A 57,671-nucleotide genomic window follows, 5' to 3' on the forward strand; every position below is an offset into this window, starting at 1 on the left:
ACGACTGAGTGACCAACGTCGGTGCGGCTGCCGCTGCGTTAGCACTACGCTTTCGCGCAAAAGACATCTGTTGGCCCAAAGCCTCCGGCGGATGTCACGGAAATCGGAAAGGAGTTCTTAGGGGATGTTAGCCTAAAACCACCGCATCCATGCGATAACGGCTAACTGACTTGCATCGGTAAAAACGCCACGTCCTGTGGCATTACCGAAATGACCGACATCGTGTCGGCCCTCGTGCAGGCCTATGCACAAAGCCGATTCCGGACGCAATTATGCCGAGGCATAATTGATTAATCAGGCTTTTACCGAATAAATCCTTATCGCTTCCATTATACGCCTTCTAACGAGTTTTGGTTGTTTATTTATCCGAAACTTCAATGTCAATAATATGACACTGTGGTCTCGCACCAAGTCGGAAAGGTAATAATGTAGTACCATAGCCGTTGCTTACTAACGTCATCACACCTTCACGCTCCCGATATGAGCCTTTAGGATGCACCCCATATGGGCCAATTCTAATTTGACCACCGTGTAAATGCCCACCCATCATTAAATCTGCTCTAAATTTTGCACGGACCTCTGCAAAAACACCAGGGTTATGTGAGATGAAAACAACTAAGTCTTTCTCTTCTACCTTTGCAAATGCTTCATCAAATCTACTTTTCATTATAGATGTGTCTTCAATCGCATTAAGCCAAAAGCGGTTTTTTTTAGGTAGTAATACAGCATCATTGGCGATAATCTGAACATCATGGTCCTGTAAAATACTTCGAAATCGCTCTTCCCCTATTTCTCTGTCATTATTACCCCATACAAAATAAGTTGGTCCTAGAGGCGTTAATAATTTAAGGTTGTCATGAATGCGTTGAATAGGTGTACGTCCATCTGCAAAATCTCCGCCAATAATAATTGCATCAAATGGACCATCTAACTGCTCAATCATCTGGCGGTTAATTTTGCGTAAATGGGTATCCGAAATAAAAAATAGTCGGATTTTTTCCTGTTCACCCTTTAATAGCAATTGATGATGTAAAACATTATTTTCATGTGCCACCTTCAACATATAAAGCATGGACGCGATGATTACTAAAATAAATAGTCCAAAATAAATCATTCGTTCACTTCTCCTTACGAAAGCAAAAAGACGATTCATTTAAAAGAAGAATCGCCTTTTCACTAAATCAGACGTACGCCTCAACCCTATTTGGTGTTAACGTTTGTCCATTATTTTATACTAGAAAAACATCATTGCCAAAGAATGACACCTGTTTTCTTATGGTAACTTAATAACTTGCCCCACGGATAGAGTATTTGAAGACATACCGTTTGCAGCACGGATTTTCGCTAGTGTTGCTTCACTGCCATCACCGTAGTGATTCAATGCAATACGATATAGATTTTCACTTGCTTTTACAGTATGGGTACTTGATTTTGCAGATTGTTTTGCTTCTTCTGCTTTTCGTGCTTCCTCAGCATTTCGTGCTTGTTCAGCTTTTCTAGCCGCATCTGCTTGTCTAGCCGCATCTGCTTGTCTAGCCGCTTCTGCTTGTGCTCTTCTAGCTTCCTCTGCCTTCTTATCTGCTTCGGCTTGTCTAGCTTCCTCTGCCTGCTTGGCTGCTTCGGCTTTTTTCGCTTCCTCTGCTGCCTTCTGTTCAGCTGCTAATTTCTCAGCGTCTTTCTTAGACGCTTCTTTTGCTTTGTCGGCTTTACCTGCTTTATCGCCTTCTTTGTTTTTGTCTGTTGACACAGGTACAGCTTTATCCCCTGACTTGTCAATTTCTAAAATTTGCTCCGTAGAATTTTTTTCAGCCTCTTCAATTGTTGATCCGGGTTCATAGAATTTTAAGAAATAGATTAATATTGATAATGGAATTAAGATAAAAATTACAAAAAGAATCGTCATTAATGGCGTTTTTCGTTTTGTATTTTTTGGCTTTTTATTATTACTTCCATTTTTATTCATTCTTGCAACTCTAGATAAAGCTTGCTGTTCTTTTTGTTCATCTTCAAAAGATTGACGATGTTCTTCGATTTTATCGCGATAATCTTCTTTACTCATTCGCCTTTCCTCCAACCTCACTACGCATTCTATCATTCTATTATGACTAATTTTGCGAAAAAAGTAAATGACCGTCAGTTATAGTCTAAAAAGGGCATATCACCATAACGTGGAGTTGATTTCCGTTCCGACTGGGCACTTTCCCTGATGAGTACAGTCTTCACTGCAATCAACTTATATATGGCATACGTTTTAACAAATGTCAGCCACAACTTTTGGTGATGAGCCTCTAAACACCCATTAAGAGTTGCTTTAAGCGACTTTTCCATGGGATCATTTCTATTTTCTTCTCTACCGTCAAGCGTATCTTATTGATTTCATCATAATGGATTCCACAATTTTCACAACAGTTTTCTGGTTTTTTCAGCAATTTTTGCCCAAAATACCCGACTAGCTGTGTACGAATACAGTCTTTTGTCTGGGTAATTATATGCATTTTATCGACAGCACGATATTTTTCCAGTGCTAAATGATTTAAACGCACTTTAACTTGTTCCATCGGTTCTTGTTGCAGCCAGTAATCAAGCACACGAAAAGCGGTCTCACTCAGTTCTCCATTTTTCAACATTTGTGAAGGGTGTTCTTGTTGATTTAGTAGTTCTTGATAACGATCCACATGACCAGCTGTTGGCAAATCGCCTGTTACAACAAATTTCGCAAGTTCCTCGTCACCATCACTATATAGTAAAATGGCGAGCGCTGATTGACCATCACGCCCTGCACGGCCAATTTCCTGCATGTAATTTTCTACATTAGCAGGCATCGTTTCGTGGATGACCTGACGAATATCTGACTTATTAATACCCATTCCAAAAGCATTCGTTGCCACAATCCAGTCGAGTTCCCCGTCAATAAACTGTTGCTGAATAAACTGACGGTCCTCAGCACCATAGCCTGCATGATAAGCTGCCGCTCGGATACCTGCCTGTATAAGCGCCTCACTATATTGTTCAGCACGCTTCCGCGAGGACATATATAATATACCCGGTCCTGCCGTTTCTTTAACATGCTGCATAATCCAATGTGCTTTATCTGCCCTATCCTCAAATACAACACGTCCAAGATGAATATTAGGCCGATCCACATTGTACAAAAACTCAAATGGTGTATCTAGCGACAATGTATCTCGTATATCATTGACTACTTTATTCGTCGCAGTCGCTGATAAAGCTAAAACCGGCGGACGATTTACTTGTGAAAACCATTGTCCAATTCGTAAATAATCTGGTCTAAAATCAAAGCCCCACTGCGAAATACAATGTGCCTCGTCCACAACGATAAGACCTAGCTGCATTTGTGAAAGCTTGTCTTGAACCTGTTGCTGTAAAAGCATCTCTGGCGACGTAAAGATAAAGCGAAACTGCTCTAAAGAATGTAACGCATATCGTTTTTCACTTACTGTTAAAAAAGAATTTAAGGCAACTACCCTCTTTTCACCAAAGCGTTTTAGCTCCTCTACCTGATCCTGCATGAGAGAAAGCAAAGGAGAAACAATTAAAACCGGCTTCTGTAAGATATATCCTGGTAGCTGGTAACAAAGTGATTTCCCCATTCCTGTTGGTAATAAAGCAATAACATCTTTTTCCTCCATAATTGCTTCGATGACCTCTTTTTGACCTGGACGAAATGTTGTATAGCCAAAATACTTTGCTAACGTTTGTTCAAGTTCCATTTATACTTCTCCTTTCGCGAGGACAAGCCTTAACTGGAAATAACTCAACCCTTCAACTACTTCATGCAATGTTTTCAATTTTTTAGTTTGATAGTGTTTCGATGCCTGCCAAACCTTTTCCGCTTCTTCATAAGAGACGAATGGACCAATCGAAAAGTTCGGTTCATTCATGGCTAATTCTACCAAATGGTCCTCAATTGTACTTTGTTTTAATTTCCTTATTCGCACAATTTGTTCAATTGAATAGCCCTGCTCATATAAATGTGCTGTTTGCTGCGCTGAATCGGTTAATAATGCTTTTACTCTTAACCCCTCTGCCATTTTACCAAGCAGCGGATAATCATTTGTCTGATGAACTTCATTTAATAACGTATGTAGCAATTCTATAAACGCTAATTGACGATCTAAAACTGTTTCCTGACGTTGACTAGCAAGCTGCTGCCACGTCCATCCTGGTAAACTATGACCGCTCAACCGATAGAGGACGAGCTGCTTGTTGGCATCTGACACTGGTAACACAGAAAGCACCTGTTCACATTCCTCCAATAATTGTTGCTGTAAATGCCCATCTTGATAGTGATGCTCGAATAAAAATGATCGAACCCAGGACTGAATATTCGTATCTCTACTAATAGGAGAAAATGAACGAACCCCAGCATTTTGATAAGATAAACTTTGAACAATTAACGAGAACCTTGCAAAAAATACATGCTCATTTCCCCTATAGTGCCATCCGTCAAATAAAAAGTCAGGCGACTGCTCTGCTCGCTGTAAACCTAGCTCTTTCATGGAATAGTGACCAGATTCTTGCATTATTAACCAACTATACTGCAAAAATGAAGTTACGGCTTCATCAAATGTCTTCCGAGGTAACTTAGGTAATAGCCCGAAATAATTATGTAACTGAAATAGGCCAATGTCTTGAATAGTCTGACCTGAGCGCTTTCCTCTTAATACATGATAAGCAGCTGAAATAGTTCGTTCGTTATTTAGTTTTTGAAAGATTTGCAATAAAATTTGATTAAACATAGACGCAAATTCCTCCAATTTAATAGTATTTATGTTGAAAAGTAAGATAAACATCTTTAAAATGAGTATGAAGCTTTGTAGGAACATGTAAAAGGAGAGAAAAAAAAAATGGCTAAATACACAATTGTTGATAAAGATACATGCATCGCTTGTGGCGCTTGCGGAGCCGCTGCACCAGATATTTATGATTATGATGATGAAGGTATTGCCTTCGTTATTTTAGATGATAACATGGGAACAGCTGAAGTTCCAGAAGATCTACTAGAAGACATGCAAGATGCTTTCGAAGGATGCCCAACTGACTCAATCAAAGTAGCAGACGAAACTTTCGATGGCGATTCTTTAAAATTCGAATAATTTTAAGTATCTTTAAAGGCATCCTTAACTGGGTGCCTTTATTTTTTTCCCTCATGTATTAGTTGATTGGAGCGAAGAACGGGCGACTCCTTGGGAATCAGCAATAGAGGAACGAAGGCTAAAATCATCACATCCTGTGATAACGCCTTCGTGACCAACATCGTGACGCTGCCGCCATAATGCCACTACGCTTTCTCGCAAAAAACATCTGTTGGCTCGAGACCCTGTAGCATAGCGAAGCGTCAGCAACAAAGCGCCCAACCGGAACGGAAATCAACTCACGTTATAGTGATAAGCCATACAAATGATTTCTAATAAATTTTTGTCTATCATGGGAAATTAGAGTGGACATTTTGTCAAAACGTATTCCGTGCATATTAGTTGATTGGAGTGGAGGCTGGGCGACTCCTCGGGGATCAGCGATAGGGGAACGAAGGCTAAAACCATCACATCCTGTGATAACGCCTTCGTGACCAACATCGTGTTGGCCCGAGACCCTGGAGCGAGCAGCGAAGCGAAGCGGCTCATCGGACGCCCCCAGGAAAGCGCCCAACCGGAACGGAAATCAACCACACGTTATGATGATGAGCCATTTTCTACAAACGAACCACTTAGTAACAGATTCTTATACCATGACTCATCTCTAACATAATGAAGATGAATTTTTTTGTACTTTTCAACGTAAAGTTGGTCACTCTTTTCATCTTGTTATTGCAACCATTTTTTATGTATGATAAGATTTTAGTAGTTGGTACTAATAACAGATATTATTTCATAAAGGGGTTCTTATTAGATGATGGATAATTTATTACAATTAAAAGATAAGAATATTGTCGTAATGGGCGTGGCAAACGATCGAAGTATTGCTTGGGGTATCGCAAAACGTTTATTTGACGTAGGTGCAAATGTTATTTTCACATATCGCCAAGAACGTTCATTAAAAAAATTACAAATGCAATTAGAGAAAATCGGACAATCCGATTCACTAATCGTACAATGTGATGTTAACAGCGATGAAAGCACAAAAGCTGCTTTCGATGAAATCGGTACAAAAGTAGGCGTTATCCATGGTATCGTGCACTCCGTAGCCTTTGCTAATGCAGAAGATTTACACAATCGCTTCTTAAATACAACTCGTGATGGCTATGCATTTGCGCAAGATACTAGCGCCTATTCACTTATTTCAGCAGCAAAAGCCGCACATCCTTATATGACTGAAGGCGGCTCTATCGTAACAATGAGTTACCTTGGAGCAGAGCGTGTCCTTGATGGCTACAATGTTATGGGTGTAGCAAAAGCTGCATTAGAGGCATCTATGCGCTATCTTGCTGCAGATATTGGCAAAGATAATATTCGCGTTAATGCGATCTCAGCTGGAGCGATTCGCACACTTGCTGCAAAAGGTGTTCCTTCTTTCAATACAATTTTACACAAAATCGAAGAAACAGCTCCATTAAAACGTAATGTTCAACAAGATGAAGTGGCAGACATGACAATCGTTATGCTTTCTCACTTATCTCGCGGTGTAACAGGCGAAACGATTTACATCGACGCAGGCTACAATATTATGGGTTAAATGTAAAGAAGCATGGAAGATCAAAATTGATCTCTCATGCTTTTTTGTTTCGAATTTACAAATCTGTTATTTTAGTACCTTTGGAGCCGGATAATCAAAGCCCTTTGTATCTACTTCTACCTTTTTCATTTGCTGATCTTTTAATGGTTTATCTGCACCATCTCGTTCAGCAGCAGCGATAGCATCTACTGTTTCCATCCCCTCGATTACTTTCCCAAAGGCAGCATATTCTCCATCAAGCTGAGATGTATCCTTTACCATAATGAAAAATTGAGATCCCGCAGAATTCGGATCATTTGAACGAGCCATTGAAATAACACCGCGTTCATGTTTCAAATCATTTTTAAAATCATTTGATGAAAACTCACCTGCTATCGAGTAGTCTGGTCCACCCGTACCATTACCCGATGGATCTCCACCTTGAACCATAAAATCAGGAATAACTCGATGAAAAATAAGACCATCATAAAAACCTTTTTTAGCTAAGGAAATAAAATTAGCTACCGTATTCGGCGCTATAGAAGGCTCTAATTCGATGACGATTTTTTTATCATCGTTCATCGTAATCGTCACAATTGGATTTTCCTTCACTTTTGATGAATAATCCGCATTTTCTTCCGATTTCTTTGTAGTATTTCCCTCCGATTGCCCACTTTCTTTAGCGGCTCCACAAGCTGTCAAAACTAAAACTACCGCCAGCAAAGCAAAGACAAATGAAAATCCTTTATTACGTGCAAACATATTCTTCAACTCCTCTTTATAACCAGTCTACTCATTATACTATCAGATAGTTTACGACAAATCACTTTTATAATAGATGATGAAGTTGTTATAGTTACATAAAATATAAAACTACCAAAATTGATAAATTTCTAGTGTCCTGTTACAATGCGTTGTTTAGCAATAACTCCCTTTAATAAAAAAGATAGCAAGCATGCTACGACTAAAAATACAGTAATCATACCAATAACGCCTCCCCAGCCGTAATGCATCCAGAATACCCCACCTACCGTTCCTCCAACACTTGAACCAAAATAATAGAAAAATAAATAGAGAGAAGAAGCCTGCGCTTTATCATGAGTGGCTCGTTTACTTACCCAGCCACTGGCAATCGAGTGTGCTGCAAAAAAGCCAAATGTAAAGATTGTAATACCTAAAATTTTTAAACTAAGTAGCTCAATTAATGTGAAAATTGCCCCTGTAAACATGATAGCAATGGACATTAACAGCATCTTTTGACGACCATATCGATCAGCTAGACTACCGAACCAAGCAGAGCTAAAAGTACCTACTAAGTAAATCACAAAAATCCAACCAACAATCGTAGCACTTAAATTATAAGGTGGCGCCATCAATTTAAAGCCAATGTAGTTATAAAGAGTTACAAAGCTCCCCATTAATACAAAGCCAATACCAAAAAGACAAAGCATGGATGGGTCCTTTAAATGTTGTAAAAGAGATGTCGCCAATGATTTCACCTGTAATGGACGAGCTGTAAAATGCTTGGAGTTAGGAAGCATCCAAATAAATAACACACTAATCATAATACTGATGACACCCAGTACAATCATCCCCACCTGCCAATTGTAAAGATCCGTTAATGTGCCTATAATAACTCGACCACTTAGCCCACCTACCGAATTTCCACTTATATATAAGCCCATTGCAATACCTAAACTAGATGGATCCACTTCCTCCCCTAAATAAGCCATCGCAATTGCTGGCAATCCTGCAAAAACAACGCCCTGTATAATACGTAACACTAAGATTGTTTCAAAATTAGGAGAAAAAGCAAGAGCAAGCGTAATAATAGATGCCGCAAAAATAGAAATGGTCATCAAAGATTTCCTGCCCCATGCCTCTGATAATGAGCCAACAATAATCATACTGATCGATAACGCAAAGGTTGTCACAGAAAGCGTTAAACTCGCAACTGCTGGTGACACATGAAATTCCTTCGCAAATGTTGGTAATAATGGCTGTGTTACATATAAGTTGGCGAAGGTAATAAAGCCCGCTAAAAATAAAGCCCAGTTTGCCTTATGAAATGCCTTAGTACCCTTTTGGATGTAATCCATTTCTCTCTCTCCTTCACGTACTTCCGATGCTACTATTATTCTAATACAATAATCTTCAAAACTCACGATTGTTTGTCAAAAAATAGACAAATTTATCTCTATTTTTATTCTTGTGTGCACGATTTCATTTGACACTCTACCCGCGACAAAAATCAATTTTTTTTCATTTTAATTTATTTTTTATCTATTTTGAATTGGCAAATATTGTGTTACAGTGAAAGTAATCATCTAGCAATCTTTGCAATATGAGCTCCGATGACTAAACCTATTTCCGTTGCATAGACTTGGAGGAATTTTTATGAAGATTATTGAAGCTTTGGCTCTTTCAGCACCCTATATCCACCTTGCATTAAAGGAAGAAGCAATCGTGGCTGTCATTGAGAAGGAAAGTGAAACAGTTGTAAATTATTTAGCTGGCAAACGTGTAGATTCAGGCTATCTAAGTGGACAAAAGGTAAATGCTAATGACCAAAATGTTTTCATTGCCTTCAATGGAAAAAATGCTGATGTCGTTATACCAGAGGATGTATACGGAGTGGCCATCAATGCTTTTTCATTTCCAATCCGTGAAAATGGCAAAGTCGTAGGAGCCCTAGCATTTGGACTGCCAATCGACAATGAACTTAAACTCGAGGATTATATGAGTACAATGGATAGCATTGTGAACAGCCTACAGGATAAAGTACATACGATTGCCTCTCATTCACAGGAATTAGCAGCAACAAGTGAGGAAATTAACAAACAAGCACAGCACGCACTTGAAGATTCTGAGAAGACAAATGAAGTAACAGAATTAATAAAAAGCATTTCTCGCCAAACAAATTTACTCGGCTTAAATGCATCTATTGAGGCAGCTCGTGCGGGGCATCATGGCGCTGGCTTTAACATCGTAGCGCAGGAAGTTAGAAAGCTCTCTTTCGAAACAACTAGCGCCACTGAAAACATTGAATCATCCCTTCGAAATATAAATAGAAACCTTGACATCCTGAAGCAAAATATGGGGCAAATCAATGACGCTACAAATGAACAGGCTCAGCTCGTTCAAGATTTCAGTGAAATTATTGAGGAGTTAACAGTTCTTAATCATGAAATGAAGGGCTTTATGCACGATGCCTTAAAATAATAAAGAGGTGAAAAACAATGCAAATTACAATTAATCCTGAACTATCCTTACGTACTATCGAATTAGAAGATGCAAATGCTGTTTTTGCCTTAACTGATGTATCACGAGCATCTTTACGTGAATGGTTGCCGTGGCTGGATTTTACAAAGGAAGTAGCCGATACAACGGCATATATAGAAGGCTGTATAAAAGGACAAGAAGCTAAAAGTAGCCTCTCTCTTGTCATCATTTTTCGAAATGAAATAGTAGGCATTGCTGGATTTAATACGATTAATCATAGCAATAAAATTGCAGCGATTGGCTATTGGCTCAGTGAAGGAGCTCAAGGACATGGTATTATGACAAAGACCGTACAGGCATTATTACAATATGCTATTCAGGATTTACAGCTCAATAAGGTCGAAATTCGTGCTGCTGTGGGCAACACAAAAAGTCGTGCCATCCCTGAGCGACTAGGCTTTACAAAAGAGGGAACGATCCGTGCAGCAGAATGGCTTTATGATCATTATGTCGATCATGTTGCTTACGGTATGCTCGCTAGTGAGTGGAAAGAAATTAAAGAAAAATAAAAGCTTCTCAAAAATAGCCGCCCGATATTACAAATATCAGGCGGCTAAAATTTTATTTTTGTTCAACTGTTTCTTTTATCTCGTCTTGCGTTGTAACAGGTGCTTGCTCTCCTAAGCCTACTGCAATTCGCTCTAACTCAGGACGCAATGTATGCTTCCCAGCATAGCTTTCAATTAGTTCTTTAACGTCAATCCCTGATGTTTCCTTCAACGATTCCTGTAATGTTGACATTAAATTAGTTGCGTAGGCAGTTACCTTATTGGCACCGCCGCTTCCTTCCCCACCACCTGTGTCAACAACAGTAATCTTATCAATATTGCCAAGTGGACTTGCAAGTTCTTTCGCATATTCTGGCATCATACGTACAATCATATCAAGAACAGCTGCTTGACCATAGTATTCGAAGGCTTCCGCAATTTTACGTTTTGCCTCGGCTTCTGCAAGACCTCGAAGTCGAATAATATCTGCTTCTGTCTCCCCTTGTGCCCGCTCAGCATCCGCTTTCGCAAGACCATCCAATCGAATTTTCTCCGCTTCTGCTTTGGCTAAAGATTCAATACGGTATTTCTCGGCATCTGCCTGTGCTAGTTCACGCATTTTAGCCGCAACTGCATTTTGTTCGATAGCGTAACGATCAGCATCAGCCTTTTTCTTAACTTCTGAATCATATTGCTTCTCACGACGTAAAATCTCTTTTTCTTCTAATTCAATTTGTTTTTGACGTTCAATAATACGAATTTGCATTTCCTGTTCTGTTACTTCTTGTTTTGCACGAGCCGTTTCAAGTTCATATGCTTGGTCAGCACGTGCCTTAGCGATATCTTGCTCACGACGGAATTCTGCTACCTTTAATTGATTTTCTTTTTCAGCTTCTGCAATTTCTGTCGCACGTTCAAGTTCTGCCTTTTGTGCTTCTTTCGATGCTTCGGCTCGCTTAATACGTGTTTCTTTATCAGCATCTGCAGTAGCAATATCCGCATCACGTTTAACCTGTGCAATACGTGGCTTACCAAGCGATTCTAAGTAGCCATTTTTATCGCGTACATCTTTAATCGTAAAGGATACGATTGTCAGACCCATCTTCGCCAAGTCCTGAGATGCAACACGTTGTACTTCCTGAGAGAATTTATCACGGTTTTTATAAATTTCCTCAACCGTCATTGAACCTAAGATCGAACGTAAATGACCTTCTAATACTTCACGCGCCTCATTTTCACGCTCTTCCTTTTGCTTTCCTAAAAATTGCTCCGCTGCCGTTGCAATTTCAGAAATGGAACCACCAATTTTAATGATAGCTGTTCCATCGGCCATAACAGGTACACCTTGTTCCGTGTACACTTCAGGTGTAGTCACATCAAGCTTACTTGACAATAAGCTTAATGGATGTGCCTGCTGGAAAATCGGAAATACAAATGTACCGCCACCACGTATAATTTTTATACGATTTCCTGACTCATCTTTATGTACATTTTTTGAGCCAAGATAGCTACCTGTCACAATCAGTGCTTCATCAGGACCCGCTGTACGATACTTAGTCACATACAGTCCAACTAGTGCAATTAAAACAAATGCTACAATCCCTATAACAATTAAAATTTCCGTTGACATATAAATATCGCTCCTTTATAAAAATTTCTTATCATAAGATCTCACAAACAGTGTTCCTTCCTTCACTTCTACAACAAGTACCGTCGTATCGTAATCGATAGCCTCATTGTCAAATCCCGTTGCTCGCTTCGATATCATACCGCTAGTCGTTTCGATTACTACCTCTCCAAAACCGTCTGTTGGGATTGGAACAATAACCTTTCCTAGCTGGCCACCAAGTGATTCTTCCGTATAAGCTAACGAAACATCGGCCGATCGTAGCGGAACAAGAACGAATAAATAAAATAGTGCACTTAAAATAGCTCCGATGATACAAGCAGCAACAATGTTCCAAACGCTAGGGAAGAAGGCTAATTTTTCCAAAATAAACCCTGTTGCTGACATTAACGTAATGAAAGATAGAATGACACTCGGATTAAAAATCGGTAGTCCCTCTCCAATGCCCTCGACAGCATCACCAAAAAACATAATTAAAAGAGTTGCAAGACCACCGAAAATTAATACCACTAAAAAGATCTGTTCGAGTGAATAGCCAAATAGCGTCAAGTTGTTCACCCCTTTTCATTGTATTACCTACTATACGGATACAGCCCACAAAAAGTTTCGTAATTTTTTATATTTTCTTAATTTTGAATGATAGGTTTATCAAATATACCTCGACCCGAATCAGTTTTGTGCTTAGGCTTGTATGAAGGCCGACACGATGTCGATCATTTAGTAATGCCACAGGACGTGGCTTTTTTACCAATAAAAAAGCATGTCACTATGATGGGGCTTTATTTAGAAGCTCCTATCGGCAGACATACTTTTCTTATATTCTAGTATATTTAATGTGGTTAAAGAACCCTATAATAACACTATAATTTGAGAGTCAAACAATGCTCTCAACTCATATACCCAACCATTCGACACAAAAGTATTTGGTTAAGGTAAAACGTACAAGCAACATAAATCTGTTTGCATATAGTGTCAATATATAATAGAAAGGGTGTGTATCGTGGGAAACGAACATAAAAATTTTCAAAGGATCAAGTTCAAGTTTAAATCAAATCCAAGTTGTCGTTGTCATGGTTGCGGTTTTTGTCCTCCTTGTATTTGTAAGCCACCATTTATACCTGAACCACCAATTCCACCACCTTGTCATTTTTTAGTGTACGTTACAGATGCTGGTCAGCTAGTGACTCCTGATAATAGAGTATCAGTGATTGATACAGCGACAAATACGATAGTCGCTACTATTCCAGTAGGAACTGGTCCTCTAGAAGTGACGATTACTCCAAATGGAGCATTTGGTTATACTGCAAATGACTTGTCGAATGATGTAACTGTTTTTAGTACTGATACAAACGCTCCAATCGCTACGATTCCAGTAGGAGTTAACCCTCTTGGTATTGCGGCTTCACCAAATGGAGCACTTGTTTATGTATCAAATCACGGGTCTAACACTGTATCTGTCATAGATACAACAACGAATGCCGTAACTGCTACTATTAATGTAGGGCCCCTACCTCAAGGTATAGCTTTCACTCCGAATAGTGCATTTGCTTACGTTGCAAACGAAAACTTACTTCCCAACCCAGGTTCAGTATCAGTTATAAATACGGCTACAAATACGGTGGTTGCTACAATCCCTGTTGGACTTCGCCCAAGATCAATCGTTATTACACCGAATGGACAATTTGCTTACGTTACAAATGAAAGTAGTAACACTGTATCTGTAATTAATACTGCAACAAATACAGTAGTTGATACAATCCCTGTGGGAACAGGACCTGTTGGAACAGCAATAACACCTGATGGGTCACTTGTTTACATTGTCAATAAAGGTAGTAATACTGTATCTGTCATAAATACTGCAACAAATACGGTGATTGATACAATCCCTGTAGGATTATCTCCTGACCAAGTAACCATCTTGCCGGATGGATCACTTGCTTATGTCACAAATCAACTTGACCAAACTGTGTCTGTTATTGATATAGCAACAAATACAGTAATCGATACAATCCCAGGGTTTAACGGTCCTACTGGTATAAAAACCGGAACAATCTGCATGCTTTCAGGGCTCTAAAAACAGGCACTTCTACTAGTTCATCTGCATAAAAACAGACATACTCTCTATTGCCATTTGGTTAATTGAAGTATGTCTGTTCTATTTTGTTATGAAGTTTGTCTACCCTAAAATCTTTGACGCAGAACTGGTAACCTTACCATTTGTTTCACCTAGCGATTAATGGTTCCTTGCTGTTCACTGCCTTCTAAATGTATGGGTAGTTACGTGCTATTGAAAATGGGGCTAAAAGTGGGGCTAGCTCATAGCTACCCCCACTCAACCCGCATTATATAGTCATTAACAAACCATTTAGGATTCTAATACATTTAAAATTTCATCAAGATCATTGACAGCAATATCCAGGCGTTCCTTTGCCTCGATATTTTGCTGTTTTAATTGATTAAACTCTAGTAAATTTTTCTCATGCTTTAACTTGATAGAAGACAAGCGTTCAATTCGTGACTCTACCTTTTCAATAGCTTGCTCACAAACTGCTGTCCATAGCTTTTCTGCTTGCTGCATTTCAGTCGTTGATGGGTTGTGTTGACGCATAATTCGTGCATATACAGCTTCAATTTGTTCTATTAATTCTGAATAAAAATGTCGCTCAACACGAGTAGTCTGGAAAGTTGGATGCTCTACCTCTTTTGCATATGGGGTAATTTGACGTAGTAGCTTTCCAGCATTTTCTCCAAAACCATGTGATAAATTTAATACATTCATTAACTGTAAAAGTAAACGAATTTCTTCTAGATTAATAAGCTGTGAATCGATGCTTTCCTTTAGCTTTAAGGATTCTATATAGCGTCGATCAAAGTGCTCAATTTCTCCGTTGCGTTGCTCTACTAAATGATCACTTGCATTGTCTTTTAAGCTTTTAATATAGCGAATGGCGTGGCTTTTTAGCTCTTCCACCGACAGCAAGTTGTCATTGTCTTGTTGTGGCTTTCCTCGTTGAACATACGCAAATGCATCCATTTTTTTTGGCCATTGTGCTGCTGAGGTTTCTTCTGAGATATTATAGCGTATATAAATTCCGTGCATTCCATATCCTCCAAGTCCATTAAACAAGTATCTCTAAAGACAATAAATCGAATACGCCATTTTTTCAAGTAAAAAACTTTTAAAGTTTGAAAATCCTTCTTTCGAACAATTATTCGAAAATTCCGAGTAGTCGTTCCTGTTCAGGATTGCTATATTTTTTTAACGGGCGATTTTACCACTTTATCCTTTACAAGCTTATTTTTACACAGTTTGAGTGATCCCAAGATAGATTCTAGCATTTTTATTTTTCATCCTAATTAGGCATCTTGTCGTATTTGATGAATGCTTTTTCCTTCAGTAAAGGCATGAATTGATTTTAATTTACCTATTGATTTGAAATTTGCCTTGTCATAGACCTTCGCAACCTGTTCATTGATAGGCAAGATCCAGAGATACTCTAACCCTTGCTTTACCGACTCTCGCTGAATATGCTGCAGAATATACCCAATCAATCCTCGTCCTCGGTAACTTTCAATCGTCGCTACACTCTCGACTCTCCCTTGTTTCCCTGAGGTAAAAATATTGGCAGTACAGCAAGCTTTGCCATCCACTCTTAATAAATAATACGTAAAATGCGGAGAATGATAGGTTTGTTCAAAGGCTTTTTCAATTAATGCAGGCTCCCCAAATGTAGCAATACTCATTTCTACAGCTAATGCTTCCTCCCTATTAGCATCTGTTACACGTTCAATTTGTATGGCTGGATTATGTGGTAATTGCGCATATTCACCATTCCAACACTGTACATCGTCTGTAAAACATTCATATTGAAAGCCATGGATTTCTAATGCTTCTATACATGACTGATTTTCCTCAACATTGTATAAATACAATCTAGGGATAAGAGATTTCGACTGATAGAAACCCTTGATTTTCTTTAAAAACATATCTGGCTCGGTAATCTTCCTCCATATATGTGCATGATTGGCGTCGTAATAGGTTGGCATTTCCTTATTGTAAAAAAATACTCCTTCATTACATGTTTCCATCTCACTAAAACTTTTAATATAATCAATATCTAGCTGCATGATATGCTCAATTTTACGCATGCTTTGTTCCTCCTTCAATCCATCTTTCATATAAATCTTTTAGCTGCTGTTCAAGCTTTTGACGTTGCTCCATAGCAAGTGTAGGCTCCTTTAATTTCATTTCAAGCTTTTCAATTTGTTCTTCAACAGGTATCTCTTTTTTAGTCGTGTAGATCTTTTCAGGAGCTTCTTTTATTACTGGTTCTTTTGCTACTTCTAAGCGTTTTTGTCTTGCCCACTCATAATCCCCTTCAAACACTTGAATCGTTTCATGCTCAATCCATGCAACTTTTGTAAAAATCTTTTGTAAAAAATAACGGTCATGCGAAACACCAATAATAGTCCCTTCAAAGGATTCCAATGTATCCTCCAATACTTCTCTCGCTTCAATGTCTAAATGGTTAGTCGGCTCATCCAGCATCAATAAATTAATATCCTCATGCATTAACTGTGCTAGACGTAAGCGCATTTTCTCACCGCCACTTAAATCCTTCACTTTTTTAAAGACGTCATAGCCATAAAATAAAAACTGAGCAAGAATATGACGTGCTTCAGCCTCTGACACAGAGACGCTCTCACGGAAGGCATCTATTAAACGAATGGCAGGATTTTTATGCTCAAACTGTTGCGATAAGTAGCCAATTTTAACACTGCTGCCGACATGGCAAACACCTTCATTCGGTTTTACTTCACCTAGCATCATTTTTAATAACGTTGATTTCCCACTGCCATTGCCACCCACAATCGCCAGTCGTTCTTCGAAGTAAACCGCTAAATCACTTTCCTTAAATAATGGTTTTTCAAATGCATGGCTAATGCCCTTCATTTGTACAACCTCTTTACCACTACGCTCAGCCATTGTTAAAGCTAAATTCATTTTCTTTTTCGTTGTAGGCTTCTTCACGCGTTCTATACGGGCCAGTGTTTTTTCCATACTTTTGGCGCGTCGATGCAAGCCAGCATTTGGCGGATTCGCTTCATTTGCCCATTGCTTTAAACGCTTTATTGTTTCCTGCATTTTTTTAATTTTCTTTTGCTGTTCTTCGTATTCAGCAAACTGCTGTTCAACCTTTGCTTCTTTTTGTGCTACAAATGCATCGTAATTGCCAATATACGTAAATGCCTCTCCATCCTCAATCTCAATTATTTTGTGAGCCATCTGATTCATAAATTGGCGATCATGTGATACTACAATAACAATTCCCGCAAAGTTTCGGACATAATTTTCTAACCATTCAATTGCCTGCATATCTAAATGGTTCGTCGGTTCATCTAGTAGCAAAATAGAAGGATTGCTTAACAGGATTTGCCCAAGCATTACCTTTGTTTTTTCCCCGCCACTTAAGCTATTAAAAGGCTGCTCAAGTAATAGTGTAATACCTAGGCCATTTGCAATCATGGCTAATTGCGCATCCATTTCATAGCCACCCTGCAGCATAAACTGTTCTTGTACATGACCATATTGCTGAAGTACCTTATCTGTTACAGCTAACTGCATTTCCTGCTCAAGCTTTGTCATTTTTGCCTTTATTGCATAGATTTCAGCAAATGCTTCCTCCAGCACTTTCTTCACAGATAACGTAGGATAATGTGGAATTTGATGTAAATAACCAATTGTCGCTTCCTTGCTTTTTATGATTCGCCCCTTATCCGGTGTATCCAAACCAGATAGTAACTGTAATAAAGTCGTTTTCCCGCTGCCATTCACACCGACAACGGCAACATGTTCCCCTGTATTTACTTCTAATTGAAGCCCTTCGAATAAAACATTTCCACCAATAATTTTTTCTATTTGTTCAGCTTTAATTTGCATCGTTTTTTCCTCCAAAGAACGTGCGAAAAACATCTATAGACACAAAAAAGACTGCTCGATTAACAAGCAGTCTTTTCCTCATTTGTTTGTGAAAAAGAATGGTTAATTCGCTACGTTTGATATTTGATTTTGCTTAAAAATGGACAGACCTATCCCGTTGTTCGCAAAATCGAAAGTAATCACACGTGCAAAATACATAGCTGTATCTACGTTTACACATGTTTTCGTAGCGTTTTTATTCATTCCTTTTCACCTCCGTTCATAATAGTTAGCTTTATAATACCATAATTCCGATAAATTGGAAAAGAAAAAATTTTCAGAGATGTTAATGCAATCGTTTCAAATGTGATCTTTATAAAAAACTGATAAAGAATCATCCTTTAATAAAGATGGAATTATCAGCATTTTTATAACAATAAAAACAAAAAACGCTAGCAATTTTTTTACATAATAATAGATAAATGATATATAATGAAAAATACTTTGAATGATTAATTCAGATATACATATTTTAACGGCAAGAGGTGTTTAGATATATTAAAATTTCTCGTATTAGTATTGGCAATTTTAATTGTAATAGTATATATCATATCGGTTAGAAAGAAGAGTTTCTCATTTTTCTTCATCGGTATCGCTTTAGCAATTAATGTAGTTGTTGCTCCACTTTCATTCTTTATTGGCGTTATGGCAACAGATGACCCCAGAGCAGGATTACTTGATTTTATTCTAGGCTTTTTATTTATTCAATCCATTCCATTACTAATACTTTTTATATGTGTTGTAGTAAGTTTTATAATGAAACGATGTGTAAAACAAAAAATTTCTAAATGAGTTTGGATTAATAGCGATTTTTACAGCTAATTTGCAAGAATTAGCGAGTAGCGCAAGCACACAAAACATAATACCAGTAAAAGCGCGAAAGCCATTGAGAAATAGTATTCACGCTATTTCTGACCAAATAATTTACTGGCCTTAATTGATTAATTAAAGCAGCACGTGCTTGAAAACATGGTAAGGGCTTTACGGTTCGAAGGATTGTTCATTAGGGTAATATCTAATGGGCAATCTTTTTTTATTCGTCATACCAAGGCTATCGGTACTGCTATACGCCATTACCTACACAAAACGCTTTTAAGATCATTTCCTCATTTGATTCATTATTAAAATGAGTAGCTATAAGATTGAAAAAGTGCGAGCTCTAGTACAAAGACTTATGTACTAGAGCTCGCACGCTTATGTTCCAATAATCAATTATTATGGCTGTAAGTTAAATGATGAATTTTTCTTGTACCATAAACTTATTGTAATACATATAAAAATTAATGCACCGACAGCTGTAATCCCAAAGAATACATTCCCTCCATCGGTTGTAGAGTTAAGAAATATACCACTACTAACAATACCTACACAACTTATAATTCCTGACAAGATAATGGATAATTGACGATTTAGTTGGTAAATGAAAACAATAAGTACTGCAAAAATATAAATAACACTTACGGTCATAATCGTCGGGAAAAATGGTTGGAATTTAGCTTCATAGACAAAGTAATCAAGCTGGCTAATATCCTGGCCATTGTTTATCTCCATATTAAATAACTGAGAAAATGGTGTTGAATACTTCCATTCAAATGGATTATCTATGATTCCACTTCCTTCATACCAAGAAATAGCTGTTGACACCAATAAAGTTAAGAAACCAAGAATTAGTTGAATCACATATTTAAACAATGTTCTTCTCCCTTCTCTCTTTGAAGGTAAAGACGTCACATTAAGTTTTTAGTTTCCAAAACCAACAACTCTTTACAATATTAGGATCAATGCCATAACGTCTGGTTGATTTCCGTTCCGACTGGGCGCTTTGTTGCTGACGCTTCGCTTTCGCACAGTTAAAACATTTGTAGCTGCCGCTTGCTTTCGCTACAGAAAACATTTGTTGCTGACGCTTCGCTTTCGCACAGATAAAACATTTGTTGCTGACGCTTCGCTTTCGCACAGATAAAACATTTGTTGCTGACGCTTCGCTTTCGCGCAGAGCAAAGCTTCCTGGGGGCGCCGATGAGACCCAAGTAGTCACCCAGCCTCCACTCCAATCAACTTATATACATGACAGTGTTTATCATCTTTATTTTATATATTTTCCACACAATAAACTGACGATATCCACCCGTACTCTACGTTTTCACTTTTTTCACAAACATTTTCACAAACGGTACGAGGAAAACGGATACGACCAGCACTCGGAATAGCTGAAATGCTGTGACGATCGTGACATTTGCATGTACGGAAGCAGCGATAATCCCCATTTGATCAAGCCCGCCTGGTACGATACTTAAAAAGCCTGTCTTAAAATCAAGGCTGTATAAACTCTTCATAATAAATGTTAAGCCATAAGCTGCGCCAATAAAGATACCTGCCGATACAAAAGCGTAAAACACATGCTTCTTCGATAAATGTAAATCCTCTTTTTTCAATAAAAGCCCAATGTAAATGCCAAGCATTAGCTGTGCAATATGAAGTAGTGACAATGGCAATTTCGGTACGTCAATCCCTGCTATATTGATGCCCATCAATAAAAACACTGGGCCCAGCATATAGCCTGTTGGTATTTTTACTTTTTGTGCCAACCACCCCGCTACTCCACACACAGCAAGTAATCCTATTAAGTTCCATGTATACGCTCCGTTGGCAACTACACCAGTTCCCCCAGAGCCTGATACCATTAATGGTACAAAGCAGACGATTAATAGAACCCTTAATATTTGGAAGAACGTAATCACGACCATATCCATATCCCCTTGCTCCTCGGCAAAGGCAACAACCTGTGACATGCCACCAGGTACACAGCATGTCAACGCGGTCGCAAAATCTAAATCCACACGTTTGGCAACTAAATAGCTAATACCAAAAAACAGTGCGATAAATATTACGTTTAAAACAATCATACTTCCTATAAATTGTTTAATATCCTGCACCGCTTCTGGAGTAAACGCAAAACCAATGGAATACCCCGCAACAATTAGACCAAAATTACGGAAATATTTATGCCATTTCAATTGTACTTTCGTTGATAACTGAACAATTAGCACCGCTGCTATAGCTCCAAGTAACCACGGCATTGGAATATATAATAAATTAAATAAAATAGCACCTGTTAAACCAATACATAATGTAATAAACATGTGCTTGTCAAAAATAAACATAGAAGCAACCCCTCGTGACTGTATCATTCTATTATGCCGTGAACCTGCCTATTTTTCTACTTCATCACTTTTTTGCAAAGTCATATATCGTTCAAATTGAACCTGTTATCTACAAAATTTAACCTCTCATCCAAGATTTTCCCCAAGCCAAAATTTTCTATGCTACATTATTATTACCTGATTCAGTGTTTCTCCGAGCGGAGATATGTAAAGGAGGCCTCCAATGAAAATTCATTTAACAATCAATAGTGAGCTAGAAGAAACTGAGGTTCATATACATGCGAAGGAATACACCGAGCAAATTGAACGCCTGATGAAGCAGCTTCAAGCTTCACAAACAACGATGCTAGATGGCTACTTTCAACAGGAAATTCATATGCTAAAAATTTCGGATATTTACTCCATTTACGCAGAGGGTGCAAAAGTTTTTTTGCAGACAGAGGAACAGGAATTCGAAACGAAGCGTAAATTATATGAGCTAGAAGCACAATTAGCGAAAGACTTTGCCAGAGTCAGCAAATCAACACTCGTCAATATTAACAAAATTGCCTCTATTCAAATGGGTAAAATCGGTACAACAGAACTGATTTTAGAAAACGATGTGTCCGTCCATGTTAGCCGGAAATATTTAAAAGAACTAAAACACCACTTAGGGATTGGGAGGGACTCATAATATGAAATTTATTCGTATGATGATTATTGGAATACTCATATCACTTAGCTCTTCCTACATCTTAGTAACATTAAGTGTCGTATCTAATAACGCTGTGATGTCAGGGCCGGAATTACTTGAACAAATTATCATCGCCGCTATACTTGGAGCTGTTATAGGTCTACTATCCATGATCTTTGACATTGAGCGTTTACCTTTTATTGCTCAGTTTATTTTACATGTAATTGCAGTTACGCTGTGTGTGTTGATTGCAGGCTATTTCGGGCGCTGGTTTGAACATTCAAGCTTTACGTCTATTTTTATAAGTGAAGCTATTATTTTCTTTTTTGCTTGGTGCATTATTTATGTAATCCAAAAAAATGATATTGCAAAAATCAATCAACAAATTCAAAAAAGAAAGGAATAAAACAATATGACCTTTGCTATACAAGTTGAAAATCTATGTAAACAATATGGGGATCATCAGGCAGTAAAAGGTATTTCATTTACGGTTGAGCAAGGTTCCCTCTTCGCCTTTTTAGGTGCAAATGGTGCCGGAAAATCAACGACCATTGAAATACTTTGTACATTATTAAAAAAATCAAACGGTACTGTAAACATTAATGGTTACACACTTGATGCAAGCAATGACAATGCGGAAATTCGAAAATCAATTGGTGTCGTATTTCAGCAAAGTTTACTAGATGAACGATTAACGGTGCAGGAAAATATACTTCATCGTGGTAAAACATATGGCTTATCGAAAAAACAATTAACCGATAATTATCAATTCGTTTCAACATATTTGCATTTAGAAGATATAGAAAAGCGCAAATACGGAACTTTATCAGGTGGTCAAAAAAGGCGCGCTGATATCGCTCGAGCCCTTATCCATCGACCAAAAATATTGTTTTTAGATGAACCAACAACTGGGCTTGATCCACAAACGCGTCAATTCGTTTGGCAAGCCATTAAGCAGCTTCAGCTCGAAACAAACATGACTGTTTTTTTAACAACACATTATATGGAAGAAGCGGCTGTCGCTCATCAAGTCATCGTCTTAAAAGAAGGAGAAATTGTTGCTGAAGGGACACCTGATGAACTTAAAACAAAATACGCCTATGATTCAATGGCACTTGTTTTTCATAATAGTTCTGAAGGGATACAGTGGCTCGAGGAAAATGCCATCTCCTATACAGAAAATCTAGGTATTTTCTCCATCCGAGTCGACTCGACACTACATGCTTTAACGCTATTAAAAAAAGCGGAGCCGCTTATTGCTTCGTTTGAAGTCATCAAAGGTACGATGGATGATGTCTTTCTTCATATTATGGCCGAGGGAGGCGCAGCTTAATGGAAGCATTATTTAGCTTAGTAATACGAAATAATAAGGTTTTCAGACGTGATAAAACACAAGTCTTCTACTCGCTTCTTTCTGTCATTATTGTCATTGTGCTTTACGCAGTATTTCTTCAAAAATCACAAGTAAGTGCAATTGAAGAAGTGACAAAGGCTACTCCAGCTTTGGTAACGATGGTCAATGAATGGATTGTCGCTGGTTTACTATCTATGATTGCTGTTTCTTCTACACTTGCTGCGTATAGCATTGCTGTTAGGGACCTTGAATCAAAAGCGCAAGCTGATTTTCTAACAGCACCCATCTCGCGAACAACCATCCAATTTAGCTATGTATTAAATGCCTTTATCATTGGCTGTATCTTTTCCTTTATCGCCCTTATTGGCTGTGAAATTTTTATCGCATCAACTGGCGGTCAGCTACTAAGCTTTGGGGATTTCATGAAAGTAGTAGGTTTACTATTTTTATCTGTGTTACTTGCCAGTGTTTTTAACCTGTTCCTTGTGTTACTTGCTAACACCCAACATTCATTTTCAACTCTCAGTACAATCGTCGGTACAGCACTCGGTTTCTTATGTGGTGTTTATGTACCTGTTGGAGCACTTCCAAGCTTTGCTCAAAATGTTATTATGTATTTCCCTATCAGCCATACAACTTTACTATTACGCAATGCCTTTATGGAGAGCTCAATTTCCAAGGTTTTCGAAGGTGCGCCTGTTTCACAGGTGGAAGATTATAAAATAATGTATGGGATTGTCTATGACCTTCATGGAAATATACTGAGTACCTCAACTAGCTTTATCATTATTTTTGTCACAATTATTGTGCTAGCGATCTTATCAATCATTATTTTTAAAAAGAAAAACAAATAAACATTTTCGCACATCGTTTATAAAATGATGTGTTTTTTATTGATTTTATTCAAACAATTTGTTATTTTAATAATAAATAAGCAAACAAAATTATTAATCGTTTGTTTTTTAGGAGGATTTTCAATGGATGTAAATGAATTGTTTTGGCAAGCTTCAATCCATGACATAAAAAAGGGCTACAATGATGAAGCAACACACTTCACTTGTTTGCTTTGCGGGGAGAAAATTGAAAAGGGTATTATTTATCCTCATGAAGATGTTCTCTACGAGGCAGAGAAATTTATGCAACATCATATTACTGCAGCACATCAATCAGTATTTCATTATTTAAATGGCCTTCATAAAAAAATGACAGGACTAACTGATCATCAAAGTCATATTTTACGCTTATTTTATGAGGGAAAAACCGATCAAGAAATTAAAGAAGAGTTGGAAATTGGTAGTGCAACAACGATACGCCACCATCGCTTTACTCTTAAAGAAAAGGAACGTCAAGCGAAAACGTTTCTTGCAATGATGGAGCTATTAAAAGAACAAAATGAAAAGGAAGATAGTTTTGTACCTATTCATAAAACGGCTACGATGGTCGACGATCGCTATAATATTACGATTTCTGAAGAACAGCAATTACTTGAAAAGTACTTTCCAAACGGTATAGGCAAAGAGCTTGTCCGCTTCCCAAAACGTGAAAAACATAAAATTGTGATACTCCGTGCAATCACAAAACTTTTCGATGAAACAAAACAGTATTCAGAAAAAGAATTAAACGAAATAATCCAACCGATATATGAGGACTATGTGCAAATACGTCGCTATTTAATCGAATACGGCTTCATGGATCGAAAAGAGGATGGCAGTGCTTACTGGATAAAAAAATAAGAAAGAAGGATTTCCGATGGACCATAAAAAAGAATTAAAGGAAATGTACAAAGAAATAAAAATCGAAGCTGGTGTTTTCACAATGACCAATAAACAAAATGGTAAAGTGTTTGTAGGCAGCTTCAATAATTTAAAACGCTTAAACGGCTTTCAGTTTATGTTAAAAACAAATACGCATACTAATAAAGAGCTACAAGCCGATTACAACGCACTCGGCAAAGACGCTTTTGATATTGAAGTTGCGGAATATTTAAAGAAAAAAGAAGAGGGTTATTTCGATCCCAAAAAAGAGCTAGAAAAACTAGAACAAAAATGGCTCGACAAGCTTCAGCCATTTGGTGAACGTGGGTATAACTAGATATAGCATAGGAGCTACAAAAAAGAATCTGTTTTCTCCGCTATTTAGCTGGAGAAATTTGCAGATTCTTTTTTAATTTCATATATTGTGTTGCCGGTCGAGCAAATATCAGTTGGACTCGAGCACTTTTCTTTTGCACCCGATCAGTTCCTTGGCTGACCTGAGCACTTTTCTCTTGTACCGGAGTATTTCTTCGCCAATTCTACTCGTGGGGCTTTACTTTGACGCAATGGTGTTTCATCCTACTTTTTTGTGCCACACGGAAATAATCATTACTTCATTTCTTCCATTAAAAGAATTTCCTGCTGAGCTTTTTTTGTTAACTTTCCGAAAACTATCTCATAAGAATGTTTAATTAATTTTTCAACTAAATCCATAGGTACATCATCTACATCCATATAGATTGAATTCCAATGTGTTTTATTCATATAGTAACCTGGAATTATACCTTCATAGGCTTCTCTCAACTCTTCAGCTCGATTAGGTTCACATTTCAAAGTAAGTACTGGTCTTCCAGCAGCATCGCCGCCCATCATCCCATACATTTTACCCCCAATATGATAGCGATCAGCATGCCATTCTTCTTTGTAATCATAGGTTGTTCCACGAAGCTTTAGGCAATATGCGTGAACTGTTTCTTTGTTCATTATTTAACCCCTTCCCCTTTAAAATATAAAAAACACACGTTCGATTACAATAATTATAATCAATAACGTGTGTAGAAGGAATAATTGTTTATTTTTAATGGATGTCTATTTCTAGCAAGACAATCAGTTTTAACGTGTAATCAAGGACACCCTTTACTTTACGCCTCTATCAAACATGCCGATGACCTCGGTAGTTTGTAATATATTGACGAAGGCTTTGGCGTCTGCTTCCTTGATCATACCTTTTACTTCAGCAAGCTGATAGCGCGTAATGACGGTAATTAAAACTTTTCGCCCTTCGCCTGAATAAGCACCCTTCGCATCCATAATAGTTACACCTCGATGAAGCTTTTCCAGTAGCTGCTGTTTTACTTCCTCGCCCTTGCCCGTAATAATCATTAGTGTCAATTTAATATGACTTGTATGAATGGTGTCGACAACTTTCCCTGTAGCATAAATTGATACGAGCGTCAGCAATGCTGCATCCCAGCTAAAAACGAACCCGGAGACAGCTACAACGATACCATTCAATACAGAGATTAATGTACCAAGTGGAAAATCTCGTTTACGACTTAGCAGCATCGCTATAATATCAAAACCTCCAGAGGAACCTGCCGCACGGAAAATCATGCCCGTCCCTACACCCACAATAACGCCACCAAATAATGAGGCAAGAATTGGGTCTTGTGTAGCTTTATAAATCGGAATAATATACAAGCTTACCGACAAGACGACTACAGAAAGAATAGTATATCCAATAAACCGCTTCCCTAGCTTCAAGACCCCTAAAATAAGCAAAGGCAAATTCAATAGTAAATTTAAAACCCCTGTATTCAAGGGTGTAATAATACCAAGCATGATAGCAATCCCGCTTAATCCCCCACTTAAAATCTCATGTGGAATTAACAAAAAATTGTAGGCAAAGGCGACTACTATCGATGAAAGTGTAATAACGACAATATTACGCATAACAATTCCCCTATCATTAACGAACAGTTTTGATCTTTCTCTTAGAATACCCAACTTATTCGTTCAAAAAACCTGGAGTATTACACTCTTGTTGTTTTAACAACGGTATTTATTTCTTCTGATATTCTTTTTTCTGCTCCTCTTTAATCGGCACTTCTTTTAACGGCTCCTCTTTATTCTCATCAGCTTTCTCCGCTACCTTATAAATACGTTCAAGCATTGGGGGATGTGTATAACGGAACCACTTTACGAGTAACTGTGGATTTACTTCACTTAAACCAGATATCGTTAGTTTCTGGAATGCAGTAACTGCAGACTCTCGATCACCCGTTAATGAAATCGCATATTGATCGGCTCTCGTTTCCTGATACCGTGAAACATAATTTGATAATGGGCTTGAAGCAAATAGTAAAACGGACGTTATGATTAAAAACAATGGATAAGAGCCTATATCACCGATTCTTTTAATTTTTAATACATGTCCGTATCGTCCAATCAACCACCTCAAAAATTTCGCTGATAGCCATAATCCGACCAAGGTCAACAATAGATACCCTGCAATACCAAAGTAAATATGCTTCTCTACGTAGTGTCCCATTTCATGTGCCATAATAAATAATATTTCATTATCTGTTAAACGATTTAACGTTGTATCCCATAGCACAATTCTCGAATTACTGCCGATACCCGTTACATAGGCATTTAAGGCATTTGTTTTTTCTGCCATATTGACTTCATATACATGTTCTGCTGGTATATTTGCCTGTGTAGCAATAGACAAGATTTTCGCCTCTAGCTCCTTATTTTTGAGCGGATAAAAATCATTATATAAAGGATCAATAACTACGGGTTGAATAAACATCACAAATATTGTAAATGGAATCGTTAGAAACCATGCATAGAGCCACCATCTTTTGGCACTTTTTTTGATGAGCCAATAAAGGACAGACACGATAATAAAAGTCATGCCAAAGTTGACCCAAAAATCAATTATGCCATCCCGCATCCATGACGAAAATCCTTGTGTACTAATTCCATAGGTTTTGCTTAAATTGTAACGATAATAATTGAGTGGAAATAGTACAACATATAGTAAAAGTGATAATAAGAATAAGTAACTTGCATTTTGTAACAGCTTCCATTTTGTTTGTGATGTCGCAACTTTTTCGAAATAACGCGATACGCCCATCATTAAAATTATGAAATAGATTAACCACTCTAAAGGTGTAGCAACAAAGAATAGGAAGTTCCGTATTTTCGAATATTCACCACTTAAGTAAAGTTCTTTTTCAGACATAAACATCACTGGATCTGCAGCTGTCCCCTGCATCGCTCGTGGTATTGTACCACCACCGCTGTGGAATATATACCAATACATACACAGCACATAAACACCGAATATAAGTAGCGCGACAATTCCCATTTTTTTCGCTATGTCATTTCCTCCCTTGTTCAACACTAAGTTCGTCCTATAGTAAGTGTAAGCTAAATTGAAAAAGTTAGAACAAATTTTTCTTTGTTTTTATTTACCTTCTATTCTACTTCACACCAAAAAGAAAAATTCGCCCTACTTCTCCAAACGAGTAACAAGCCATGTAGATGCTAAAGCACCAAAGCTTGTTCGCCATTCACAGAAATATCGCGAATTTTAAAGAATATTTTTTATTACTTATCCATTACAAATGCTGTTTTACCACGTTGATCCTCACTTAAATAACCTGCAGATTCTAATCGATCACGCCATTCTTTTTCTATTTCAGCGGCCTTTAATGCATCATCCTCTTTCGTTGATAGCTCCACCATAGTCTCCCCTTGATATTGCCAAACCTCAATATCCGCCGCATAGCCCACAAAGCTTCCTTTATATGTTGTAGCATTTGCAGGACCATAGACTACAGCTTGGGATAATGTGTTTTGATACCATGCTTCTGAATCCCAATTTAATATTTTCTTCGGAACATTTTCTAAAATTAATTTTTTGGCAGCATTTGTATCCACTTCATCATAGGAAACTTTAGATGTAGTCTTTAATGACTCTTTACGACTTATGGTGAACGTACGATTGTCATCTTTAATATCCATTTCAAATTTATAGTTAGACTCCGCTCCAGTAAAGCCATGACTTTCTGTAATAGCTATTGCTTCATCCAGAGGTGTATTTGAAAATCTCTTTTTATAGGTGATATCCATTTTATTGCTTCCTTTATAGATACGTAAACGGTGGATATAATCCTCTTTTAGAAAAGCTCTATTCGCAGTATCAAAGAAATAAATCTTTACTTCATCTTTTTTTGTGGCTTGGAAAACATTTAAAATATCCGATTCAGTGAAAAGCTCAGATTTAATATTGAATTTGACTTCATTTCCTGGCTCGATGGCTGCTTTCGCTTGTGTGGAACCAAATCCAATGATGCTAACAAATACAATGACAATTAAAGAAAAATTTACCGTCCATTTCTTCATATGATTTCCTCCTCATTTTTTAGTAATTGCAAGAAAGTCGTTTCTATATTCGTTAATGAACTGTGAAAATAGATTGTCTTATGTGCATGCATTTTCTTAGAAAGCGAGATGATGTCATGATAATCTGGATGCGTTTTATAAAAAAATTCCTTATGTTGATTTTCGGAAAATTGAATTCTATATTTGTCTTTATTCCAATATCCCGTAAAGATCACTATAGCTGTTGGTTTTTTATGAAGTAGCTCCACTAATTTCGTTTCATTACGCTCAGGCACAAAATAAATGGTGTTTTCACTTTCTGTTATCTTTGTCAAACATTCTAGTTTAAACGGTTGCAATATTGTATTGGTAGACAATAAATTTCCAGGTGCCTCATAATAATTATCAAATAAGGACAACAAATCATGATCTACACGTATCAATCTTGACGTATGCTGAAAAAGATAAGTAGCAATATCTGCTGTTTTTCCCGAGAAAGAAGATGGGAAAATGATCGGACAGTCTGGATTTGCATTAATATATTCCGTCATTTGCTGCAATACTTCTAAATTATTGATACGCTTCTCAACATGGCCGCTATCTATAATGGCTACATCATAAACAGTCCCGACCTCTACCGGCAGTGTTGCTTTCAACAAATAGGAGTCCACCACATAATCGCCAGAGTAAAATATCACCTCCTCAAAAAAACGAATTTCATACCAAACACTTCCGATTAGATGACCACTGTAGCCCCATTGAAAGGTAAGACAATGATTAATCCTTATCCACTTTCCGATAGATTCTGGTTGAAAGGTTCTTGTATGCTGGTAAGACTGCTTTAATTGTTGCGCAGTCATATTACTCATAATGATCGGCCCTATGTATCCCAATCGCTCAAGTAAAGAAATAGCACCTACATGATCTGTATGTGAATGGGAGATAAACACTGCATCAAGCTTTGCCACATGAGCTTGTGTTAAATTAGGAGGCGTCTTCTGTCGATTGTTCATCACTCCGCAATCGAGTAAAATAGCATGTCCATTATTTTCAATAAAAAAACAGTTACGGCCATACTCACCGACCCCACCTAAAATCTCTACATTAAGCATCCGCATGTCCTCCCCGTTTTTGCAGCCAATCTAATAGAAACATGAAGATAACGGTCATTACGACTGTAATCACCGCTACAGCCATTCCTACACCAACATTTCCTTGTTCAAATTGACTGTAAATAAATGTTGCACCCGTCTCTATTGAAGGAGGCAAAATGAGTAATCCAGCGACTAGCTCACGCATTGAAATAATAAACGTCATCATCATGCCGGCAAGAATTCCCTGCATTAATAATGGAATGATGATATGTCGGTAAACTGCCCAGCTACTTCGCCCAAAAATAGCTGCTGATTGGAGTATCGAAGAATCTAATTGTGATAAGGTGGACTTTATATATTGCACGGAATACGGTAAAAAAAGTACACAATACGTGACTACAACCATTGCCTTTGTGTTATAGATGGTCGCCGGTAGCCATGGTGCATTCCAAAACATGATTAACCCCACTACAAAGACAATTCCAGGAATAATAGTAGGCATTAAACTAAAGAAATCTAATACTTGTTGCTTTTTCGTTTCTCCTTTTTTAATGTATAGGGCTATGAACAAACCAACAATTGCTGTAACGACCGCTGTGATTACGGAGAAAACAACACTATTTAAAAATGCTGACAATCCAGCACTTCCACTTGTAAACACTTCCTGATAGGAATCAAAGCTAAAATTCCCTGCTTGCAAACCATCTCCCCTTACTTTCTGCAAAGATGTAACGATAATCGAGAAGTAAGGAATACCGATTGATAGCAAAACGATACTCCCCACAAAAAGCCATGAACTGAACTTGACATACCACTTATCTCTGATCTCACGAATAGCTGGTGTTTTTCCAGAAAGCACGCTATATGTATATTTGCGTCCAATAAGATTTTGAAAATACCAGATAACGAGACAAGCCGACAGTAAAAATAGCGAAAGTGATGTAGCCATACTAATATCTACCGGCCATCTAGATAGGTAAGAGTGAATTTCCGTCGTAAATACTTGAAAACCAATTCGACTACCAAACGTTGCAGGTGTTCCAAATTCAGCTAGTGTTTTGATGAAAATTAGCAAGCTTCCAAGTACATAGCTAGAAACTACTAAAGGTAAAGTTATTTTCGTCCAATTTCTCCAAGAGCTTCGTCCAAAAATTAGTGCAGCGTCTAAAAAGGAGCCATTAATTCTTAATAGCGTATTTTTCAACATTAAATATAAGAAAGGAAAAAGATGCAGGCTCATAATCATAACCATTCCAAATAAGGAAAAGAACGCTTCCGTCATCCAAGCAGCACTTGGAAATAGCTGTTGGAGAAAGCCATTATTTTGCATAAACAATATCCATCCCATTGAGCCAATATACGGAGGTGTCATAAACGGAATCGTTAAAATAATATCTAGCCAATCGTATTTATATAAACTTGTTTTTGTTCTTATTAACGCCATTGGGAACGCAATTATTGTCGTTCCAATTATAACTAATCCCCCTAATAAAACAGAGTTGCCAAGTGTGTGCCACATTCTTTCATTAGCAAACATTCTGCTAATCTGTGAAACATCTAATTGCCCATCTTTTATAAACGTATAAAACACAATGGCAATTAACGGTGCGATAGCAAACGTGACGACAAGTGTCAGTAAAAATCCAAAAGTTCGTCTGCCTTCCATAATCATTAATGATTCAATCCTTCCCTAGAAAAACTTGAAGGAGGCTAAAAAACCTCCCACAACTACTTAACGAAAAATATCATTGAATTTAGTTAATACTTCAAGCTGCTTCGTTTCCGCACCTTTCCAATTCACGTTTAGCTGAGGAATATCATCTAAGGCTGCACGATCCTTAACAGGTATACTTTTGTTGCCTGGTAGTAAGTAGGCATTTGCTACAAGCTTTTGCCCTTCATCTGACAGTAAAAAATCAACGTACGCTTTCGCACTCTCTATATTTTTTGCATCCTTCAAAATACCAACAGCTCGTGGACTAACAACTGTCCCACTTTTTGGATAAATAATTTCTACTGGCTCACCATCAGCTTTTGCTTTATAGGCCATGTAATCTACCCCTGAAATTGTGGCATTTTTGTCACCTGTAATAACAGCATCTAACGCTTCCTTATTAGCACCATTCACCTGTAAACCATTTTCCTTCCACTTCTCCATCGTAGTCCAAGCGTTTTTTTCAGCTTCTGTATATCCGAATAGGAAGTCTACAGCAGAACCTGACAAACTAGGGTCTGGTATATTGATTTTATTTTGCCATTCAGCTTTTGCTAAATCTGTCCATTCTGCCGGAATCTGTTGCGTATTTTTGGTATTATAAGCAATTCCTAATGCTGAGGCACTGTAACCATAGTAATAACCTTCTGCATCTGACCAATCGCTATTGATGTTCATTGCATTTTCAGCGTCTTTATAGCTTTGAAGCTGATCTGTTCCCTTTAAGCCATCCATTGAAGCGACAGAGGCTAGTACGACAATGTCTGCTACAGGATTATTTTTTTCAGCTTCTAAACGCGATAATATTTTGCCTGTTGTCCCTTGGAACATCTCTACTTTTATTCCTGTTTTCTCTTCAAATGCTTGTTGAATATTCGCTGCTAAACCATCTGGACCAGCAGAATATACTGTTAACGTTTGTTCTTCATTTGACTTTGCACTTGCTTTATCATTCTTCTCTACGTCTTTATTTCCACATCCCGCTAATGCTAATGTTAAAAGAACTCCAGCTGTAGCAAATAGTTTTAATCCTCGTTTTTTCAATGGTAACCCTCCAATTGATATATTTGTTTTTCATCAATAAAAACTTCAAGCTGTTTGCCATGTTCTATAGGTTCTGCTTCGTAAAAGCTCCATTGCTTACCTTCTACCTTTGCCTGCACTAAATAACGATCACCAACAAAGGTACTTTTTACAATCATCGCTTGTTTTGCAATCGTACCTGAGCGTGGTAGTCTGGAAACACCTTCAGGTCGCACAATATAGTTCCCTTTATCAAACCAGTTCACTTTGCCGATAAAATTGGCTACATATGGTGTCGCTGGGGCGTGATAAATTTCTTCAGGTGTTCCTACTTGTGCAATTCTTCCTGCCTCCATCACGATAATTTGATCTGACATTGCCATTGCCTCTGTTTGATCATGTGTGACAAAAATCGCCTGACAATCTAGCTCATGAATAATATGCATGATTTCATCTTGCATTTTTTCTCTTAGTACTGCATCGAGCGCAGATAATGGTTCATCAAACAAAATAAGGTGTGGATTTGTCGCAAGTGCCCTTGCAAGCGCTACCCTTTGCTGCTGTCCTCCTGATAACTCTCCAGGCTTTCGTTTTTCAAATCCCTCCATTTTCACCAATTGCATAACATGCTCCACCTGAGCCGGAATGTCTGGCTTTGGAATAATTCCCTTCAGACCAAAAGCAATGTTTTGGGAAATAGTCATATGAGGCCATAATGCAAAATCTTGAAAAACCATTGCCATATTTCGCTTGTTTGGTTTTACATTTTTACGAAGTTTGGACGAATAAATAACTTTGTCATCAAAACGGATTTCTCCATTTGTCGGTTGTTCAAGACCTGCTAATATTTTTAATAACGTTGTCTTCCCACAGCCTGATTGTCCTAAGATGGTGATAAATTTGCTGTCCAACTTCACATTAATGGGCCAAAGCGCTTGAATATGTCCATATTTTTTCTCGATATTCGTTAATGAGATTTTCATAATATCCTCCTTGTTAATTACAACTATAAATTCCAGATATTTAGAAAATATTAATCTACTATTAATAACTCGTTAAAAAAAATCTAATAAACTAAAGCAAATACAAGATTTTTTCTAATTTACTTTAGGGGGATAAAATGAATAATGTGAAGTTACAGGCATTTTGCCTACTTGTGGAATTTAAGAAATTAGCTCCTGTTGCTAAAGAGCTTGGTCTTACAGCACCGACAGTATCCTTTCATATTCGCTCAATTGAAGAGGAGTATAGCATCCGTTTATTTCGGACAAATGCAGGTGGATACCGTTTAACAGAAGCTGGAGAAGGACTCTATCATTACGCTCGCCAAATTGTACAACTTCAAAAAGACATGAACCGTTTTGTCGAAAATCTTTTGGCGGGTAATATCGGTTCCATTCGTCTTGGAGCAAGTGGACTACCTGCACATATTTTTATGCCAGATATTATTCATCTCGTTTCAACAGCTTACCCAGACGTTCGAATATCGCTAGAAGTAAAAACAGCACCCGAAATTGAAGAAAAGGTAGCTCTTCAAGAATTAGATTTCGGGCTAATTATGGAAACAAAACAAGAAAATTCGTCTCTTATTTATGAAACAATTGGTGAAGATTCCCTTGTTTTGGCATTAAGTCCTACCCATGAGCTTGCATCAAAAAAGGACATCTCAAAAGCAGATGTCCTAAAAAACAAAGTATTATTGCACACTTCCTCTAGTTCAACGAATCATTTTATAGAAAAATGGATGGACCCATTTCACCCATCCATTTATACGATCGAGCTAGATTCTGTCAGCACTATTAAGAAAATGCTTACTTTCGGAAAAACAATTGCGTTTTTGTCGGTTGCCCTAATCGAAGACGAGTTAAAATCAGGACTTTTGATCAAAAAGGACTTACACGATGTGACACTTAATAGAAAGATTCAACTTATTTATCCTAAATCTCGTCTAGATAGCAAAATGGATACATTTGTGAAAACTTCAATTTACGATTTAGCAAAACAATTAAAAATGTATCCTCATATGACATAATTCCATAGTCAGCAATAATAACATGGAATGGGGATTGTTTATCCCTACGAAGGGAGGGTTGTACTTGCTAACTGAGTTACTGACAAAAGATACTATACAACTCGCAGATTTTGTAAATACTTGGCAAGAGGCTATTCATTTAGCTGCTAGTCCACTATTAAAGCACAATAAAATCGAAGAACGCTATATTGAGGAAATGATTCATTCCATTGAAAAACACGGACCTTATGTAGTCATTACACCAAAAGTAGCGATTCCACATGCACGGCACACAGAAGGAGTTAACGCGCTAGCCATGAGCCTATTAACCTTACAAAAACCTGTTTTGTTTGGACCAAAAAAACCTGTTTTCTTAATTATTGTCTTAGCGGCGACCGATAATGCGTCACATCTGCAGGCATTAGTTGACTTAACAAAGATTTTGCAAGAACCAAATCAAATCGATAGCATCATTGCCTGCCAGCATAAAGACGATATTATCAAGGAAATTCAACAAATTGTGGCAAAGGAGTAATCTTCATGAAAATTTTAGTAGTGTGCGGGAATGGCTTAGGCAGTAGCTTTATCATGGAGCTGAATGTAAAAAAAGCATTAACCGAACTTGGAAAAGTTGCAGAAGTAACTCATACAGATTTAGCATCTGCCAAGGCAGAGAAAGCGGATATTTATATTGGTGCAGAAGATATTGTAAATCAATTACCAGAAGAGAGAGGTCACATAGTTAGTATTGTTAATATGATGAGTATTTCTGAAATAAAATTAAAGCTGAAACCGCTATTATGAGGGATTGAATTTTTTTAAAAAGACGAGTTAAAAATTGGATAGGATGAGGTGTTAATATGTTAGATGTTATTATGAATGACATTTTAGGAACACCAGCTATATTAGTCGGCCTATTCGCTTTTGTCGGTTTAATAATCCAAAAAAAGTCAGCTTCAACCGTTCTTTCTGGTACGTTAAAAACAATTATGGGCTTTGTTATACTTGGCGCAGGGGCAACCGTTTTAATTGGTTCTTTAAATCACTTTAGTAATATGTTTGACCATGCATTTAATGTCCAAGGAGTTATCCCGAACAATGAAGCGATTGTAGCAGCCGCTCAAACTAGTTTCGGAACAGCTACTGCCATGATCATGGTTTTCGGTATGATTATGAACATTTTATTTGCGCGATTTACGCCTTTAAAATATATATTTTTAACAGGTCATCATACATTATTTATGGCGTGTTTAATCGCAGCATCACTTTCAGTCGGCGGCATGAGTGGCACACCTCTTATCATCGTTGGCTCTATTCTACTTGGTATTTGTATGGTCGTATTCCCTGCCATTTTACAACCAACTGTTCGCCAAATAACAGGTAGCGATGATTTTGCTGTCGGTCATTTTGGAAGTGTTGGCTATTATGTATCTGCTAAAATTGGAAAGCTCTTTGGAAACAAAGCCAAATCAACGGAAGATATAAAAGTCCCAAAATCTCTAGGTTTTTTACGAGATACATCTGTAGCTATTTCCTTAACTATGAGTCTATTTTTTATTATCGTTGCCCTATTCGCAGGTAAATCCTATATTGAGGCACAATTATCTGGCGGTTCAAACTTTATCGTCTTTGCCATTATTCAAGCTATTACCTTTGCCGCTGGTGTCTATATCATTTTAGCTGGTGTACGGATGCTGATCGCCGAAATAATTCCTGCCTTTAAAGGGATTGCAGATAAACTTGTGCCAAACACAAAGCCTGCATTAGACTGTCCTACAATTTTCCCGTTCGCACCAAATGCTGTTATTATTGGCTTCCTGTTTAGCTTTGTAGCAGGTCTAGTGTCTATGTTTATTCTTCCCCTCATAGGGCTAAAAGTGATTGTACCTGGTCTTGTTCCACATTTCTTCACAGGTGCGGCTGCAGGAGTATTCGGTAATGCAACTGGCGGTAGAGTCGGTTCTATGGTAGGGTCATTTGCCAACGGTCTAATTATTAGCTTTATCCCCGCGATTCTACTGATTTTTATGGGAGATATCGGCTACGAAGGAACTACATTTGGTGATTCAGACTTCGGCATTGTAGGGATCATTGTTATAAATGTATTAAAATTATTTGGTGCAGTTTAAAATAAACAAATAGCCTCGCAAACACTTTAAATGTTTGCGAGGCTATTTCAATCGACAAAAAAGGGTTAATTTTGCAAAATATATAAACATTTCACAATATCCCCCTACCTTTTTCACTATTCAAATAGAGAAAATTCAATAAAAAGCGAACTAAATACTCAGTGCTTAGAAAATTTCGAGAATGATTTAAACCCATTTCCCTCTAGTAAATAGTAAAAAATCTGATAGTATTTAATGGTAAAATAAAAAAACCCTCGTCTGACATCTGACTTAGAACGACTTTTTGCAGAAATAAATCATACATACAATGGGAGGTACTCATATTGAAAAAATTAATGATTGGCTTTTGTTTAATAGTTTTGTTAATAGTAGCAGGCTGTTCAACAACTCCGTCAGAAAAAGCGCAAGATGACTATAAAATTGGGATCTTACTCTCAGATGCAGGTCTTGGTGATGAATCGTTTAATGACTCAGCTTTTAAAGGGCTTGAGAAAGCACGAGATGAGCTAGGTGTTTTGTTTGATTATAAAGAAGCGCCTGATGGCAATTACGAACAGAAGCTAGAGGAACTTGTTGCAGAAAAGTATAACGTCATTATCGGTCTTGGCTTCTCTGTACAGGAAGCTTTGGAAAAGACTGCGAAGAAATATCCTGATCAGCAATTTATCCTTATTGATGGTCAATCAGATGTTGCAAATATTACTTCAATAACCTTTAAAGAGCAGGAAGGTAGCTTTTTACTTGGAATGGTTGCAGCAATGACGAGTAAAACTGGAAAAATAGGATTTATTGGTGGTGTAGATATTCCAGTTATTCATCATTTCGAAAATGGTTTTATCGAAGGAGCACAATATTTTAATCCTAAAATCGAAATTGTCAGTGAGTACTCTGGAAACTTTGATGATACCGAGGCAGGTGCCGCAATCGCAGAACGTTACATAAAGAACGGTGTAGATTTTATTTATCATGCAGCGGGATTCACAGGCTTTGGCTCTATAAAAAAAGCTGAAGAAATGGGCATATATGCGGCGGGAGTGGATACTGATCAATTTTACATAGCCGAAAAAACTGTCGTAACATCCATGTTAAAAAATGTCGACCAAGCTGTTTTTAAAATGGCTAAAACATTAGTTGAGGACGGTACAATTTCCGAAAAATCGTTTTCATTCGGTTTAGCTGATAACGGAGTCGGACTTGCGGATATACGTATTATTAAACTTACACCTGAACAACAGACTGCTATTGAAAAAGCGAAAGAAGATATTGTCTCGGGTAAAATAAAAGTTACTGCAGAAAAGGGGAACAGTCAGTGACACTTCGAAAAAAATTATTTATGAACATACTTATACCCATTGTCCTCGCAATGGCTATGATTGGCTTTATTATCGTTCAAACATTTGATATACAAACAACTGCAGAAGATGATACAGAGCTATTACTGGCAGTGAAAGAACTTGAGCAAAGTTTAGTTGTAGCGAGCCAATCACTAAATAATTACACATATTTAGCTAGTGAGGCCAATGAAAATGAAGCCCTTTCCATTTTAAAAGAAACGAAAGTAAATTTAGAAAAACTCTCAACGATTGCAAAAGTACCTGATCATAAGGCTATCATCAAAAAAATCGAGGGTAAATACGACGAGTTAGCAAAAGCTTCAGAAACAGGGTTTCTTGCTCACAATCGTCCTGAGATAAAAAAACAAGCAATAAGAATAGCCGGTATTTTGAACGATATGTATCTACTGAAAAAAGAAACAAATGAATGGTATAAAGAAACGAATGATTTGGCAAAGCAAAAAATTTCTTTCATTACTACAACAACAATAATTGGAAGTATCCTTTTAATTATTGCTACTATCATTTTTTCGTACGTCGCAACGAAAAGAATTACAAATCCAATTAACCGAATTGTAGATTATGCACAAGCGGTGGCTGCAGGGAATTTGACAATTGACACCTCTTCCCTATCCTATAAGAAAAGCAGTCGAAATGAAATTGATCAACTGACTGAGAACTTTTCCAAAATGATTGTTAACTTAAAAAGCACCGTACAATCCATTGATAATGTAGGAAAAAATGTTGGTCTCTTTACAAAGGATGTCACAAGCTATATTGAAACCGTTAACGAGGGCAATAAACAAATTGCTACATCAACGGACGAATTGGCGAAGGGCAGCCTCACTATTTCAGAAGATATCCAATCAACTGCTATCCTTATGAATACGATGGCTGATCAATTTACTACTGTTCAGCAGACAAGTGAACAATCAGCAATAAACGGCAACCAGGCACTTACAGCCGTTCAAAATGGTCGTAGTTCACTAGAAAAGCAATCCTCTATTGCGAAGGATATATCATCCACTTCGATTAACATTAAAGAGGCTGTTACTCAATTCTCTCAATTTACAACAGAAATTGAAGGTGCTGCTAATGCAGTCCATGCTATTGCAGATCAAACAAATCTCTTAGCATTAAATGCTGCCATCGAAGCGGCACGTGCAGGGGAAGCTGGAAAAGGATTCGCAATTGTGGCGAAGGAAGTCAAAAAACTATCTCATGAAACCGAAAAAGCCACGGCTTTCATCTCTTCTATGGTTACACATATACAAGATGGCATTACGCTCATTCTTTCTACGGCAGAGCAGGGACATCAGCTGTCAAAAGAACAATTACAATCGATGACCGATACAGAAAAGTCATTTGAAGCGATCGCAACTCATGTGTTAGACATAAATGATCAGTTACAGCATCTTACCGAAGACATGGAGCAAACAAGCGAAATGAGCCAGCAAATGAACAGCGCCATTGAAAACATTTCAGCTATTACGGAAGAAACCGCAGCGGGAACAGAAGAAATATCTGCTTCTTCCCAAGAGCAACTACAATCCTTCCAGAAAATTAGTGAAAAGGTATCAGAACTTCAAGACTTGACAAATACATTGTCTGTAGAGCTAAAAAAATTCACGTTATAATGATTAATGTAGCTTTAGGAAAAATGAAGGACACATGATAAGAAAAGCAAAATCCCGAATAACGTTCAATATTCGGGATTTTGCTATTTTAAATATTATAAAATTAAACCATCGTTAACTAGAATTATTGACCCTGTCCACTGCTGGCTCTGCCAATACCGCTTCCAGCTCCAGAGTGGTAACTGGCCCCCCGGATAGAATCGCAGCGACGAATATATAAATGAATGAAGATATACTAGAATGATGACTTATTTCAAGATAAATATTTCATTGTTAAATGGAGAACTGCAACTTCATCTCCTGTGTTTTCATAGCTATGATTTCTATTTGCTTCAAATTGAATAGAATCAAATTCGTTTAATTCATATATTTCTTGTCCAACTTGAATCGAAATTTTCCCTTTCATTACTGTTACAAATTCGATAGCTCCTTCATGATGAGGTTCTGCCTCATATATGCTATTCGGTTGCAAACAAGCACGATGCATTTCCAATCCTGTTTCTTTTTTGTAACGAAAGATAGTTTCTAATCGCCACATTTGATTTTCTTCTATAGTAAATCCTTCTCCGCAGCGTGCAACATTTACTATATCTTCTATAACCATAAGCCGTGACAACGGAATAGATAATCCTTTTGTAATCTTCCAAATGACACCTAATGTAGGATTCGTTTCTCCTCTCTCAATTTTTCCTAACGTTAATTTACTAACACCCGTTTTTTTCGCTAACTCTTCTAAACTTAATTTCTGTTCATTTCGTATTTGTCGTAACAGTTGACCGACTTGCATAATTACTTCTTTTGTTTGCATATCCTCTTGTTCTTTCATATGAAACCCCACTTTCGGTATATCATAGTTTACTTTTTATATAAATAATTATATTATAATATATATATATATATATTCAGAAAGGAGCGAACGAAATGCGTGCTATTCTACTAGGTATTTTATCATCTGCGTTTTTTTCAGCTACATTTATTATAAATCGAGTTATGAACGTATCAGGAACAAGCTGGGCTTGGACTGCTTCCTTCCGATTTTTATTCGCTTTACCCATTTTATTCTTTATCGTCCTATTTCGCAAAAACCTTCGTCCACTATGGGTAGAAATGCGTAAACATCCTTTGGCATGGTTTGGTTACGGTACAATAGCCGGGGTTGGATTTTATTCCTTATTAAGCTATGCTGCTGTATTTAGTCCTGCATGGCTCGTAGCAGGTACATGGCAAATAACCATTTTAGCTGGTTTGTTATTATCTCCGTTATTTTTTATTACATTGGAGACGAAGTCAGAAGTTAAACGAGTGCGCGGTAAAATTCCCATGCGAAGCTTACTCGTTTCCTTATTTATTTTAACAGGTGTCATTTGTATGCAATTAACAGAAGCTGGGGATATTACTGTTTCTCAATTTTTATCTGGCTTCCTCCCTGTAGTCATCGCTGCATTCTTATATCCATTCGGTAATAGAAAAATGATGGAAGTCGTTGCTGGGCGCTTAGATACATTTCAACGTGTGTTAGGTATGGCAATTGGCAGCCTTCCTATCAGTATTATATTAGCGATTTATGGTTGGACTACAACTGGCATACCAACATCTGAGCAATTCATACAAGGTTTCTTATTAGCATTATGTTCTGGTGTTATCGCTACAATGACATTTTTCTTCGCTACTGACTTAGCGAAAAATAACCTTTCTTTATTAGGGGCAGTGGAAGCAACACAAGCAGGAACAATGATATTTACTGTTCTTGGTGAAATCCTTTTATTAAACGGTTCCTGGCCTGTTGGATTATCTTTAATCGGTATGATTATTATCATGATTGGAATGATAGCCAATAGTATTATCAATTATGCCTCGGCATAATTGCGTCCGGAATCGGCTTTGTGCTTAGGCCTGCACGAGGGCCGACACGATGTTGGTCATTTCGGTAATGCCACAGGACGTGGCGTTTTTACCGATGCAGGTCAGTTAGCCGTTATCGCATGGATGCGATGATTTTAGGCTAACATCCTCTAAGAATTCCGTTTCGATTCCGTGACATCCGCCGGAGGCTTTAGGCCAACACGATGTTGGTCACTCAGTCGTTGCCACAGGACGTGGCGTTCTTAGACTGAGTTCATCTATTTCAGCGGGTGTTTAGACACCTGGTGAAAGAAGTTAAATCGCTCTGTTCCTGTATCTAAACAAAAGAAAACAGCATAGTGGCGATGTGCCTCAGATATGAACATTCAAATAAAAAGAGAGCATGTCTTTTCATTAATAAAAAACATACTCTCTTTATTGTATTATTATAGTTTTATCAAATATATTTTTTTAATATGACAAACTTCCTGCTATAATTAACCCTACCGTAATGCCCACTGCAAATAAGCTGAAGCCTACTGCAGTATTTCCTTCTTCAACTTTTTTCGCCAAGCTTGTTTTTGGTGTTAACACGTATTCAATAATCAAATACACAACTATTTGTGTGGCAATTCCGATTAACCCCCAAATAAATGCATCCAGTATATGAACACTTGAAGACCATACTGAATATAATGTGATGCCTAATCCAATCACTTTTCCCCATAGCTTTAATGCAACCGCCATATTGCCTTCTTTAATTAATTTCCACTCTGAAAATTTTGTTGTAAAAGCAAATGCAACAATACCAATCAAAATGAGAATAAATCCGGTTCCTATATATAATAAAAAATTTAAAAAACTATCTAATGAGAAAAATTCCATTCCTTTACACACTCCTTTTATGATAACTTTAGTTTGATTCAATCTCTTAAATTCTTACAATTTCCTAATAACCTATTGGTAAAAAATAAGATCCGTTATCTGTAATTTGTCCCCCAGCGCGAATGCCAATTGCACTTGCCTTACCATTAATATAAAAGCAACCATACATATAATGCGCTCGTTTGGAGCCTCGTTCTGTTTGAATACTAGTTTGTGGTAGCTCTATAAACTGTTGATAAACAGGAAGTTCATCTTTATATGTTTTATGAATATCTTCCGCAATTTTTTTACCTGTATTTGAAAAAATCTCGACAGTATCTCCTTCGCGGCCAAATGCAGGCTTTTTTACAAAACTTTGTCCTTGTTGTAAAAACATATCTGGATCTAGATAAGTTGGTAAAAAATATTTATGTATCGCGTTATGTTCTTCACGTGTATAAAAAGAATGCTGTTCCTCATGTAGCCCCCAAATAAGCGCCATTATTGCCTTAGATTGTAGTAAAAAAGCAGAAGGAGGATTCACAATGGCTAAATCTTGTTGTTCCACTAGCTTCATTAACGATTGACCTACTTTTTCTTTCGTCAAGGGATCTTCATCATCTATTAAATGTTCAATTGGATACGTTTGTCTATATAAAACATCGATTTTTTCTCCGTCTATATCATAAAGACCTTGTGGTAGGACAACTTCTTCATTTTCTAAAATCGGCTCATCTACAAGTTGTAATTGCTTAAAGTCCATATACTGACTTTTTAATCCAGTGAGTTCCTTTAAATACATCGTTGTCAGTTTATCTTCTTCATGCTCCGAGTGTGCAGCGAAAACAATATTGTTAGCTCCATATCTTCCCCTCGAACGAAGCGACGACGTTACAGCTTTCAAAATTGCTTGTTTTAATTGTTCTTCGCATCCGTCGTTTGGATTTTCCATCTCAAACTGTTCACACACTTTCCCATTCACAAAAAAAGTTTCTTTTATAAACGTAGGTGTATCTGCGTTTATTTCAAGCAATTTTACTTGTTCCTCTGTGACTACTAAATCTAAACGAGCGATGACACTTTCTATTGGAAGTGTTTGCAAACGGATGAAAGAGTGAGTTTCAGTGGGAAATCCAAGTCGCAAAAGTGTCTCATCATCTACCATACGCAACAAAGCAGCCAACTTATAAAAAATATGGCCAATCTGGTCGGTTGCTTGACGAATCTTATTGATCGTTTCAGCACTTTCTCTCTTAATATCAAATAGAGCATATTCCATACCATATATGTCATGCCAAAAATCCTTTATCTGGCTAAAAAACTGTTGCCGATTCTCACGAAATTGATTCATCTTTATCCTCCAAAACCGCCTTTTGAACCACTACCTATACCTGATTTGTAATTCGATACATAACTTTTGTAATCAGCACTTTTTAGTAACGAATTTTTTGAGTTATAATATTTCCCTCCATGATAGTAACCCCCGGCATGTGTTGAATTACTATCATCGCAATAATACGTACCCGTCTCACTATCCCAATCCCAATCATCACAATCCGTTCCAGTTGGCTCTGCATATCCCCTTTCGTCCCCACAAGCAGATAGCGTTACTAAAGCCGCAGCTGCTAATGCCCCTGTCATCATTTTCTTTGTCTTCTTCATTCTAAAAATCCCCTCCCTATGCCCTCCCTATGTTACACGCGTATATCCTGTTGGCTTCACATATAAAACATATACGCCTCGGTCTTCATCAATTTCAGCTGAGTCCCGCTCCCATTCCTTGTCCTCGATATATGTGTATATACTGCCGATAATACTTAAAATATCTAAATGATTCGTCATATATTCAAATGTTATAAGCGGATAATTTTTATAGGCATTTAATTCACGAAATTCAAGTTTTATACCTTCATATAAGGGTTCATTAATTTCAATCGGAGTTTCTTCATATAATTTTACATAAATTACAAATAACTCATCCTCAATAGCAGAAGACAGTTGTTGATAAGTCTTACCTTCTTTAATAAAAAATTCACATTCTCTTCTAGTTAAAATTTGTGGTAAATCAATATTAGTATAATAATAGATTGGTTCAAATTTGTCTTTATCTTTTTGCAAACGATATTCTAACATCGCACCTTCAAATTGCATAATACACTTCCCTTAATAAATATTGTTTTTATATTCATCGTAGATTTTTCTATCCATAAGCTCCTTATTTTTTTATACGCCTGAGAATTAGAAATAGTTTCATATTATTCTACTATACTGCACCTTATGTATCATTAGGGTTAGTACCTATCTGCATTACTAATTCACATAAGGTTATGTATTTTTTAGTAGAGAGTTATTTTTATACATTCAAGTACTGCACCACAGTTCTTACATATCTAATTTCTTTTGTAATATCTTTAATATCCATATGACCTGTATTTATTTTTGAATATAAAAAGCTCACTTATATTAGAAGGATTTATCCTTGCTAGTATCAGTGAGCTTAAGTTTGTTATAGTAGAAAAACCATTTTTACTACTTGCTTTACTTTAGATTTTCATTAAAAACCACCTGAATTTCCCACGATATTTTTCGAATATTTATATGAAACCAAGCATTCATTACCATTACTGCCGTTCCCAAAATCCTCTCCCATACACTTGAAATCCTTGATGTAGCAAGCTTTTATTTTTGAGTAACGGAAACGCCTACTACTCAGTTAGATGATTACTTTCCTTCAAGTTGCCCTTTTGTTCGTACAATCATCTTTCGCTTTTGAATATGTTCTTGGGTGAGTTGTAACGATTGTTTTAGCGTCTGTGTCCTCTTAGCTTGTTGAAGTGCAATCACCATTGCTGGAATTAAGCTACCTTCAGAAACGGGTTTAACAAGATATCCCATAATATTATCTTGCCTAGAATTCTCTATAAATTCTTTTTGACTGTATGCAGTAATTAACAACACTGGTATATCTAACTGACGTCCTATAACCTCGCTTGCTTTTAACCCATTTAGTTTTGGCATTTCTATATCCATTAACACAAGATCCGGTTTCAACTTAAAAGCGAGTTCAATCGCTCGATCCCCATTTCCTGCTTCCCCGACTATCTCATAGCCGTTCTTCCGAAGCATCATTTTTAGATCCAGTCTAATAATTGGTTCGTCCTCAGCAATCAGAATCCGTTTTTTCATAACATCACAACCTTTCTGGATAGGAAAGACACTACTTATTCAAATTCCTTTGTTGAGCAAAAGTAACTCCTGTACACTTTGCATAAAGCATTTGTTCGATTAGATCCGATAAATAGGCACCCGCTTCAACTGAAGTCAGTCCACCTTTATGAATATTTGAAATGACCGTACGATCGGCTTCAACTGTTTTTTCAGTTGGCCGATAAATCATGTATGCACTCAAGCTTTCATCTGTATTTAGACCTGGCCTTTCACCAATCAATGAAATAACAAGGTCACAATTAACAATAGCAGCCACTTCGTCTTGCACCCATACACGCCCTCGCTTAATAAAAAACGGCTTTGCTACACTTATATTTTTTAATTTTAGCCCTTGTATTAAAGCAGGTAGTAAATCAGCTACATTGGCTTCTACCGCGGAGGAACTCAATCCATCACAAACAATAATTTGAACATCTTTTCCTTTATCCCCGTTTTGTTCAAGATACTTCATAGATTCATCGGATAATTTTCGACCAGCATCTAAATCCATTAAGTAAGATTTCATATCACTAGCTTTCGTCTCAAGCTTATGCAAACCCATATTCTGAAGAAAATCATCACTTACATCTCTTAATACAGCATCCTGTGCGGCTGCATGATCAATTAAAAATTGTAAATAGCTTGTCGTCAACATACGAGTGCCCGTTCGACCGATACCAATACGAGCAGGTGTAATACTTTGTGCTCGTTCAATAGATGCAGCATTATGCGGCTTGTCTACCCCTGTTATACGATCTTCTGGAAAAAATATAGTATCTTCTTTATTTTGATCGCTATCAGTTTTTGGCGAATTCATGTTTTTCTTCACTTCTTCTACTACTCTTTGAACAATTTCTTGAATATCCATTTTGCTCCTCCCTCCTCAATTAAAAATTGATAGGTCACCTGCACGTTTTGTCAGCTTTCCATTTTCCATTAGGCCCATATTCTCCATCCATTTTTCAAATTCTCGAAGTGGTCGTAAGCCCAGAATCTCACGCAAACTAGCATCATCGTGATAGCTTGTATCTTGATAATTCAACATGACATCATCACCACCCGGTACCCCCATATAAAAATTCGCTCCTGCAACTGCCGTTATGATACCGGCAACTTCCTGATCATTTTGATCGGCATCCATATGATTTGTGTAAGTTGGAGCAATACCCATTGGTAAGCCATGCAATTTCCCCATAAATCCATCTTCAAGATCTGCTCTAATTAATTGGCGCCCATCATAAAGTGTTTCCGGTCCAATAAAGCCCGAAACGGTATTTACCATGTAAGGCTTCCAGTGACGTGCATAACCATAGCTTCTTGATTCAAGAGTTTGCATATCTACCCCAAAATCAGCATTTAAAGATACCTCAGAACCTTGTCCTGTTTCAAAATACATAAAGTTTGGACCAGCAGATGTACCATATCGAGCCATCATCTCATAGCCCTCATCAAGAATTTTTGTAGATATACCGAATGCTTCATTCCCTTTTTGTGTACCCGCTAAACTTTGAAACATAAGAGCGATAGGCGCCCCCTGCTTTAAAGCTTCCATTTGTGTTGTTATATGGGCCAAAACACAATTTTGTGTTGGGATTTGCCATTTCTCGATAAATTCATGTGAAAGTGTCAAAAGTTTTTTGACGGATTCAATCGTATCCACATTCGGATTGATACCAATAACTGCATCACCTGCTCCGTAAGACAATCCTTCCTTTATTGAATACAAAATGCCTTCTGGAACATCATTCGGATGATTTGGCTGACAACGAAATGCTAAACGACCAGGCTCTCCAATTGTCGTATTGCAATGTGCTTGATATTTCATTTTCTGTGAAGCAAGCACAAGATCAATGCTTGACATTAGCTTAGCAACCGCTGAAATCATTTCACTTGTTAGTCCCCTTGAAAGTTTCAATAATTGATCTGTACCTGTATCAGATGACAAAATATAATTTCTCAGCTCACCGACAGTCCAACTTTGAATATCTTTGTAAATCGTGTCGCTAATATCATCATAAATCAAGCGTGTTACTTCATCGATCTCATAAGGAATAACCGGATTCTCATAAATTTCTTTCAGCTGCATCTCGCTAAGTACTACTTTGGCAGCCATGCGCTCAAGCGATGATTCCGCTGCTACACGCGCCATCACATCCCCAGACTTCGCTTCACTTGCTTTTGCAAGTACTTCCCTTACTGACGAAAACGTATAATGAGTTCCTTTTACCACACAAGACAATTTCATCACTTAACACCCCTTTTTATATGATTAAGATTGCAATCAAACGAAAAAAAGCGCTTTCACTTATCCCTGAAGAAAATTTTCTTCGGGCGTGAAAGGCGCCTTTGCCTAAGTTATTATTTTTATCCATTCTACACTACTAGCAAATATTTTGTAAATAGTTCGAAAACAATATAAGCATCGGTGAACTCAGTGACATTTAGTATGAATGAACTTCGGTAGATACTATCGGAAAGGTTATTGAAACTTTTGTCCCTTTCTCAGAAATAGGGAATGAAAAAACACCTTGTAGCTTCTCTTCAACTAACATTTCTACAAGCTGTAATCCTAAAGATGACAGCTCACCTATCGAAAAAGGATCACCAATTCCACATCCATCATCCGTTACTGTAATCGTAACCATTTGCTTTCGTTGCCTCAAGTTTATAGCAATTGTGCCGTAATTTCTTGAAGGAAAAGCATGCTTAATGCTATTTTGAACTAACTCATTCACAATCAGTGCTACGGCTGTTGCTTTATCTGAAGGACAGAATATCGACTCCCCTTCTACAGACACAGCAATATGTTGATCTGGAATAATAGACGAGGAAACTAACAAAGTAGTAATTTGTTTTATTAAAAGTTTAATATCTGCTTCCTCAATTCCACGCTGGGCCAAATAATCATGAACTAAAGCCATACTAGATATACGAGATATACTGTCATGAAATACCTCAGCCACTTCTTCCGAGTGAGTACGTTGCATTTGTAACCGCAGTAAACTAGAAATAACTTGCAAATTATTTTTAACACGATGATGAATTTCCTGAACGACTATGGCTTGAAAGACACGTTGCTGGTCTTCACTATTAGTCGCTTTCATAAGCTGCTCTATATTTCTTTCGTTCTGCACTACCTGTGAGATATCTCTTTCCTTTATTAATACCGCAATGGTCTCCCCATGCAGGTCCTTTATAGGAACAATATCTTGTTGCATGATTCCACGTTCTTCCGTAATGCCTCTTGATCCAAAAATTGGTTTCCCGGTTTTCAAACTAAACAATACACCCGGCTCCATTTCTTCGAATGCTATCTGCCCTAGCAAGCTTTTTTTATATAAAGATGCTATAGTAGTAGGCTTTGCCTCAGCTACAATTAAAGAGGCGTTATCTTCTTCCAAAAGACAATTTATAAAAATATCTGCTTGAGAAAGGTCAGCTATTATTTGAAGGTTTTGGGCTACACCTAAAATAATTTCACATTGTTCATTTGATAAACTAGTCAATCGTTCTACATCTAAAATTCTTATCATGATATCCGCTCCCCTCCCTCTAGTTTTCCAAACACTATAGCAAAAATAGAAAATGTGTTCAATGTGCTTTAAAAATAGTAATTCAAGTTATCCTAAAGGGATGGTAGTATTGGCTTCCTTTAAAAGGTTCTTTTGTTGCTCTCTTATGGTGTGGAATAAGAACAAAGTGATATTTTTTAAAAATAAAGAGTGTGTTTTAAATCTAAAACTGATTACTGGATGGACCGATTCAACAGCGTGACTTCTAGATACCTTGACCGTGGATAGTTGCTTATTCTCTACTAGAGTAACCTATGATAATCTAAGGCTATCAGTCTTTGGACTTTAAATATAAAATAAGAGGATAAAATAATTGAATATTAATCAAAAAGCTATTGAATTACTTGAAAAAAACAAATATGAAGATGCATTAGCCTTATTTCAAAAAGCAGTAGATGAATCAAGAAATGTACAATCTTTAACTAATCTTGCTTGGATATATTGTAATGAAGAATATGAAGATACGAAAGCCATGGTTTTATTGGAAGAAGTTATTAATATGAATCCATCCTCATATTTTCCATATAATTTGATAGGTGAAATTTATAGTAGGCTAGAAAAGTGGGAAAACGCAAAAGATTTATTTGTAACTTCAATTTCTATCCACCCTACCAAAACAGCTTATAATAATTTAGCCGTTGCTAATTATCATCTTGGAAACATAGAAGACGCTTCAAAATACTTCCTTTTAGCTTCAGAAAACTCTGATTATTCAATGTATAGCCATGTGAAATGTTTGATTGAGTTAGGCAAATTAAATGAGGCAAAAATTAAAATTGCTACATTTTCAAAAGATAACGATGAGTTTGTAGGTGAGGTAGAACTTGCGGATTTATATGTAGAGTTGGGTATTTATAAAGAAGCTACTGAGTGGTTCGAAAAGGGGTGGAATATTTATTTGAAACAACCTAATTGGATTAGTCGATATGTTTATTCACTGCTCAAACTAAATAATTCAACTTATGCTCACGATCTACTGAATGAAGTTATCAAACAAAAAATAGAAGAAGTCAAAGAAGCCACTGAAGAGGATTGTGATGAAGATTGGTCAGAAAGCGACAAACATACCTACATAAAAAAATTGATTGATGAAAAGGAAGTTTATGAACGAATGTTTGAACGAATCTCGTCTGGATACATTCCTAATATGGAATTTGATCCATCTATCCAGACAGCCTGTTATCTATTTGGTTGCACTCGTCATAATCATGCTGAGTATCAAGAATAATACATTGTAGGTAAAGAGCAGGGACTTCCAATAGGAGGTCCCATTCTTATAAACTATTAATTAATAAGTTTAATCATTCTGTGAAACTTATTGGATTAAAAGAAACTTAATCTATTAATTACTTCATGGTTAGAAGTTAATTGCGCCAGCAAAGAAAAAAATAAATCTTCCAACATTAAACAGCTTGCCGTAATTCTTCTTCCTCTTGTATAACTTGCAGATTCGTGTTTTCTTCTCTACGCTGACAAATATTATTCCAAATAAGAGCTGAAATAACTAGTAGAGTCCCCGCAATATCAAAGATTGTTATTTTATATCCTTGTACCATCATAATGACCAATGTAGTAATAGGAACGAAATTAATGAATAAAATTCCATTAATCGATGATAGGATTTTCACACCATAATTCCAACTAAGCAATGCTACAATACCTGGCAGTGTCATCATAAACAATAAATCATATTGAATAGCAAAAATCGTTTCCATACTTGGGACTGATACATACCCTTGCATCGTCATGATCATTGTGATGATCCCTGTTACAGCTGTGCCAAATACACATGTTAATGTTGAATAGCGGAGAGTAGACCAATCGTTAAATGTTTGGCCGCCCATTGTATAAATAACCCATCCTACAACACCAATGAAAATGAATGCGAGTGAAACTAGATTCTGTTTCAGTGTAAGAAAGAAACCTATATCGCCTTTTGTAATAACAAAAATAGCTCCAACAAAAGCAATGATCATGCTGCTAATCATATACTTCTTCGGCTTCACATGTTTATAACCCCAAAGAATAGCAATCGAAATCATTGGCATGAGTGCTTCCATAATCGACGCCACCATAACACCGGATTTCCCCATTAGCATCTGACCTAAGAAAACAAGCACGTTGTAAACTGTAAACGCCATCGTCCCAAAAAAGACTAGTTGCTTACCTTGCCCTTCTAAACGAAACGCCTTCTTCCCTTCTTTCATCCATAATAAAATGACTAATACAATCGATACCGCTCCATATCGAATAGTTGAAAAATAGAACGGATTAATATATTCAAGTGCATGATCTGCTACTGGAAACATGGCTCCCCATGACATACTTGCAATTAAACATGCGATCACACCTACTATTATTTGACTTCTTCTCACTGTTTTTCCTCGTTTCTATATAACTACTATGAAATGCACAATGAGAATTATAAAAAAGAAAATACATCACGTAAAATGATTGAAAGTGATATTAACTATCATTTATAATGATAGTTTTTAAGGGGGTATGCTCGATGGAACTACGAGATTTACAGATTTTCAAAAGCGTGGCAAATTACGGGAGCGTTAGCCATGCTGCAAAAGAATTAAATTATGTACAATCCAATGTAACTGCACGTATTAAGCTAATAGAAAAGGAGCTCAAAACGCCACTTTTTTATCGCCATAAAAAAGGCATGACATTAAATCCAGAAGGGCGAAAAATGCTGACATACGTTAATAAGATTTTGCAAGATGTCGAAGAAATGAAACAAGTATTTTTAGATAGTGATACACCGACTGGTACATTAAAAATCGGTACAGTAGAAACAGTGAGTATATTGCCAACCATTCTAGCTTCTTACTATAAAGGGTATCCAAATGTCGATTTAACTCTGAAAGCAGGTTTAACTGAGGAACTTATTAAAGAAGTAGCGGATCACCAATTAGATGGTGCTTTTATAACTGGACCCATTAAACATCCAGTTTTAGAACAATATGATGTATACACTGAAAATCTCGTTCTCATATCACAAAGCAAATCCTTTCGTATAGAAGAATTTATGACTACACCAATCCTTGTTTCTAATCAAGGCTGCGGCTATCGTTCCAAGCTAGAACTTTGGCTTAAGGATGAGGGTTTACTACCAAAAAGAATCATGGAATTTAATATATTAGAGACTATTTTAAACAGTGTTGCAATTGGTCTTGGCGTTACACTTGTACCACAATCGGCCGCTGAACATCTATCTACTACAGGCAAGGTTTATTGTTATCCAATCCCTAAAAAATACGGTACTATTTCAACCGTCTTTATACGACGAAAGGATGCATATATGACAAATTCGATGGAATGTTTTTTAAAAACAATTGATGAGCATCAGCGTATATAGGGTTATTAAGCCCTTAGACAGCGCCAACTCGGAGTGACAATAAATAAAGCTGTTTAACTTTTAGTTAAACAGCTTCTCACAGTCTAAGTCAGGCCTTTTAAATTGCCGTGTCTTAAGATTGCATATTTTTTCACCTAATATAAACTCTATTTTGCATTTTTGTCGGGTTGATGAATTCCGAATATATTGCCCTCTGTATCGATATAGTAGCCTTGCCACGCCATTCCCGGTAGCGCATATTTTGGCATTGCAACCGTGCCGCCATTCTCAAGAATTTTAGCTTCTGTTACATCGTAATTTTCCACGCCCATTGTACAAGCAAATCCATTTAAAGCTTGATTTGGTTCCGGAGAAGCACCTTGACGTTGCATTAAAGCACCGTCGATTCCAGGTTCGTCCCCTTTGCCAGTCACCGCACCAAAGTAAGGCATTCCTGCATAATCACTCCAGTCTTGAAATGACCATCCGAATACCTCTCCATAAAATTCCTTTGCTCGTTCCATATCACTTACATGAATTTCGAAATGAACTAATCTTCCCATAATATCCTCCCAATTATAAAAGAATTAAATTACTCACTATGTTTGAGTACAATTACTATATATTATTATGACAAGGAATGGAAATAAAAAACAAGAGAAATAATATGAAAAAATCGAGAATAAGCATTCTAATGCTTGTTCTCAATTTTGGTTCAATTACTTTGCTGAAAGAAGTTAAAAGTTAATTTATAGCATGTAAATAATCTTTAATATACTGAATAAATGGATGCTCTTCTATATCTGATTTACGAGTACATATAAATAAACTTTGCTGAATATCTGCATGTTCTACATATACCCGAGCTATTTTCCCATTTGTTAAACTTTCCGTTACGCTATAGGACGGTGCTAAAGTCATACCGTACCCTGCTTCCACTACTTTGATTGATTCATGTAAGCCCTGCATTTGAAGTCCTAGTTTAGGTAATGGACTGTTATTCGTATAAAAAACCGCCTCTAATAAATCAAGTGTCGAGCTGCCACGTTCCCGATAAATAAAGTCCTCATTCGATAATTTATCAATGGAGACAGTTTGATTTGCCAAAGAATGTGATGGGTGTACAACAAACCAAAACGGGATATCTACTATTTTTTCATACTGTAAATCAGGGTGACCCAATTTATTTTGCACGACAAAACCAAAATCTACTTCATAATTAAGAACTTGCTCTTCCACAGATTTTACATTGCCTAGCGACACAAAAAATTCAATGTGTGGATTAGCAAGCTTATACGCTGCTATAATAGGCGGGAGTATATAGTTTATTGGTATATAGGAAGAAGCAATATGTACTTTTTCTTCTTTCGCTAAAAATTTATCGAACTTTTCATCAATCTGTGCTTCTAAATAAAATAAACGCATTCCCTGCTCATACAAAAACTTCCCCTCAGGCGTTAATTGAATGCCACGTCCTTTCCCTTCAATCAATTTTGCCCCTATTTCGCTCTCTAATTTCCGTATTTGAATGGTAACAGCTGGTTGACTAAGTAGCATTTTATTGGCCGCTGCGGTAATTCCGCCAAGCTTTGCTACATTCGTAAAAATCCTTAATGCATGCAAATTCATTTCATTCACACCTTTCTATCCATAAATTTAATTTATGAATAAACAATTATTATATATTTGTTTTATGTATTATTTAGCAGTAATTTAGGTGTAGAGGTGATTTGATGGAAATTTTACTACAGGAATGGTTATCAGTAAATGGATTTATTTTATTTACAATCGGCTTACTAGCAGCAGTCATTGGTGTTCTTTTCGGCGCTGCAGGCTTTATTTTGTTACCAACAATGCTACTTATCGGCATTCCGATTCATACAACCGTAGCAGTTAATAAATTTGCGACAGGAATTTCAGCTCTATCGAATGTCGTATCGTTTGTCATTAAAGGACATTTATCGTTAAAAAAATTCACATCTTTAATGATGATTGCTAGTTTTGGAGGTATATTTGGCGCATTTTTAGCCACTCGATTATCGGAACAAATCATGAATATTGTAGCTTGTGTATTCTTAATTTTCTCATTTTTCATCGTACTTTGCAGTAATAAATTTATGGTAAAGGATATAAAAGAAACAGAAGAACAACCAATTAATAAACTCATTCCGTTTGCGATTTCAATATATGACGGTGGTTTTGGACCAGGCTCAGCTCTAATGAATGTAACCTATCATCTAAAAAAAAAATATACCTATATAAAAGCAGTTGAGTTAACAAGAATTATTACGTTTTCAAGTTGTACAGGTGCCTTTCTCTTTTATTATTTTACTGGCATTGTTAACTGGGGAATTGCCATTCCTGTTTCAATTGGCTCTATTGTTGGCTCGTTCTTAGGTTTAAAGATCATTCCTTATATCAAAATAAAGTGGATTCAAATTTTATTACCAATCGTTTTTTTCTTGCTGATTATTCAGGTCTTATCAGATTTGCTGATATAAATCACTCAACCTGTTCCTCATTTGGATTACCACCAGCAATCTATGTAGGAATAGAGGGCACAGATACTGCTATTATGCCATCGGACCCTAATTTTCTAGATTGAAACGTAAAGAACCAATTACTTATTAAAGATTGGCAATTGGTTCATAGATTAGAATATTGATTTGTTTAGTAGAAACTATAGCCCGACCTAAAGGTATAGACTAAGATTGGACTTTCATCCAACGCGCATTTCTTCCTTTTGAAATAAGTTTAATTTCACCTAATAATTGCAAATCAGTTAAAGCTTTACTAATTGTACTTTCCGCTATATCTGGATATATGCTTCGAATGCACTCTTTTGTAAAAGGTTGTTTTTGATTATGAATGAAATTCTGAATTCGCTCTACTTTAGTAAGTTTACATATAGAATCCAGTACTTTGCTATGTAGATCTTTATAAGCCTCTAAAATAATCATTAAGAACTCTTTTAACCAGAAGCTAATATTATGCCCATTACAGTACCAATTAACCGAAGATTTAAATATGGCTTCATAGTATTCTGATTCTCTTTTCTTTATATATTCATCTAAACAAACATATTTTACAAATGTATGTCCGCTTTTTACTAATAGTAATTGCATGAACATAATTGTTAATCTACCGTTACCTTGACTAAAAGGGATTATGCAATAAAGATTCAATATAAAACGAGCGATTAGTATAAGTGTAGGTAACTCTTTTTTGTGGTTTAATAAATTGTACTGGTTGCATAATTGTTCTACAGCCTGTGGAATATTTTCAGGTGGAAGAGGACGATAACAAATCGTGTGCATCCCTTTTTCAGGAATTCCAGGAATAGAAAATGGCTTTTGGCGCCATTTTGCACTGTCAGAGGTATTATAATGAATTAATTGAAAATGCAATTCTTGTATAGTATCTGGACTTATAGAAAAAGTATGAGATTTTTTATGTACAAGAGTTAATGTTTCATAATAACAAAAGATCGCATCTTCCGAAATTGATTGGGGTATCATATCATCTAACATAAGTTCTTTTAATCGCTTATTTGAAACTTTTATGTCCTCATAAACTGAAATATAGTTTTTTATGTATTGTAGGGGTATAGCTTTTTCAAGGCTAGTAAATATATCAGGTCTTTGCTCTTTATAAGCAGTCAACATACCTTTATATTCACTTATTTCACTGACTAAGTTTATTAGTTGCTGATCCATATTTATGTACTGATCTTCGAAAAAATTTCTCATTTTATTCCTCCTGCTACTATCTCTTAATGCTCTATTACAATAATATTTTTTGTTTTTCAAGAATTCCAAATGGTATTCTAGTATTACTATTCAAATAACATCGGTTTAATAGAGCTTTTACTTTTTAAAGAAAGAGGACTAATTTATTATTCAAATTTTTGTATAAAGTTACTCTGGACTTTGAAATTACTTTTTTATTTCAAAAAATGGATGTATCGTGAATATAGACATTAGACATTATTAAATATCGGAATATTATCTTTTAAATGTACTGATATCTTTATTATTTTTGTGACATTTTTGTGTAATTTCCCGATATTTTTATTACGTTTATTAATTAGATAACCATTTTATTTCCTTTTCCTATGTGGCAGCTAAATTGTGTACTAGCATTTTGTTATTCCTTTTTTAGCATTAATATGAAAGAAACAAGTGGATACCATATCTTCATTAGACATGCTATCCGCTTGTTATTAATTCATTGAAATTTTCTATAATCATTAATATTGTTTGTACTAGATAATAGTACCTGTTGCCAGTACAAATACAATCCTTAAAAAACCTCCAATAAATAACGTAATCCCATACGTCACCATAACATCTACAGACTTTGCTCTGTTTCCAATCAAAACAAAAAGCACTCTAGTTTTGATACAATAATTGTATTCAAAACTAGAGTGCCGTTTATTTGTTTAGTCCAACGACATTATACTATTTTTATATTGAATTTCTTACAATGTTCCTACGACAGAGGGAGAGT

General features: G+C 36.8%; 56 protein-coding genes and 1 pseudogene. 21 read left to right on the plus strand and 36 right to left on the minus strand.

The window, feature by feature from the left end; all coding sequences use genetic code 11:
- Window positions 1-358 precede the first annotated feature (358 nt).
- The 4 genes from ACQKN2_RS18000 to ACQKN2_RS18015 form a co-directional block, all read right to left on the minus strand.
- Window positions 359-1,114 (minus strand): metallophosphoesterase, encoded by a 756-nt coding sequence (locus tag ACQKN2_RS18000; protein WP_427416153.1) that lies wholly within the window; start codon window positions 1,112-1,114, stop codon window positions 359-361.
- Between the two features lie 159 nt (window positions 1,115-1,273).
- Window positions 1,274-2,059: a LysM peptidoglycan-binding domain-containing protein gene (locus ACQKN2_RS18005; RefSeq protein ID WP_427416154.1), complete on the minus strand. Its 786-nt coding sequence runs from the start codon at window positions 2,057-2,059 to the stop codon at window positions 1,274-1,276.
- 229 nt (window positions 2,060-2,288) lie between these two features.
- Window positions 2,289-3,731: a RecQ family ATP-dependent DNA helicase gene (locus ACQKN2_RS18010; RefSeq protein WP_427416155.1), complete on the minus strand. Its 1,443-nt coding sequence runs from the start codon at window positions 3,729-3,731 to the stop codon at window positions 2,289-2,291.
- Window positions 3,732-4,760, minus strand: a complete 1,029-nt coding sequence (locus tag ACQKN2_RS18015) for a helix-turn-helix domain-containing protein (protein ID WP_427416156.1) — start codon at window positions 4,758-4,760, stop codon at window positions 3,732-3,734. It lies immediately after the preceding gene.
- 108 nt (window positions 4,761-4,868) lie between these two features.
- Here ACQKN2_RS18015 and ACQKN2_RS18020 point away from each other — a divergent pair, with 108 nt between their 5' ends.
- On the plus strand, window positions 4,869-5,117 hold the full coding sequence (locus ACQKN2_RS18020) for a ferredoxin (protein ID WP_004232564.1): 249 nt from the start codon (window positions 4,869-4,871) through the stop codon (window positions 5,115-5,117).
- Window positions 5,118-5,910: 793 nt separating this feature from the next.
- Window positions 5,911-6,693 (plus strand): enoyl-ACP reductase FabI, encoded by a 783-nt coding sequence (locus ACQKN2_RS18025; RefSeq protein ID WP_197142109.1) that lies wholly within the window; start codon window positions 5,911-5,913, stop codon window positions 6,691-6,693.
- Window positions 6,694-6,759: 66 nt separating this feature from the next.
- On the opposite strand, the gene ACQKN2_RS18030 is transcribed toward ACQKN2_RS18025, so the two are convergent.
- Complete coding sequence (locus ACQKN2_RS18030; protein WP_427416157.1) at window positions 6,760-7,434, minus strand: peptidylprolyl isomerase; 675 nt, start codon at window positions 7,432-7,434, stop codon at window positions 6,760-6,762.
- Window positions 7,435-7,565: 131 nt separating this feature from the next.
- The gene (locus ACQKN2_RS18035) at window positions 7,566-8,771 is read right to left on the minus strand and encodes an MFS transporter (protein WP_427416158.1); all 1,206 of its coding nucleotides are present in this window, start codon (window positions 8,769-8,771) and stop codon (window positions 7,566-7,568) included.
- 298 nt (window positions 8,772-9,069) lie between these two features.
- Between ACQKN2_RS18035 and ACQKN2_RS18040 the strand changes: the two genes are divergently transcribed.
- The gene (locus ACQKN2_RS18040; RefSeq protein ID WP_427416159.1) at window positions 9,070-9,894 is read left to right on the plus strand and encodes a methyl-accepting chemotaxis protein; all 825 of its coding nucleotides are present in this window, start codon (window positions 9,070-9,072) and stop codon (window positions 9,892-9,894) included.
- Between the two features lie 17 nt (window positions 9,895-9,911).
- Entirely contained in the window at window positions 9,912-10,463 is a 552-nt protein-coding gene (locus ACQKN2_RS18045) for a GNAT family N-acetyltransferase (protein WP_427416160.1), read from the plus strand.
- A 52-nt stretch (window positions 10,464-10,515) separates the two neighbouring features.
- Here ACQKN2_RS18045 and ACQKN2_RS18050 read toward each other — a convergent pair whose 3' ends face one another.
- A complete protein-coding gene (locus tag ACQKN2_RS18050; RefSeq protein WP_427416161.1) occupies window positions 10,516-12,072 on the minus strand; it encodes an SPFH domain-containing protein in 1,557 nt (518 codons plus the stop codon).
- A gap of 15 nt (window positions 12,073-12,087) precedes the next feature.
- Entirely contained in the window at window positions 12,088-12,618 is a 531-nt protein-coding gene (locus ACQKN2_RS18055) for a hypothetical protein (protein WP_079559881.1), read from the minus strand.
- Between the two features lie 544 nt (window positions 12,619-13,162).
- On the opposite strand from ACQKN2_RS18055, the pseudogene ACQKN2_RS18060 reads away from it, so the two are divergent.
- A pseudogene (locus ACQKN2_RS18060) lies at window positions 13,163-14,143 on the plus strand (beta-propeller fold lactonase family protein); the annotation flags it as partial.
- Window positions 14,144-14,434: 291 nt separating this feature from the next.
- Here the strand turns inward: ACQKN2_RS18060 and ACQKN2_RS18065 are convergent.
- The 7 genes from ACQKN2_RS18065 to ACQKN2_RS18095 all read right to left on the minus strand — a co-directional run bounded on the left by ACQKN2_RS18065 (window position 14,435) and on the right by ACQKN2_RS18095 (window position 21,213).
- Window positions 14,435-15,169 (minus strand): hypothetical protein, encoded by a 735-nt coding sequence (locus ACQKN2_RS18065; protein ID WP_427416162.1) that lies wholly within the window; start codon window positions 15,167-15,169, stop codon window positions 14,435-14,437.
- 257 nt (window positions 15,170-15,426) lie between these two features.
- The gene (locus tag ACQKN2_RS18070) at window positions 15,427-16,218 is read right to left on the minus strand and encodes a GNAT family N-acetyltransferase (RefSeq protein WP_427416163.1); all 792 of its coding nucleotides are present in this window, start codon (window positions 16,216-16,218) and stop codon (window positions 15,427-15,429) included.
- Window positions 16,211-18,010 (minus strand): ribosomal protection-like ABC-F family protein, encoded by a 1,800-nt coding sequence (gene abc-f / locus ACQKN2_RS18075; protein ID WP_427416164.1) that lies wholly within the window; start codon window positions 18,008-18,010, stop codon window positions 16,211-16,213. The genes ACQKN2_RS18070 and abc-f overlap by 8 nt, the downstream gene beginning before the upstream one ends.
- Before the next feature lie 102 nt (window positions 18,011-18,112).
- Window positions 18,113-18,253 carry an RAxF-45 family protein gene (locus tag ACQKN2_RS18080; RefSeq protein WP_197139992.1) on the minus strand — a complete coding sequence of 47 codons (141 nt, stop codon included), beginning with the start codon at window positions 18,251-18,253 and terminating at the stop codon, window positions 18,113-18,115.
- Window positions 18,254-19,264: 1,011 nt separating this feature from the next.
- On the minus strand, window positions 19,265-19,741 hold the full coding sequence (locus ACQKN2_RS18085; RefSeq protein ID WP_427416165.1) for a YjdJ family protein: 477 nt from the start codon (window positions 19,739-19,741) through the stop codon (window positions 19,265-19,267).
- Between the two features lie 40 nt (window positions 19,742-19,781).
- Window positions 19,782-20,087 (minus strand): hypothetical protein, encoded by a 306-nt coding sequence (locus tag ACQKN2_RS18090; protein ID WP_427416166.1) that lies wholly within the window; start codon window positions 20,085-20,087, stop codon window positions 19,782-19,784.
- 97 nt (window positions 20,088-20,184) lie between these two features.
- A complete protein-coding gene (locus tag ACQKN2_RS18095) occupies window positions 20,185-21,213 on the minus strand; it encodes an AbrB family transcriptional regulator (protein ID WP_427416167.1) in 1,029 nt (342 codons plus the stop codon).
- Between the two features lie 223 nt (window positions 21,214-21,436).
- Between ACQKN2_RS18095 and ACQKN2_RS18100 the strand changes: the two genes are divergently transcribed.
- From ACQKN2_RS18100 to ACQKN2_RS18125, 6 genes are all read left to right on the plus strand, one after another.
- Window positions 21,437-21,886: a LytTR family DNA-binding domain-containing protein gene (locus ACQKN2_RS18100; RefSeq protein WP_427416168.1), complete on the plus strand. Its 450-nt coding sequence runs from the start codon at window positions 21,437-21,439 to the stop codon at window positions 21,884-21,886.
- A gap of 1 nt (window position 21,887) precedes the next feature.
- Entirely contained in the window at window positions 21,888-22,292 is a 405-nt protein-coding gene (locus ACQKN2_RS18105; protein ID WP_427416169.1) for a DUF3021 domain-containing protein, read from the plus strand.
- 6 nt (window positions 22,293-22,298) lie between these two features.
- A complete protein-coding gene (locus tag ACQKN2_RS18110; protein ID WP_427416170.1) occupies window positions 22,299-23,219 on the plus strand; it encodes an ATP-binding cassette domain-containing protein in 921 nt (306 codons plus the stop codon).
- On the plus strand, window positions 23,219-24,094 hold the full coding sequence (locus tag ACQKN2_RS18115; protein ID WP_427416171.1) for an ABC transporter permease: 876 nt from the start codon (window positions 23,219-23,221) through the stop codon (window positions 24,092-24,094). Before ACQKN2_RS18110 ends, ACQKN2_RS18115 begins: the two co-directional genes overlap by 1 nt.
- A 123-nt stretch (window positions 24,095-24,217) precedes the next feature.
- Window positions 24,218-24,973, plus strand: coding sequence for a DUF2087 domain-containing protein (locus ACQKN2_RS18120; protein ID WP_427416172.1), 756 nt, complete (start codon window positions 24,218-24,220; stop codon window positions 24,971-24,973).
- A gap of 16 nt (window positions 24,974-24,989) precedes the next feature.
- Entirely contained in the window at window positions 24,990-25,331 is a 342-nt protein-coding gene (locus tag ACQKN2_RS18125) for a GIY-YIG nuclease family protein (RefSeq protein ID WP_427416173.1), read from the plus strand.
- A gap of 272 nt (window positions 25,332-25,603) precedes the next feature.
- Here the strand turns inward: ACQKN2_RS18125 and ACQKN2_RS18130 are convergent, their stop codons facing one another.
- The 8 genes from ACQKN2_RS18130 to ACQKN2_RS18165 form a co-directional block, all read right to left on the minus strand.
- Window positions 25,604-25,978, minus strand: coding sequence for an MmcQ/YjbR family DNA-binding protein (locus ACQKN2_RS18130; protein ID WP_427416174.1), 375 nt, complete (start codon window positions 25,976-25,978; stop codon window positions 25,604-25,606).
- 153 nt (window positions 25,979-26,131) lie between these two features.
- Window positions 26,132-26,947 carry a YitT family protein gene (locus tag ACQKN2_RS18135; protein ID WP_427416175.1) on the minus strand — a complete coding sequence of 272 codons (816 nt, stop codon included), beginning with the start codon at window positions 26,945-26,947 and terminating at the stop codon, window positions 26,132-26,134.
- Window positions 26,948-27,056: 109 nt separating this feature from the next.
- Window positions 27,057-28,382 carry a M48 family metallopeptidase gene (locus ACQKN2_RS18140; RefSeq protein WP_427416217.1) on the minus strand — a complete coding sequence of 442 codons (1,326 nt, stop codon included), beginning with the start codon at window positions 28,380-28,382 and terminating at the stop codon, window positions 27,057-27,059.
- Between the two features lie 230 nt (window positions 28,383-28,612).
- Complete coding sequence (locus tag ACQKN2_RS18145; RefSeq protein WP_427416176.1) at window positions 28,613-29,410, minus strand: hypothetical protein; 798 nt, start codon at window positions 29,408-29,410, stop codon at window positions 28,613-28,615.
- Window positions 29,407-30,501: an MBL fold metallo-hydrolase gene (locus ACQKN2_RS18150; RefSeq protein ID WP_427416177.1), complete on the minus strand. Its 1,095-nt coding sequence runs from the start codon at window positions 30,499-30,501 to the stop codon at window positions 29,407-29,409. Before ACQKN2_RS18150 ends, ACQKN2_RS18145 begins: the two co-directional genes overlap by 4 nt.
- On the minus strand, window positions 30,494-32,155 hold the full coding sequence (locus ACQKN2_RS18155; RefSeq protein WP_427416178.1) for an ABC transporter permease: 1,662 nt from the start codon (window positions 32,153-32,155) through the stop codon (window positions 30,494-30,496). The genes ACQKN2_RS18150 and ACQKN2_RS18155 overlap by 8 nt, the downstream gene beginning before the upstream one ends.
- 60 nt (window positions 32,156-32,215) lie before the next feature.
- Window positions 32,216-33,241 carry an ABC transporter substrate-binding protein gene (locus tag ACQKN2_RS18160; RefSeq protein ID WP_427416179.1) on the minus strand — a complete coding sequence of 342 codons (1,026 nt, stop codon included), beginning with the start codon at window positions 33,239-33,241 and terminating at the stop codon, window positions 32,216-32,218.
- A complete protein-coding gene (locus ACQKN2_RS18165; RefSeq protein WP_427416180.1) occupies window positions 33,238-34,203 on the minus strand; it encodes an ABC transporter ATP-binding protein in 966 nt (321 codons plus the stop codon). Before ACQKN2_RS18165 ends, ACQKN2_RS18160 begins: the two co-directional genes overlap by 4 nt.
- 137 nt (window positions 34,204-34,340) lie before the next feature.
- On the opposite strand from ACQKN2_RS18165, the gene ACQKN2_RS18170 reads away from it, so the two are divergent.
- The 6 genes from ACQKN2_RS18170 (at window position 34,341) to ACQKN2_RS18195 (ending at window position 40,331) form a co-directional block, all read left to right on the plus strand.
- A complete protein-coding gene (locus ACQKN2_RS18170; RefSeq protein WP_427416181.1) occupies window positions 34,341-35,252 on the plus strand; it encodes a LysR family transcriptional regulator in 912 nt (303 codons plus the stop codon).
- Between the two features lie 64 nt (window positions 35,253-35,316).
- Window positions 35,317-35,766 carry a PTS sugar transporter subunit IIA gene (locus ACQKN2_RS18175; RefSeq protein ID WP_427416182.1) on the plus strand — a complete coding sequence of 150 codons (450 nt, stop codon included), beginning with the start codon at window positions 35,317-35,319 and terminating at the stop codon, window positions 35,764-35,766.
- Window positions 35,767-35,771: 5 nt separating this feature from the next.
- A complete protein-coding gene (locus ACQKN2_RS18180; protein ID WP_427416183.1) occupies window positions 35,772-36,035 on the plus strand; it encodes a PTS sugar transporter subunit IIB in 264 nt (87 codons plus the stop codon).
- 56 nt (window positions 36,036-36,091) lie between these two features.
- Window positions 36,092-37,360, plus strand: coding sequence for a PTS ascorbate transporter subunit IIC (locus tag ACQKN2_RS18185; protein ID WP_427416184.1), 1,269 nt, complete (start codon window positions 36,092-36,094; stop codon window positions 37,358-37,360).
- Between the two features lie 323 nt (window positions 37,361-37,683).
- The gene (locus ACQKN2_RS18190) at window positions 37,684-38,673 is read left to right on the plus strand and encodes a BMP family lipoprotein (protein WP_427416185.1); all 990 of its coding nucleotides are present in this window, start codon (window positions 37,684-37,686) and stop codon (window positions 38,671-38,673) included.
- Window positions 38,670-40,331, plus strand: a complete 1,662-nt coding sequence (locus ACQKN2_RS18195) for a methyl-accepting chemotaxis protein (protein WP_427416186.1) — start codon at window positions 38,670-38,672, stop codon at window positions 40,329-40,331. The genes ACQKN2_RS18190 and ACQKN2_RS18195 overlap by 4 nt, the downstream gene beginning before the upstream one ends.
- A gap of 253 nt (window positions 40,332-40,584) precedes the next feature.
- Here the strand turns inward: ACQKN2_RS18195 and ACQKN2_RS18200 are convergent, their stop codons facing one another.
- Entirely contained in the window at window positions 40,585-41,157 is a 573-nt protein-coding gene (locus ACQKN2_RS18200; protein ID WP_427416187.1) for a helix-turn-helix domain-containing protein, read from the minus strand.
- Between the two features lie 95 nt (window positions 41,158-41,252).
- Here ACQKN2_RS18200 and ACQKN2_RS18205 point away from each other — a divergent pair, with 95 nt between their 5' ends.
- Complete coding sequence (locus tag ACQKN2_RS18205) at window positions 41,253-42,194, plus strand: DMT family transporter (protein ID WP_427416188.1); 942 nt, start codon at window positions 41,253-41,255, stop codon at window positions 42,192-42,194.
- Between the two features lie 450 nt (window positions 42,195-42,644).
- Here the strand turns inward: ACQKN2_RS18205 and ACQKN2_RS18210 are convergent, their stop codons facing one another.
- From ACQKN2_RS18210 to ACQKN2_RS18245, 8 genes are all read right to left on the minus strand, one after another.
- Entirely contained in the window at window positions 42,645-43,058 is a 414-nt protein-coding gene (locus ACQKN2_RS18210; protein WP_427416189.1) for a DUF350 domain-containing protein, read from the minus strand.
- Window positions 43,059-43,122: 64 nt separating this feature from the next.
- Entirely contained in the window at window positions 43,123-44,388 is a 1,266-nt protein-coding gene (locus ACQKN2_RS18215; RefSeq protein ID WP_427416190.1) for a glutathionylspermidine synthase family protein, read from the minus strand.
- A gap of 2 nt (window positions 44,389-44,390) precedes the next feature.
- Window positions 44,391-44,699 carry a hypothetical protein gene (locus ACQKN2_RS18220; RefSeq protein WP_427416191.1) on the minus strand — a complete coding sequence of 103 codons (309 nt, stop codon included), beginning with the start codon at window positions 44,697-44,699 and terminating at the stop codon, window positions 44,391-44,393.
- A 27-nt stretch (window positions 44,700-44,726) separates the two neighbouring features.
- Window positions 44,727-45,188, minus strand: a complete 462-nt coding sequence (locus ACQKN2_RS18225; RefSeq protein ID WP_427416192.1) for a hypothetical protein — start codon at window positions 45,186-45,188, stop codon at window positions 44,727-44,729.
- 570 nt (window positions 45,189-45,758) lie between these two features.
- Window positions 45,759-46,223, minus strand: coding sequence for an ANTAR domain-containing response regulator (locus tag ACQKN2_RS18230; RefSeq protein WP_427416193.1), 465 nt, complete (start codon window positions 46,221-46,223; stop codon window positions 45,759-45,761).
- Between the two features lie 31 nt (window positions 46,224-46,254).
- On the minus strand, window positions 46,255-47,112 hold the full coding sequence (eutC, locus tag ACQKN2_RS18235; RefSeq protein WP_427416194.1) for an ethanolamine ammonia-lyase subunit EutC: 858 nt from the start codon (window positions 47,110-47,112) through the stop codon (window positions 46,255-46,257).
- Window positions 47,113-47,127: 15 nt separating this feature from the next.
- A complete protein-coding gene (locus ACQKN2_RS18240) occupies window positions 47,128-48,489 on the minus strand; it encodes an ethanolamine ammonia-lyase subunit EutB (RefSeq protein WP_427416195.1) in 1,362 nt (453 codons plus the stop codon).
- 196 nt (window positions 48,490-48,685) lie between these two features.
- Window positions 48,686-49,777 (minus strand): sensor histidine kinase, encoded by a 1,092-nt coding sequence (locus tag ACQKN2_RS18245; RefSeq protein WP_427416196.1) that lies wholly within the window; start codon window positions 49,775-49,777, stop codon window positions 48,686-48,688.
- 352 nt (window positions 49,778-50,129) lie between these two features.
- On the opposite strand from ACQKN2_RS18245, the gene ACQKN2_RS18250 reads away from it, so the two are divergent.
- Window positions 50,130-51,044 carry a tetratricopeptide repeat protein gene (locus ACQKN2_RS18250; protein ID WP_427416197.1) on the plus strand — a complete coding sequence of 305 codons (915 nt, stop codon included), beginning with the start codon at window positions 50,130-50,132 and terminating at the stop codon, window positions 51,042-51,044.
- Between the two features lie 175 nt (window positions 51,045-51,219).
- Here the strand turns inward: ACQKN2_RS18250 and ACQKN2_RS18255 are convergent, their stop codons facing one another.
- Window positions 51,220-52,191, minus strand: coding sequence for a DMT family transporter (locus ACQKN2_RS18255; RefSeq protein WP_427416198.1), 972 nt, complete (start codon window positions 52,189-52,191; stop codon window positions 51,220-51,222).
- Window positions 52,192-52,325: 134 nt separating this feature from the next.
- On the opposite strand from ACQKN2_RS18255, the gene ACQKN2_RS18260 reads away from it, so the two are divergent.
- Window positions 52,326-53,183: a LysR family transcriptional regulator gene (locus ACQKN2_RS18260; RefSeq protein WP_427416199.1), complete on the plus strand. Its 858-nt coding sequence runs from the start codon at window positions 52,326-52,328 to the stop codon at window positions 53,181-53,183.
- Between the two features lie 146 nt (window positions 53,184-53,329).
- Here ACQKN2_RS18260 and ACQKN2_RS18265 read toward each other — a convergent pair whose 3' ends face one another.
- Together ACQKN2_RS18265 and ACQKN2_RS18270 are read right to left on the minus strand one after the other, a co-directional pair.
- Window positions 53,330-53,725, minus strand: coding sequence for a VOC family protein (locus ACQKN2_RS18265; RefSeq protein ID WP_427416200.1), 396 nt, complete (start codon window positions 53,723-53,725; stop codon window positions 53,330-53,332).
- A 181-nt stretch (window positions 53,726-53,906) separates the two neighbouring features.
- Window positions 53,907-54,791 (minus strand): LysR family transcriptional regulator, encoded by an 885-nt coding sequence (locus ACQKN2_RS18270; RefSeq protein WP_427416201.1) that lies wholly within the window; start codon window positions 54,789-54,791, stop codon window positions 53,907-53,909.
- A gap of 104 nt (window positions 54,792-54,895) precedes the next feature.
- On the opposite strand from ACQKN2_RS18270, the gene ACQKN2_RS18275 reads away from it, so the two are divergent.
- A complete protein-coding gene (locus ACQKN2_RS18275) occupies window positions 54,896-55,663 on the plus strand; it encodes a sulfite exporter TauE/SafE family protein (protein WP_427416202.1) in 768 nt (255 codons plus the stop codon).
- 204 nt (window positions 55,664-55,867) lie between these two features.
- On the opposite strand, the gene ACQKN2_RS18280 is transcribed toward ACQKN2_RS18275, so the two are convergent.
- A complete protein-coding gene (locus ACQKN2_RS18280) occupies window positions 55,868-56,911 on the minus strand; it encodes a Fic family protein (protein ID WP_427416203.1) in 1,044 nt (347 codons plus the stop codon).
- Window positions 56,912-57,671: the final 760 nt, after the last annotated feature.

It is taken from the genome of Lysinibacillus sp. NPDC093688, assembly GCF_050280145.1.
In the GTDB taxonomy this organism is placed as follows: Bacteria; Bacillota; Bacilli; order Bacillales_A; family Planococcaceae; genus Lysinibacillus; species Lysinibacillus xylanilyticus_B.

Excerpts from the sequence above, each read along its gene's own strand:
- ACQKN2_RS18000 (WP_427416153.1), bottom strand. The coding sequence starts at position 1,114 with ATGATTTATTTTGGACTATTTATTTTAGTAATCATCGCGTCCATGCTT.
- ACQKN2_RS18005 (WP_427416154.1), bottom strand. The coding sequence starts at position 2,059 with ATGAGTAAAGAAGATTATCGCGATAAAATCGAAGAACATCGTCAATCT.
- ACQKN2_RS18010 (WP_427416155.1), bottom strand. The coding sequence starts at position 3,731 with ATGGAACTTGAACAAACGTTAGCAAAGTATTTTGGCTATACAACATTT.
- ACQKN2_RS18015 (WP_427416156.1), bottom strand. The coding sequence starts at position 4,760 with ATGTTTAATCAAATTTTATTGCAAATCTTTCAAAAACTAAATAACGAA.
- ACQKN2_RS18020 (WP_004232564.1), top strand. The coding sequence starts at position 4,869 with ATGGCTAAATACACAATTGTTGATAAAGATACATGCATCGCTTGTGGC.
- ACQKN2_RS18025 (WP_197142109.1), top strand. The coding sequence starts at position 5,911 with ATGATGGATAATTTATTACAATTAAAAGATAAGAATATTGTCGTAATG.
- ACQKN2_RS18030 (WP_427416157.1), bottom strand. The coding sequence starts at position 7,434 with ATGTTTGCACGTAATAAAGGATTTTCATTTGTCTTTGCTTTGCTGGCG.
- ACQKN2_RS18035 (WP_427416158.1), bottom strand. The coding sequence starts at position 8,771 with ATGGATTACATCCAAAAGGGTACTAAGGCATTTCATAAGGCAAACTGG.
- ACQKN2_RS18040 (WP_427416159.1), top strand. The coding sequence starts at position 9,070 with ATGAAGATTATTGAAGCTTTGGCTCTTTCAGCACCCTATATCCACCTT.
- ACQKN2_RS18045 (WP_427416160.1), top strand. The coding sequence starts at position 9,912 with ATGCAAATTACAATTAATCCTGAACTATCCTTACGTACTATCGAATTA.
- ACQKN2_RS18050 (WP_427416161.1), bottom strand. The coding sequence starts at position 12,072 with ATGTCAACGGAAATTTTAATTGTTATAGGGATTGTAGCATTTGTTTTA.
- ACQKN2_RS18065 (WP_427416162.1), bottom strand. The coding sequence starts at position 15,169 with ATGCACGGAATTTATATACGCTATAATATCTCAGAAGAAACCTCAGCA.
- ACQKN2_RS18070 (WP_427416163.1), bottom strand. The coding sequence starts at position 16,218 with ATGCGTAAAATTGAGCATATCATGCAGCTAGATATTGATTATATTAAA.
- abc-f (WP_427416164.1), bottom strand. The coding sequence starts at position 18,010 with ATGCAAATTAAAGCTGAACAAATAGAAAAAATTATTGGTGGAAATGTT.
- ACQKN2_RS18080 (WP_197139992.1), bottom strand. The coding sequence starts at position 18,253 with ATGAATAAAAACGCTACGAAAACATGTGTAAACGTAGATACAGCTATG.
- ACQKN2_RS18095 (WP_427416167.1), bottom strand. The coding sequence starts at position 21,213 with ATGTTTATTTTTGACAAGCACATGTTTATTACATTATGTATTGGTTTA.
- ACQKN2_RS18100 (WP_427416168.1), top strand. The coding sequence starts at position 21,437 with ATGAAAATTCATTTAACAATCAATAGTGAGCTAGAAGAAACTGAGGTT.
- ACQKN2_RS18105 (WP_427416169.1), top strand. The coding sequence starts at position 21,888 with ATGAAATTTATTCGTATGATGATTATTGGAATACTCATATCACTTAGC.
- ACQKN2_RS18110 (WP_427416170.1), top strand. The coding sequence starts at position 22,299 with ATGACCTTTGCTATACAAGTTGAAAATCTATGTAAACAATATGGGGAT.
- ACQKN2_RS18115 (WP_427416171.1), top strand. The coding sequence starts at position 23,219 with ATGGAAGCATTATTTAGCTTAGTAATACGAAATAATAAGGTTTTCAGA.
- ACQKN2_RS18120 (WP_427416172.1), top strand. The coding sequence starts at position 24,218 with ATGGATGTAAATGAATTGTTTTGGCAAGCTTCAATCCATGACATAAAA.
- ACQKN2_RS18125 (WP_427416173.1), top strand. The coding sequence starts at position 24,990 with ATGGACCATAAAAAAGAATTAAAGGAAATGTACAAAGAAATAAAAATC.
- ACQKN2_RS18130 (WP_427416174.1), bottom strand. The coding sequence starts at position 25,978 with ATGAACAAAGAAACAGTTCACGCATATTGCCTAAAGCTTCGTGGAACA.
- ACQKN2_RS18135 (WP_427416175.1), bottom strand. The coding sequence starts at position 26,947 with ATGCGTAATATTGTCGTTATTACACTTTCATCGATAGTAGTCGCCTTT.
- ACQKN2_RS18145 (WP_427416176.1), bottom strand. The coding sequence starts at position 29,410 with ATGAAGAAATGGACGGTAAATTTTTCTTTAATTGTCATTGTATTTGTT.
- ACQKN2_RS18150 (WP_427416177.1), bottom strand. The coding sequence starts at position 30,501 with ATGCTTAATGTAGAGATTTTAGGTGGGGTCGGTGAGTATGGCCGTAAC.
- ACQKN2_RS18155 (WP_427416178.1), bottom strand. The coding sequence starts at position 32,155 with ATGATTATGGAAGGCAGACGAACTTTTGGATTTTTACTGACACTTGTC.
- ACQKN2_RS18165 (WP_427416180.1), bottom strand. The coding sequence starts at position 34,203 with ATGAAAATCTCATTAACGAATATCGAGAAAAAATATGGACATATTCAA.
- ACQKN2_RS18170 (WP_427416181.1), top strand. The coding sequence starts at position 34,341 with ATGAATAATGTGAAGTTACAGGCATTTTGCCTACTTGTGGAATTTAAG.
- ACQKN2_RS18180 (WP_427416183.1), top strand. The coding sequence starts at position 35,772 with ATGAAAATTTTAGTAGTGTGCGGGAATGGCTTAGGCAGTAGCTTTATC.
- ACQKN2_RS18185 (WP_427416184.1), top strand. The coding sequence starts at position 36,092 with ATGTTAGATGTTATTATGAATGACATTTTAGGAACACCAGCTATATTA.
- ACQKN2_RS18200 (WP_427416187.1), bottom strand. The coding sequence starts at position 41,157 with ATGAAAGAACAAGAGGATATGCAAACAAAAGAAGTAATTATGCAAGTC.
- ACQKN2_RS18205 (WP_427416188.1), top strand. The coding sequence starts at position 41,253 with ATGCGTGCTATTCTACTAGGTATTTTATCATCTGCGTTTTTTTCAGCT.
- ACQKN2_RS18210 (WP_427416189.1), bottom strand. The coding sequence starts at position 43,058 with ATGGAATTTTTCTCATTAGATAGTTTTTTAAATTTTTTATTATATATA.
- ACQKN2_RS18215 (WP_427416190.1), bottom strand. The coding sequence starts at position 44,388 with ATGAATCAATTTCGTGAGAATCGGCAACAGTTTTTTAGCCAGATAAAG.
- ACQKN2_RS18220 (WP_427416191.1), bottom strand. The coding sequence starts at position 44,699 with ATGAAGAAGACAAAGAAAATGATGACAGGGGCATTAGCAGCTGCGGCT.
- ACQKN2_RS18225 (WP_427416192.1), bottom strand. The coding sequence starts at position 45,188 with ATGCAATTTGAAGGTGCGATGTTAGAATATCGTTTGCAAAAAGATAAA.
- ACQKN2_RS18230 (WP_427416193.1), bottom strand. The coding sequence starts at position 46,223 with ATGAAAAAACGGATTCTGATTGCTGAGGACGAACCAATTATTAGACTG.
- eutC (WP_427416194.1), bottom strand. The coding sequence starts at position 47,112 with ATGGATATTCAAGAAATTGTTCAAAGAGTAGTAGAAGAAGTGAAGAAA.
- ACQKN2_RS18240 (WP_427416195.1), bottom strand. The coding sequence starts at position 48,489 with ATGAAATTGTCTTGTGTGGTAAAAGGAACTCATTATACGTTTTCGTCA.
- ACQKN2_RS18245 (WP_427416196.1), bottom strand. The coding sequence starts at position 49,777 with ATGATAAGAATTTTAGATGTAGAACGATTGACTAGTTTATCAAATGAA.
- ACQKN2_RS18260 (WP_427416199.1), top strand. The coding sequence starts at position 52,326 with ATGGAACTACGAGATTTACAGATTTTCAAAAGCGTGGCAAATTACGGG.
- ACQKN2_RS18265 (WP_427416200.1), bottom strand. The coding sequence starts at position 53,725 with ATGGGAAGATTAGTTCATTTCGAAATTCATGTAAGTGATATGGAACGA.
- ACQKN2_RS18270 (WP_427416201.1), bottom strand. The coding sequence starts at position 54,791 with ATGAATTTGCATGCATTAAGGATTTTTACGAATGTAGCAAAGCTTGGC.
- ACQKN2_RS18275 (WP_427416202.1), top strand. The coding sequence starts at position 54,896 with ATGGAAATTTTACTACAGGAATGGTTATCAGTAAATGGATTTATTTTA.
- ACQKN2_RS18280 (WP_427416203.1), bottom strand. The coding sequence starts at position 56,911 with ATGAGAAATTTTTTCGAAGATCAGTACATAAATATGGATCAGCAACTA.